Here is a 55,061-nt window from a genome sequence, read left to right as displayed (position 1 = left end):
CTGTATCAACGGGCTCGAGACCTTCCAGTCCGGCAAGATCGTGGTCGCCGGCCACGACATGACCCAGGACCCGAAGAAGCTGCGCGAATTGCGCAAGGATGTCGGCATCGTCTTCCAGAGCTACAACCTGTTCCCGCATCTGACGGTGGGGCAGAACATCATGCTCTCGCCGCGCATCACCAAGAACGTGCCGCAGGCGCAGGCTCAGGCACTGGCCAAGGAGGTGCTGGCGCAGGTCGGCCTCTCCGACAAGTTCGACAGCTATCCCGACAATCTTTCGGGCGGCCAGCAGCAGCGCGTCGCGATCGCCCGTTCGCTGGCGATGCAGCCCAAGGTGATGCTGTTCGACGAGGTCACATCGGCGCTCGACCCGGAATTGACCGGCGAGGTTCTGCTGGTGATGGAGAAGCTCGCCAAGGGCGGCATGACCATGCTGCTGGTGACGCACGAGATGAATTTCGCGCGCACCGTGGCGGACACCACCGTCTTCATGCATCAGGGCCTGATCTGGGAGAGCGGGCCGTCGAAGGAGCTCTTCGCCAATCCGCAGACGCCGGAACTCGCCAATTTCGTCAAGGCGGGCGCTCACTGAGCATACGGAGACCCGGAAACGTGGTGGTTTATCTCGAAACCACGCGGTCGTCCCGGGCTTGACCCGGGACCCATTCCGGAACCTTGCCAATCAGCGTTCAGGCATGGATCCCGGATCTCCGCTTCGCTGCGTCCGGGATGACCCGCGCTTTTGTCGAAGGCTTCTGAAAGCGCGGCCGGCTCAGTAGACGGCCGTCGCCTCGACCTCGACCACGAATTCCGGCCGGCTGAACCCGGAGACGATGACCAGCGTCGAGGCCGGCTTGACCGAGCAGTCGGCGAGGGCCTCGTCGCGCGCCTTCATATAGGCCGGCATATGCTTTCGGTCGGTGACGAAGGCGTTGAGGCGCACGACATTCGCCAGCGACAGGCCGCCCTCGCGCAGGATCGCGGCGATGCTCTCGAAGCAGATGCGGGCCTGCTCGCCGGCATCGTCGGGAACGCTGCCGTCCGGCGCCACGCCGAGCTGGCCGGAGGTGACGAGAACGCCCTGCGCGGCCGCCTTCATGCCATGGGAATACTGCCCGAAGGGCGGGGCGAGCGAAGCGGGCGTGAGCGGCTGTTTCATGAGCTGGTGATCCGGAGGCATATCGGGCGGCTTGTTACCATGCAGGCCGGGTATTGAGCGAGGCGAGCGGGAAACGTTCGATCTCGGCGAAGAGCTCGGCCAGCCGGTCGACGGCGAAGTCCAGTGTCGCCTCGCCCTTCGCGGCGGTCGCGAGGGTGGCATCGCCGCAGGCGCCGGCGGCGTTGAGATCCTGCGCCTGCCAGCCGGGCTTGGCGCCGCCGCCGAGTGCGATATGGCGGAACCGGTCTTGCCAATCCGCGTTGGCCGGGTGGAAATCCCGCGCCTTGTCCATGACGACGTTGGGTGCGTCCAGCGCCAGCATGACGGAAGTTTCCATGTCGCCGGCATGGATGCCGTGGCGCAGTTCATGGTCGGAGTAGAGCCCCTCGGGCATGCCGAGGCCGAACCAGCTCACGCTGAAGACCAGCATGTCGTGCCGAACGCGCAATTCGCGCGCGACGATGTCCATCGTGCTGATATTGCCGCCATGGCTGTTGAGCAGCACCATCTTGCGCACGCCCGATGCGGCGACGCAGGCGCCGATCTCGCACCACATCGCGATCAGCGTAGCGGCCGAATGGGTCAGCGTGCCCGGATAGCGCGCATGCTCGTTGCTCTTGCCGATCGACTGGCGCGGCAGGAACAGCACGGGGCTTTCCTCCGGCAGCTTGCGGGCGAGGCGCTCGACGACACCGCCGACAACGGCCGCATCGACCGAGAGCGGCAGATGCGGGCCGTGCTGCTCGGTGGCGCCGACGGGCAGCACGGCGATCAGCTTGCCGTGGTCGAGCCGCGAGAAGGCCTCGCTGGTATAGTCGGACCAGTAGCGTTTCACGGTTCTCTCCTCAGCGGGCATAGAGCTTGTCGAGCCGCACCACGCGCCCGACCAGCCAGAGCGTCAGGACTGTCGCGACGATCAGCAGGGCCGAGATGGCATGGGCGGTGGGTTCGAGCGTGGTCGCTTCCGAATAGATTCGGACCGGTAGCGTGGTCATGCGCGCCGTGGTCAGGAAGCTGGTGACGGTGACCTCGCCGAAGCTCATCAGGAAGCCGATGACGCCGGCCGCGAACAGGCCGGGCGCCAGCGCCGGCAGCGTGACCAGCAGGAAGCGGCGGATCGGGCCGGCGCCGAGGCTGTCCGCCGCCTCCTCCTGCGCCCGGTCGAGCGCCTGCACCGACGTGGTCAGCAGGGCGATGACGAAGGGCAGGATGACGACGACATGGATGCCGACGAGGCCGAGGAAGGCGGGGATCGCGACATAGATCTGCAGCAGCTTGAGCATGCCGACGCCGATGACGATCTGCGGCAGGGACAGCGGCAGCAGCCAGAAGGCGAGCAAGGCGCTCCGCCCCGCGAAGGGATAGCGGGCGAGCGCGAAGGCGGCGGGCGTTGCCAATGCCAGCGCTATCAGCACCGAGACCACGGCGAGCTGCAACGAGACGAGGAAGGAGGCGGTGTAGGAGCCGCCGAACAGGACCTGCTCGTACCATTTCCAGGTGAAGCCGCGGAAGCCGGCCGCGGTCGCCAGAGGCACGTCGTTGACGCTCTGGATGACGACGAGGCCGAGCGGTAGCAGCAAAAGGCCGATGCTCGCCGCCAGCAGCAGGCGCGACAGGGTGGGGCCGACGGCCTCGGCCAGCGCAACGAACCAGCCGGGCAGGGAGAGTGGCTCGCCCGGCTTGCCGGCGCGCCAGGGCATCGCCCGGTTCAGCCCCCAGGTGCAGAGCCCGGCGAAGATCAGGCCAGCCAGGGTGACGACAATCGCCAGCGCCGAGGCGAGCGGGGCGTTGAGATTGGCGACCGCCTCCTGCATCACCAGCATCCCGATGGTCATGACCTTCTTGCCGCCGAGCAATGTCGCCGAGACATAGGCCGTGGTCGACATCAGGAAGACGATGACGGTGCCGGAGCGCAGGCCGGGCAGGGAGAGCGGCAGGTCGACCGTGAGGAAGCGCACGGCCGGGCCGGCGCCCAGGCTCTCGGCGGCTTCGTGGACGCGCGGCGAGGTGCTTTGCATGGTGTCGTAAAGCGCGATCACCATGAAGGGCATGAAGACCTGCGCCAGCCCGACGACGACCGCGCCATGGGTGAAGAGCATGCGGTTGGCGGTGGGCAGGCCGACGAGCCGGAGCGCGCTGTTGATCAGACCGTCCGGCGAGAGCAACAGCATGACGCCGAGCGAGCGCACCACGACATTGGTCAGAAGCGGGATCAGGATCACCGCGAAGGCGAGCGCACGCCACTGCACGGGCATCCGCGCCAGCCAATAGGCGAGGGGATAGCCGAGCAGGGCCGAGATCGCCGTGGTGGCGAGGCCGATCAGGATGGTTTCGTTGAGGACCTGGAAATAGAAGCCGTCCCCGGCGATCTCGGCGAATTGGGCGAGCGACAGCGGCTGGATCAGCGACGCGAACGGGTCGCCGCCCGCCTGGAGCGAGAGCAGGATCACCACCGCCAGCGGGGCGGCGAAGGCGAGCAGCAACCAGAGCGTAACCGGCGCGGAGAGCGCCGGTCCTTTCCCGCCGGTCATCCGGCGATCTCGCGGTCGATCTTGCGCTGCCAGGCCGCGCGGTTGGCGTTGATATAGGCCCAGTCGAAATCGACCATCTTGGCGATGTCGTCGCCGGCCAGCACCTTGCCCTTGAGATCGTCGGGAATGGTGATGTTGCGCACGGTCGGCGAGTAGTAGATCTCGCGGGCGAAGGCGAGCATGCAGGGCTCGGACAGGTGGAGGTTGATCCACTCCTCGGCCAGGACCTGGTTGCGGGTGCCTTCGGTGATGCAGCCGACATTCATCGAGATGGCCTGACCCTCGACGGGGTCGGCGATGACGATGTTAGGGTTCTTGGTCTCCGCGTATTTGCGGGTGAAGGAGGCGAACTCCACGCCGATGTCGCAGATGCCCTGGTCGAACATGTCGTAGAGCTGGACCTGGCTCGAATGGATCGCGGCGAAGGGCTTCAGCTGCTTCACCTTCTGGATCACCATGTCGAAATCCTTCTCGGTGCCGCCGAAGGTGCGTGCCGTCATCATCAGCGCGGCGATGCCTTCGGTGCCGAGACCTTCGGGCCAGCTCACGCGGCCCTTCCACTCGTCGTTCCAGATGTCCTTCCAGGAGGTCACCGGCTTCTTCGCCTTGCGGCCGTCATAGACGATGGTGCAGGGGTTGAAGGCGACGCCGTAGCCGCCGATCTTGGCGGGCTCGTAGAGATGCTCGTATTGCGGCACCGCCTTGCTCGGCGCCTGCGTGACCTTGGCCTGCAGCGCCTCGCGGCTCTCATAGATGTTGAGATAGATGACGTCGAAGCTCGGCCGGCCGCGCTCGGCATAGGCACGGGCGCGGCGCTCCAGCGTGTTGCCGAGGACATAGCTGACCTTGCAGCCGTATTTCTCGACCAGCGGCTTCTCGACATGCTCGCGCACGATGCGCTCCTGCGCGCCGCCCCAGATGCCGACGACGAGTTCGTCGCCCTTCTTGGGCTGGGCGCGGACCGGCGTGATGAAATGCACGGGGGCAGTGAGGCCGGCGCCGAGCACCAGCTTGTTGAAGGTCCTGCGGGAAGGCGTCACGGCTGGCACTCCTGTCAGATGAAGGTGGCGCCGCCGGGCAGCGCGATGACGCTGCCGGGAGCACCCACGGGTGGGGGCGGGATATCGGAAGGCAGGATCAGGCGGATTGTGCCGGCCTCGCTCGCGAGGTCGACCTCGAAGCTCTCGCCGAGATAGGCGACCGACGCGATCGTGCCGGAGACGCGCAAGGGTCCCTGCGGCTTGTCCGAGAGGCGCAGGCGCGAGGCCCGCAGGACGAGCCGCCCGACGCCGTTCGGCGCAAGCTCGCAGGTCAGCCCCGGCGCATGGAACAGGCCGTTTTTCGTGCTTCCCGCGATCACCGTCCGGGCGCCGAGGAAGCTGGCGGAGAATTCCGAGGTCGGCGCGTCGCAGAGCTGGCGCGGCGTGCCGAGCTCGCGGATGACGCCCTTCTCCATCACCGCGACGCGGTCCGACATGGCCAGCGCCTCCTGCTGGTCATGGGTGACGAAGATGGTGGTGATGCCCAGGCGCTGTTGCAGCGAGCGGATCTCGTTGCGCATGTCGGCACGCAGATTGGCGTCGAGATTGGAAAGGGGCTCGTCGAGCAGCAGCACCTCGGGCTCGACCACGAGGGCACGGGCGAGCGCGACACGCTGCTGCTGGCCGCCCGAGAGCTGGGACGGATAGCGCTCGGCATAGCCGCCAAGCCCCACCGTCTCCATCGCGGCCCGCGCCCGTTCGCGCCAGACCTGCTTCGGCAGGCGGCGCATGCGCAGGCCGAAGCCGATATTGTCGAGCACTGTCAGGTGCGGGAACAACGCGTAGGATTGGAAGACCACGCCGATATTGCGCTGGTAGGGCTTGCGATGGGTAATGTCGCGCCCGGCGAGCAGCACGCGGCCGCCTGTCGTCGGCACGAAACCGGCGATCATGCGCAGCGTCGTCGATTTGCCGCAGCCGGAGGGCCCAAGGAGGGAGAGCAATTCGCCTTTGCCGATCTCCAGCGAGAGCCGGTCGACTGCGAGCGCGCCGCCATAGCTCGCGCTGAGGGAGTCGAGGGTGAGATAGCCGGGATCGGCCGTCATCGCCCTGCCTCGCCCCGGCCGGTTTCGATCAGCAGTTGGCTCGGCATGGTCCCGCCCTGTCCGTGGCCGCCTGGATACCCAGATCGACGGCACTATGGAGCGTAGCCGGCACAACAGGAAGCTTATGGCGGATTATGATCGGTATATCGCCACGCTTATTCTGCTGGCATCGCTTCGCGGCGCGGTGCCTCGTGAGCGAGGTCGTTCAGCGCGTGGTCGAAGCGCTTCGCCTCCTGGCGGATCAGGTTGCGCAGCCACTGGTTCGGCCGGCTGGCATGGGCGCGTTCGTGCCACTGCATGTAGAGCTGCATCTCACCGAATTCGCGCGGTGCGGGCACGACCGTCAGTTCGCCGAAGCCGGCCGTCTCGGCGATATAGTCGGCATAGGGCTTGGCGGTGCTGAAGACGAGATCGGTCCGGCGCAGCAACTGCGGGATCTGGGCGTATTCGGGCACGGTGACGCCGACGCGCCGGCGCAGGCCCAGTCGCGCCAGCGGCGCGTCGATCGGGCTATACGCCGCATTGGCGATCGGTGTCGGCGAGACGTGGTCGTGTTTCATGTATTCGTCGAGATCGATCCGGGACAGGCCGGCGAGCGGATGGTCCTTCCGCATCACGCAGGCGATGCCGCAATGGAGCAGCGTGCTGGAACGCAGATTGCCGGGCGGGGCGAGCCAGCTGCCGATCACGAGGTCGGTCCGCTCGCCGAGTTCGCCGGCGAGATCGGTGCGTTCGGTCGGAGCGTAGAAGTCGACGCAGATGCCGGGCGCTTCGCGGCGCATGCTCGCGACCACCGCCGGGATCAGGAAGGCGCCGAAGCTGTTCATGGTGGCGACGCGCAGCCGCAATTCCGCGGTCGCGGGATCGAAATCGCGGCCCGCTTCCGTGGCCTCGGTGAGCTGCCCGAGGACGGCTTCGAGCAGAGCCTGGATCTCACGTCCGCGCTCGGTCGTGACCCAGCGCTGGCCGGAGCGGACGAGGAGCGGGTCGCTGAACACGGCGCGCGCCCGCTTGAGGCTGAGGCTGACCGCCGGCTGGCTGTGGCCGAGCAGGGCCGCCACCCGCGAGACATTCTTCTCCTTCAGCAGGAGATAGGTCGCCCGCAGCAGGCGGACGTCGATATTCGGATCAAGGCCCTGGTACATCGGGGGCATTCCTTCCGGGCGGCGGATCCGGACGAAACCTAGCGCCCGCGGATGCCCAGCGGAAGTCATGCAGGCCCCGGGCGCGCTCTGCTTCGGACGGGAGAGCGGCGCGGCGTTTTAGAGCGTCTGCGTGACCTTGCGCAGATGCGGCGGGCGGTCGGGGTCGAGCCCGCGCGCGGCCGCGAGCGCGGCGATGCCGCCGTAGAAGGCGCGCGCCTGCAGCAGCGGCATCAGCGCGGCCGGGCTCTCTGCCGGTACGGGCAGGGCGATGCCCGGCACGACATCGGAGCCGGCATAGGCGATATCGGCGCCCAGCCCGGCGAAGGTGCGGGCGATCGAAAGCGTGCTCTCGCTGCCTTCGTCCGTGGGGTCGAGGACCAGTGCCGGGAAGCCCGGTCCGACCAGCGCCAGCGGGCCATGCAGCACCTCGGCGGCGCTGAAGGCTTCGGCATGGATGCGGCAGGTTTCCTTGAATTTCAGCGCCATCTCTTGGGCGATGCCGAGCCCGAGCCCACGGCCGATGACATAGAGGCTCGTCGCGTTCTCGAGGCGCCGGAAGAAGGGTGACCAGTCGCAGAGTCCGGCCTGACGGAGCAGCTCGGGGGATCTCACCAGCGTGTCCGCAAGGTCGCGCTCGCAGCTCCAGGCGGCGGCGAGATGGAGCAGCGCGATGCCGGTGGCGAGGAAGCTCTTGGTCGCGGCGACGCTGGTCTCCGAGCCGGCGGCAAGCGGCAGGGCGACATCGACCAATGCCGCGAGCGGCGATTCCATATCGTTGATCAGGCCGACCGTGAGCGCGCCGCCACGCTTGGCGGTCTCGGTGAGTTGCAGCGCGTCCGGGCTGCGGCCGGATTGCGAGGCGGCGATGAAGACGGCACCCGAGAGATCGAGCTCCTCGCCATAGACCGAGGCGAGGCTGGGGCCGAGCGAGGCGACGGGCAAGCCGAGCGTGCGCTCCAGCAGGTATTTGCCATAGGTCATGGCGTGATCGGAGGAGCCCCGCGCACAGGTTGCGATGAAGGCGGGTTTGCGCCGCCGGAGCTGTTCGCCCAGCTGCGCCATGGCGTCGGCATTGGTCGAAATCTGGCGGGCAGCGACCTCGGCCGCTTCGGCCGCCTCGCGGGTGAGAAGGGCTTCAGGCATCGATCCGGTCATCGCTGTGCAGCAGGTTCTGGCTCATGGCATCGACATCGGCACGGTCGAGCCGCATCCCGGCTCCGCCAACCGAACGCACTGACAGCGTGCCGCAGGCGATGCCCTCCGCCAAGGCCTGTTCGCGGGAGGCCTCGGCGAGCCAGGCAACGAGGAAACCGGCATTGAAGGCGTCGCCTGCTCCCGTCGTGTCGAGAACCGGTCCACCCTCGGGCGCGGGCAGGGTGATGGCGTCGTCGCGCTGGAACAGTCGCGCGCCGTTGCCGCCGTCCTTGATGACGACGATCGGGAAATACTGGGCAAGGCGGCGGCCGGCCTTGTCGAGGTCATCGCAAGCGGTGATCACGCGCGCCTCGGCCGCGTTGGGCAGGAAGATATCGGCGCCGGCGGCGCGCGCGATCAGGTCGGGCCGGCGGATCCAGTCATCGTCCCAGCTCGGATCGAGCGAGACGGTGAGGCCGGCATGCTTCGCCCGGTCGATCAGGTCGGGGATTTCGGCGAGCGTCGCGAATTCGGCGATGTGGAGATGGCGTGCGGCCGGGTCTGCGAGGGCTACGTCCAGCGTCGCCGGGCGGGCGCTGCCGGCGCGCCGGGACAGGAAGGCACGCTCGCCGTCCTGCACCATCACAACGGTCGGCTGCGGGCCTGCCTCTGGCGTGCGTTCGAGCCAGCGGAGGTCGACGCCGCTTTCCGTCAGCGCGGGCGCCAGCGTGCCGGAGAGCGGGTCCGTGCCGAGGCGGGCGAGCAGGCCCGCGCGTGTTCCGAGCGCGGCGAGATGGGCGGCCGTGATGAAGCCGCCACCGCCCGGCACGATCGCCACCGTCTCGGCGAAACGCTCCTCGCCGAGACGCGGCATTGCGTCGAGCCCCCGGAAGACGATGTCGCAGTAGAGCCGGCCGATGCTGAGGACGAGGTCGCGGCCGACGCTCATAGGGCGCGCTCGGTTGCCGCGTCGAACAGGCGCAAGGAATCGATGCCGGCGCCGAGCCGGACTTCGTGGCCAACGACCGGCGGCGCCTTGGCCGAGGCAGAGGCGAGGATAAGGCCGTCGCCATGCTCGACATGGACGAAGGTCTCGGACCCCAGCGGCTCCACCACCGCGACCTTGCCGGTGAGCACGAGATCGGCGGTTTCACCGGCCGCGAGCACGCGCAGTTCCTGCGGGCGGACGCCGACCAGCACCTCGGCGGGGAGCGGCGTGGGGCGGGACGGCAGAGCGATGGCGTTGCCGGCCAACTCCAGCTTCGGCTTGCCATCGGCGGTGGTCGTCCTGGCCGGCAGGATGTTCATCGTCGGCGAGCCGATGAAGCGGGCGGTGAAGACATCGGCCGGTTTCTCGTAGAGCTCCATCGGCGCGCCGACCTGGAGGATTCGGCCGTCGCGCATCACCACGATCCGGTCGGCCAGCGTCATCGCCTCGACCTGATCATGGGTGACGAAGACGATGGTGCGGCCGAGCCGCTGGTGCAGGCGCTTGATCTCCAGGCGCATCTGCGCACGCAACTGGGCGTCGAGATTGGAGAGCGGCTCGTCGAAGAGGAAGGCCGAGGGGTCGCGCACCATGGCGCGGCCGATGGCGACGCGCTGGCGCTGGCCGCCCGACAATGCCGAGGGCTTGCGCTCCAGCAGCGGTTCGAGGCCAAGGATGCGCGCGGTCTCCTCGATGCGGCGGCGCTTCTCGGCCTTGTCGAGCTTGGCCGTATAGAGGCCGAAGCCGATATTCTCGGCGACGCTCATATGCGGGTAGATCGCGTAGTTCTGGAACACCATGGCGATGTTCCGCTCCTTCGGCTCCAGCCGGTTCACGGGCCGCTCGCCGATGGTGATGGTGCCGCCGTCGATCTCCTCAAGACCGGCGATCATGCGCAGGGTGGTCGACTTGCCGCAGCCGGACGGGCCGACGAAGACGACGAATTCGCCGTCCTCAATGGCAAGGTCGATGCCGTGAACGACCTGCGTCTTGCCGTAGCGCTTGACCAGCCCCTGAAGCTCGATACCCGCCATCAGGCTGCTCCCATCAGATCCGCGAAGGCGGCGTCGAGTTCATGGCGCGCGGAAGCCTCGCGTGCGGCGGTTGCAGTCGCAGCGAGGCCGGCAGCCACCAGCACGCCGCGATAACCCGCAAAGGCGGCGGCCAGCGCCTGCGGCCCCGGCCCGCCGAAGCGCTCGCGCACCGCGACGAAATGTTCGGGCGAGACGGCCTCGGCGAAGGCGGCTTCGGTCAACGCCGGCTCGCGGCCGGCATGCTCGCGGAAGGCCTTGCGGAAGGGGGCATAGCCGTCGCGCGGCAGGTCGCCATCGGCTGCGACCACGGCGCGCGCGACATCGGCGGCGATCTCATGGGCGGTGCGGAAGGACAGGCCTTCCGACCGGACCAGCGTGTCGGCAAGCTCGGTGATGGTGATGCAGGAGCGGCGGATGTTCTCGGCGACGCGCCGCCCGTCGACCTGTAGCGCCGGCAGCAGCACGGCGAGGAGGCCGAGCACGCGCTCGCCGGTGGCGAAGGCCTGGTAGCCGGCCTCGTTGGTTTCGCCCTCGGCATCGTTCATGTCGGTGAAGGGCGTGTTGTGGACGATGTCCCTGACCATCCGGGCGCGCGCCACGGTCTGCGATGCCAGATGGCGCAGATGCTCGATCGGCACGGGATTGCGCTTCTGCGGCATGATCGAGGAGATCTGCACGAAAGCATTGGGCACGTAGAGCTGGCCGACCTCGAAGGCGGTCCAGACCTGCAAATCCTGGATCAGGCGGCCGAGATGCAGGAAGACGAGCTCGACCGCGCTGTAGGTCGCGGTCAGGTAGTCGATCGCGGCGATGCAGCCATAGGAGTTCTGCAGCGGGGCCGAAAAGCCGAGCAGATGCGCGACGCGGGCGCGATCGAGCGGGAAGCCCGAGGTGGTGATCGCGGCCGCGCCCATCGGCGAGAGATCGAGCAAGGCGCGCGCCTGCACCAGTCGCTCATGGTCACGCAGCATCACTTCGATCGCGGCGGAGAGGTAATGGCCGAAGGTGGTCGGCTGGGCCGGCTGGCCATGGGTATAGGCGACGATCAGCGTCGCCTTCTCGCGCTCGGCGAGATCGAGTGTCGCGGTGATCAGGGCGCGTAGCAGGCCGGCCATATGGTCGAGCCGCGGCTTGAGGGCGAGCTTGAACAGGGTGTGGTCGATATCGTTGCGCGAGCGGCCGGTATGGAGGCGCCCGGCATCGTCGGCCGGGAGACGCTTCTTCAACTCGGCCTCGATCAGGAAGAAATAATCCTCGACCGTGCCATCATAGCTCAGCGCGGCTGGGTCGATCTCGTTGTCGATGTCGGCGAGCGCGCGGGCGATGCGGCCGGCCGTGGCGCGTGGCAGGATGCCGGTCTCAGCCAGCATGACGAGATGCGCTCGGTCGATGGCGCGGAAGCTCTGGACATGATGCGTCTTCGCGCCGTCGAAGAGCGGGCGCAGCACCATTTCCTTGTAGACGGGATCGGGGAAGACGGACGTGTCGCTCGCCCGTGGATCGGTTTTCGTCATGGCAATCAGCCCTTGAGACCGGCGAGGACCACGCCGCGCACGATATAGCGCTGGAGCAGCAGGAAGACGGTCAGCGTCGGCAGGGTCGCGAGCGCGGCACCCGTCATGATCAGCTCCCACTGGACCTGCGATTCCACCGCAAAGCTCGTGAGGCCGACCGGCAAGGTGTAGAGTTCCTTTGATGTCGTCACGATCAGCGGCCAGATGAAGGCGGTCCAGTTGCTGAGGAAGGTGAAGATCGCCAGCGCCGAGAGGGCGGGCGTCACCAGCGGCATGGCGATACGCCAGAAGATCGCGAATTCGTTGAGGCCGTCGATGCGGGCGGCTTCGAGGAAGTCGTTCGGCACGGTCTCGAAGAACTGCTTCATCAGGAAGGTGCCGAAGGCCGTCATCATGCCCGGGAACATGATGCCCCAATAACTGTCGAGCCAGCCGAAGTTCTTGGCCATGACATACCAGGGGATGACCAGCATCTCGGTCGGGATCATCAGCGTCGAGAGGATGGCGATGAAGACGAGATAGCGGCCGCGGAACTGGAACTTCGCGAGGGTGTAGCCGACGAGGCTGTCGAAGAAGACGTTCGACAGCGTGACCGCGACCGCGATGCCGAAGGAATTGGCGAACCAGCGCAGGAAGCGGCCGTCCGAGAGCACGGTGACATAGTTTTGGAGCGTCGGATGGGCCGGGAAGAAGGCGAGATCGTAGATCTCGGAGGAATCCTTCAGCGAGGTCGCGAACATGAAGGCGAGCGGCGTCACCATCAGCAGGCCGCCGCCGAAAAGCAGGAGCCAGGTGAGGAGGCGGCCGGGCTCGATGCGCAGGGCCAAGGGGGAGGCGGCGGCGCTCATCAGCGGTCTTTCAGCAGCCGAAGCTGCAGCAGCGAGACCACGAGCAGCACGAGGAAGAGCACGACGGTCTGGGCCGCGGCATAGCCCATGTCGAAGGAGGAGAAGGCCGTCTGATAGATCATCAGCACGAGCGGCTTGGTGGCGTTGAGGGGCCCGCCGGGGTCGCTGCTCGTCTGGCTGGTCATGTTGTAGACCTGATCGAAGATGCGCAGGAACCCGATCGAGGAGAAGACGACGAGGAAGACGATTGTCGGCTTGAGCAGCGGCAGGGTGATGCGCCGCAGGATCGTTCCGTTCGAGACGCCGTCGATGCGGGCGGCCTCGTAATAGGTCGTCGGGATCGCGCGCAGGCCGGCCATGAAGATCACGACCTGGAAGCCGAGCCCCGCCCAGATCGCGGGTGCCAGCACGGCCGGCAGCGATTGCGTGGTCGAGCGCAGGAAGGGCTGCTGGGCGATACCGATGCCGGCGAGCAGGTTGTTGAACAGGCCGATCGGCACCGGCTGGTAGAACCAGCGCCAGACCCAGGCCATCGCCGCCGCGGTCGTCAGGAAGGGCAGGAAATACAGCGCCCGGATGAAGCCGTGCAGGAAGCGCACGCGGTCGAGATGATAGGCGATGGTGAAGGCGAGCAGCAGGCTGATCGGCGTGCCCAGCAGCAGGTAGAGCGCGGTGTTGCGGAAGACCTGCCAGAAGACGGGATCGGCCATCAGCCGCTTGAAATTGGCGAGCCCGATGAAGGAGGGCTTGGTCAGCAGGTTCCAGTTAGTGGTCGCGATCCAGAACGCTTCAAGCGTCGGATAGAAGCGCACCACCGCATAGAACAGCACCGGCACGGCCAGGAAGGACCAGGCCCAGAGGACCTGCTTCTGGCGCATGCCGAGGCCCGAAGAGGGGCGGGCGCCGGAATCGGCGGCTTTCTGAGACAAGCTCATCGTGACCATTCCGAAGCGTGCGCGGGAACCGTCGCGTCATCCCGGACAAGCGGCGAAGCCGCGCCGATCCGGGATCCATCGTCGAGCGTCGGAGCACTATGATGGATCCCGGCGCTCCGCTGCGCTGCGGCCGGGATGACGGCGTGGTTCACGCGCGGGCTCTCACTTCTTGTAGAAGCGGTCGAGGATGGCCTGCTCGGCCTTGGCGGACTCCGCCAGCGCGGCCTTGGCGTCCTGGTTCTGCAGCAGCACGCGGTTGATCATGTCGAGCGAGACCTGGCGCTGAGCCAGCTCGTCGACGAAGACCGTGGCGTGCGCGTAGTTGAGCGCCTTGAGGAACGGCCCGTAGACCGGGTGGTTCAGGTTCTTCTCGGTCTCGGCCGCTTCCTTGCGGGCTGGCAACTCGCCGACGGTCTCGAGCCAGAGCTGCATCGCCTCGGGCGTGGTGACGAAGGCGAGGAACTTCTTGGCCGCTTCCAGCTTCGGGCCGGTCGGCTTGGTGGTGATGGCGTTGACCCAGTAGCTGGCGAAATTCGCCTTCTTGCCGTCGGCCGAGGCGGGCAGTTCCGCGACGCCCCATTCGAAGGCCTTGATGCCGCCGAAGGCGCCGAGGCGGAAGGAGCCGTCGATTGTCATCGCGGCGCGGCCGGCGCGGAAGGCGGCCTGGCCCTCGTCCATGAAGCCGACCTGGCCGACCTTGTGAGTGCGCTGGAGATCGGCATACCAGTTCAGCGACTTGGCGCCGACCTCGCTGTCGTAGGTGACCTTCTTGTTGTCGTCGCTATAGGGCGCGCCGCCATTCTGGCGCAGCAGCGTCTCGCGCCACCAATGGTAATCCTGGCCGGGGAAGTCAAGCGTGATGCCGGCCGAGAGCATGTTGCCGGCGCCGTCGCGCTTGGTCGTCTTCTTGGCGAAGTCGAGCAGTTCGTCGACGGTCTTCGGCGGCGTGTTCGGGTTGAGCCCCGCCTCCTGGAAGAGCTTCTTGTTGTAGAACAGCGCGAGCGAGCGCACCGCCGTCGGCAGGGCGTAATACTCGCCGTCGCGCTTCATCGCCGAGACGATCGGATAGAATTCCTTCTCGATCGCGGCAGGCGGGAAGGCGTCGCGCGGCAGCGGCTGGATGAACTTGGCGCCGACGAAATTGTCGAGCCAGCCATAGAAGAGCTGCACGACATCCGGGCCCTGGCCAGCCGGCATCGCTGCGGCGATCTTGGTCTGGTAGTCGGCATAGGGGAAGGTCGTCTGCTTGACCTTGATATTCGGATTGGCGGCCTCGAAGCGCTTGATCAGCTCGGTCATCGCCTTGACGCGCGCGTCGAAGACATACTGCCAGTACTCGATCTCGACGGTCTGCGCCTTCGCGCCGGCGACCGCGCCGACCGAGACCATCAGACCCAACAGCATCCCGCGTAAGCCGCGCATGACCCTCTCCCCTGATTTCAGCGTCCTCCGTCCCTGCCGGCGGACGGCATTCGGGAGGCTCGCCGATATCGTCGTCTTGGCGGCCGGCGGCTGTCAATCAATTAATTCACTTGAGTTGGATTAATTGCCGGAGCAGGCTGTCGACCCGATCCAACGCGACAGCCTATGCCGAACCGTTCCGTCCCTCCCTCCCGCAGCGTCGCCGTCGGCACCAACCCCGAGCGGACGCGCAGCCATAACCGCCGGGTGGTGCTGGAAACCGTACGCCAGCACGGGCAGCTCGGCCGGTCCGATATAGCGGTCCTGACGAAGCTAACCGCGCAGGCGGTCTCGAACATCGTCGCCGAATTGGTCGAAGAGGGCTTCCTGACCGAGCTCGGCCGGCGCCGGACGGCGCGGGGCCAGCCGCCGGTGGAGTTCGCGGTCAATCCCGAGGGCGGGATGACTGCGGGGATGGAAATCGCGGCCGATCACGTCACCACCGTCCTCGTCGACCTCGCCGGGCGGGTCAGGGCGCAGCGCATCGCGCCTCTCGCGGACACGACCGTCGCGGGCGTGCAGAAGATGGCTGCGGCAGAGCTGGCAGCGGTCAGGCGCGAGGCCGGCCTGCCCGAGCGCCTGCTCGGCTGCGGGGTGGTGATGCCAGGCCCCTTCGAGATCGAGGGCATGAACTCGGTCGGGACCTCGCCGCTGCCCGGTTGGGCCGGGCAGGATGCCGCGCAGCTTCTGCAGGACGCTCTCAACACGCCGGTGGTGATCGAGAACGACGCCAATGCGGCGGCGGTTGGCGAGCATCTCCATGGGCTCGGCCGCAACCTGCGTCATTTCTGTCAGATCTATTTCGGCGCGGGCCTTGGGCTTGGCGTCATCGTCGCAGGCCAGCCCTATCGCGGGGCCTTCGGCAATGCCGGCGAGATCGGCCATATCCCGGTCGTTCGCGATGGCCGCGCCTGCGCCTGTGGCGGGCATGGCTGCCTCGAACGCTATGCCTCCTTCCATGCGCTGGCGGAGACCTTGCGCGAGGCCGGGCTCGCCGAGGTTGGGCCGGAGGAGGTCGCGCGCCTGCATGGGCAGGGCCATCCCGCCTTGTCCGGTTGGATCGCGGAGGCAGCCGGGCTGCTGGCGCCGGTCGTGACGATGCTGGAGAACCTGTTCGACCCGGAGACCGTCATCCTCGGCGGTGAGATGCCGGACACGGTGATCGATGCGCTGATCGCGGCGATGTCACCTCTGCCGATCTCGGTGGCGAACCGGCCGGGGCGGACGATCCCGCGCGTCCAGCGCGGCGCGACCGGGCGCTTGACGGCGGCGCTCGGTGCGGCGGCGCTGCCCTTGCTCGACACGATGACGCCGAAGCTCGACCGCGTCAGTCTTGCGCCGGAAGCGGTTGCCTCGCCCGCGGGCTGACGAGGCTCCTGCGTTCACGGACCGGGGATGCTGTTTGCCCTCGATCAAGGAAGCAACCGGCCAAACCAGCTAGTCAGCGGGCTCCAGGACAACAGCCCGGAGCTGACCGATGCAGGCCGCGCCATACCGAGATGAACGGCTTCCGCGCTATACGAGCTATCCGACCGCCCCGCATTTCAGCGCTGCCGTCGATGCGAAGAGCTATGCCGGCTGGCTGAAGGAGCTGACGGCGGGGACCACCGCCTCGCTCTATCTGCATGTGCCGTTCTGCCGTTCGATGTGCTGGTATTGCGGCTGCCACACCACGGTCGCGCTGCGCAACGGGCCGATCGTCGATTACCTCGCGGCCTTGCGCGGGGAGATCGCCCTGGTCGCCGAAAGGCTTTCCGCGCCGCTCGATGTGCGCCATGTCCATTTCGGCGGGGGCACGCCGACCATCCTCGACCCCCAGGATTTCGTCGCGCTGGTCGCGTTGCTGCGGCAGCATTTCCTGCTGCATCCGACCGCCGAGATCGCGGTCGAGATCGATCCGCGCCGGCTTGAACCCGGCATGATCGCCGCGCTTGCCGAGGCCGGGGTCAACCGCGCGAGCCTCGGCGTGCAGAGCTTCGACCCTGCCGTGCAGAAGGCGATCAACCGCATCCAGAGTGTCGAGCAGACGGCGGCGGTCGTCACCGGCCTGCGCGGCGCCGGCATCGCAGCGGTCAGCTTCGACCTGATCTACGGGCTGCCGCGGCAGACGCTCCAGTCCTGTCTCGACACCGTCGAGCAATGCCTGGCGATGCGGCCCGACCGGTTCTCGATCTTCGGCTACGCGCATGTGCCCGAATTCAAGAAGCACCAGCGCCGCATCGTCACCGCCGAGCTGCCGGATGGCGAAGCGCGGCACGAGCAGGCCGAGGCGATGGCGCAGCGGCTCGTGGCGGCCGGCTATGTTCGCATTGGGCTCGACCACTTCGCTCTACCGGATGATCCGATGGCGTGCGCCCTGGTGCAGGGCGGGCTCCATCGCAATTTCCAAGGCTACACCACCGACCGCTGCGAGGCGCTGATCGGCTTCGGCGCTTCGGCGATCGGGCGATTGCCGCAGGGCTACGTCCAGAACGAGGTGGTGATCGGCCGCTATGCCGAGCAGATCGCCGACAGCGCCCTGCCGACGGCGCGTGGCTATCGCCTCACCGCCGAGGATCGTCTGCGCGCCGAACTGATCGAGCGGGTGATGTGCGATCTGACTGTTGATATCGATGCGGTCTGCGCCCGGCATCAGGCCGATCCGAGCATCCTCGAAAGCTCCTTCCAACGGCTCGGTCAGCTCTCGCAGGAGGGCGTGGTGCGCCTCGACGGCCACCGCGTCTCGCTGCCGGCCGAAGCGCGCTTGCTGGTGCGCAAGGTCGCATCGGCGTTCGACGCCCATCTCGACCAGCCACCGCGGCAGTATAGCCGCGCGGTTTAGGTAGGGATTTTCTGAAGCGCTCCTGACCGGAACCACCCTTGTTATTCCGGGGCGCGCCATAGGCGCGAACCCGGAACCCACGACGGGGTGAGCTGCCCGGAGCGAGACGCGTAAGGCTGCCCCCAGTCGTGGATTCCGGGTTCTTCGCTGTGCGAAGCCCCGGAATGACAAGACGCAGCGCCGAGCAGCGATCAGCATCACCCGGCGATTGCGATCCTCAATCCCGCCAGCGTGCTCAGCACCGCCGCATAGCCGATCAGCGCGATCGTAAGCACCGGGCTCGCCCGATGCAGGCGCATGAAGCCGAGGACGACGAGTCCGGCCTTGATCAGGCTGAGAGCGGCGATGGCGAATCCGCGCGGCCCGGCCGGCAGCTGCGTTGCCGCGAGCAGGCTCGCGCCGGTGGCGAGAAGCAAGGCGAACAGGATGGCAGGGAAGGGGAGGTCGCGCGCCGGCATCGTCTCAGCCCAGATAGATGACCGGCAGGATCAGCAGCCAGACGAGATCGACGAGATGCCAGATCGTGGCGACCGTCTCGACTGGTCGCGGCGCCGGGCGCCAGGCGACCATGAGCAGCAGGATCGCGACGAACAACACATGCGCGAGATGGAAGCCGGTGATCAGCAGATAAAGCTCGAACAATCGGTTCTCGCTTGTGGCCAGTACCGGCAATTCATGGCTGAAGGCGGCGAGCTTCAGCGCGCAGAAGGCGAAGCCGCCCAGCGCCGCGAAGATGAGGTTCCGGCGCGAGGCTCGTCCTGATGCGGCCAGAGCCGCGAAGAAACCGCTAGTCAGCAAAGTCGCCGTCGCGACGCTGGCCAGCGGCAAGTCGAGTTCGCGGTGGAACGCGACGTGTGCCGGTGGGTCTAGCCAGGCGATCAGCAGGAAGGCGCCGAGCAGGGCGCCGAAGACGACGAACTCGCTCCAGACGAGGATCCAGAGCAGGAGTTCCATGCCGGTTTCGGGAACCGGCTTCGCACCGTCGAGGCTGCCGCTGGCAACCGCGACGGTCATGCCGGCAGCAGCCGGTTCAGACCGGCCGGCAGGCGGTCGCGCCAACTCCGCTCGCGGACGAGGCGGAAGCCGAGATTGTCGGGCGGGGTGCCGACCGAGCAGCCGCCGCTCTTCGGGTTGCGGATGAAGAAGGTCATCGGCGCGCGGTGCTGGCCCTCGACGACATAGATGCCGCAATTGCTAGTCTCGCCAGTCGTGCGGCCGGCAGCGTCCTGCGAAACGCGGCGCAGACAGGTCTGCGTCCACTCCCAGACATTGCCGGCGATGTCGTGGACGCCATGTTCATTGGCGCCGAAACTGCCGACAGGTCGTGGGGCGGGGTCGCTCGCGGCTTTGCGGTTGGCTTCGCGCTCGTAATCGGCAAGCCAGCGCTGGGCCGGATTGTTCGCATCGGCATCGAAGCCGCGGGCATCGTCGACGAGGCGCGAGCCGGCGGCATGGGCCCATTCCCGGTCCGTCGGCAGGCGCCAGACCGTGCCGGTTTCCCGCGTCAGCCAGGCGGCATAGTCGCTGGCATCGGCATGGCTGACGCCGGTCACGGGCAGGTCGCCGCGTGGTGCCGGGCTGTCGAGGCGCTTGCAGGCGCCGGCCGCGATGCAGCGCGCGTAATCGGCGGCGCTCACCTGATAGCGCATGATTTCGAGGGGCTGTGTGATCCTGACCGTAACACGCGGCGCATCGACCGGGCGGCCAGCGCGGCTGTATTCGCCATCGAGCCGGTGCAGCAGTGTCGCGGGCGGCACGATCGCCGTTTGCGGCAGCGGAAAGGCGGGGGCTGGCCGGCGGATCGGCGCGGCCAGCAGGAGGGCAGCAGCTCCGGCGAGGAGCATGAGGCCGAGCGAGGTCGTCAGCCCCGGCAGCGTCGGGCGCAGCGTGGTGGCCATGATTGGAATCCCTATCGGGAAGAAGGGCCTCCCCGCCGAATGGCGGGGAGGCGGGGATACGTCAGATGCCGGCCGGGGCCAGGATCTGCTTCATCAGGTCGTCGTTCCACTCGCCCTCGACCTTGAAGTGTCCGGCGGCGCCGAGCTCGAAGGCCTCGATCAGGTTGTGGTTGACATAGGCGTAGATGCCCGGCTGCAGGAAGGTATAGAGCGCCGCGCCCGCGCAGCCGCCGGGGATGAACCAAGTCTCCAGGTCGCGCTCCGGCGGGTTGCGGAACTTGCCGGTGGCCCAGACATAGTCGCCATGGCCGCCGATCAGGTGGGGGCGCGTGTCGCGGTTGGCCTGCGAGTGGACGATCAGCACGGTCTCGCCGACCTTGGCGGTGAGCGCATTCTTGCCGGTCAGCGCGCCGACCTTGCCGTTGAACACGACGTGGGTCGGAGTCAGCGTCCGCATCGCCTTGACGACATCCTCATGCGACTCGCCGACGCTGGCATAGCGCTTGAACTTGCCGTTCGCGTCGCGCGGCACATAGAAGTCCTGCTCGCCGACATAATAGACCTTGTCGTATTTCAGGGCCTTGCCCTGGCCGTCCTTCAGTCCGTCGCGCGGCAGCACCATGATGGCGCCGTTCATGCCCGCCGTGACGTGCCAGGGCACCATGCCGGGAGGGGCGCAGTGGTAGACGAACACGCCCTGCCGGGTGGCCTTCCAGCGCAGCACGACCTTCTCGCCGGGGTTGACCTCGGTCAGGCCGCCGCCGCCGAGTGCACCTGTCGACGAATGGAAGTCGATATTGTGCATTAGCTCGTTGGTTTCGGCGTTGATCAGCGTCAGCTCGACATAGTCGCCCTCGTGCACGACCATCAGCGGGCCGGGCACCGTGCCGTTGAAGGTGAAGGCGTAGGTCTCGGTGCCGGCATCGTCGAGGACGATCTTCTTCTCGTGGATCGTCATCGTGAACTCGACGACCTTCGGCCCACCGGTCGCGACCTGCTCATGCGCATGCACGAAGGGGGGATCGACCAGCTTCGGCTTGACGCGCGGCAGCTTGGCGATGTCGGTGGCACTGGCCTTGGTCATCACGGCCTGCGCCTGAGCCGGCGCGGAAGCCGCCTGGACGATCGCCCCCGTGGCTGCCGCTCCCGCCAGAATGCTGCGGCGGGTCAGTTTGAGTTCTTCGCCCATTTTGAGCCCTTGGCCCATGGCCTGTCTCCTTGCCAGAAGACCGGAGTTCGCCCGGTCATGAGCACTTTAGGAGCCTGGCGAAATCGGTCTTTGTTGCAGCACAACATTTCCGACGATCCTGGCCGGGATCGTCATTCGGCGGCGATCATCGCCGGCTCCCAGGCCGGCTCGTAGGTCAGCGTCACCGTGACCCCGGCGACGCCCTCGACCGCGCCGGCCGCCATGGCAACGGCCTCCTTCAGGAAGCCGGCCAGCGGGCAGCCGCGCGTGGTCGTCGTCATGGTGACCGCGACGCTGCCATCCGGCGCTGCCGCGATCGCGTAGATCAGGCCGAGATCGACGACGCTGCGGCCGATCTCGGGGTCGAGCACGTCGCGCAGCGCGATCTCGACGAGGCGTTCCAGCTTGACGCTCATCCGTGCGCCCTCTCGCCGCCATGGCGCACGAGCAGGCGATAGGCCGTGCCGGAGGCATCGAAATTGCCGGCCCATTCGTGCTGGCGCTTGGCCAGTTCGGGGAAGAGGAAGACCGGTTCGCGGGCGAGCAGCGCGAACAGCACGTCGCCGGGCTTCAGGTCCTCGAGCGCTTCCAGGATGCGGACCATCGGCTCGGGCGGCTCGAGATCGACGAGGTCGAGTTCTTCGATCGGATTGCCCCAGGACAGGGCGGAGGGGCTGCTGCCCGTGGCGAGTCCGGCCTCGGCCTGCATTCCGGCGACCGGTGAGAACAGGACCTCCCAGTCGCCGCCGTCGAGCGGGCGATCGCTGGCGGAAAAGCCGCGATTGGCCATGACCGAGAACAGCGGCACCGGCCGAAAGGGTGCAATGAGGCGCAAGGATTCGCCCGGCGCGAGGGCGCTGACCGCCTCCATGATCGCCTGGAACGGCTCCGCGCCGGCCCGCAGCATCGGGCGGACGTCAAGCTCGCGGATGGGCGATGCTTCCGGCTTCGACATGGTTGGGTCTCCTTTCCTCGGCCCGCGCGGCCAGCAGCCGGGGGCATTCATGCGCCGGCGGCCTGTCGGCGGCCTTGATCTGCGACAAGCGGCGGATGCGGACGAGTTCGGCGACGAGGCCGGCAGTCCCGGCCAGGCAGAGCGTCATGGCCAGGCGGAAGCTGGTCGGCGCGGCGATGGCCAGCGCGGCAGCCCCCAGCACGACCCCGCCATAATAGAGCAGGAACCACCAGCCGGTTCGCGGCATGGCGACGAGATCGCCGACGCGCGGCGCCGGGCCGCGCCCGAGGCGGGGCGCATAGGTTTCGAGCCAGGTCACGAAGGAGACGATCTTCACGAGCTGCGCCAGCGTCAAGCCGCCCAGCCATCCGAAAGCGATCAGAAAGACGAGTGCCGCGATCGAGCCGTCGCCCGCATGAGCGACGATGGCGACCGGCAGCCCTGCCAACCCGAGGCCGAGCGCGACGAAGGCCGGGATGCTGGCGCGCATGTTGATCTCCAGCGCCTTGCGCCGGCGGGCGTGATAGAGCGCGTGGATGTCGCGGCCGTAGCACAGGCCGGCCATGATCAGCACAACGAGTGTTGCAGCGATCCACCCGGCGCCCGTTTCGATGCCGGCGAAGGGCGCCATGAGACCGGCGAAGGCGAGGGCGAGCCCCAGGCTCGCGAACAGCAGCACCGGGCGTACCCGGCGGGCCGGCGGCTCCGGCGCCATCATGAACATGATGAAGAGGCGATAGCTGACGCCGATGGCGATCAGCCCGAGCCAGCCGCCGAGGCCGAGCAGGGCGTGGAAGGGCAGGCCATCGGGCAATAGAGTGACGGTGCCGAGCCAGTCGCCGCGTCCCGACAGGAGCGTCGTGAAGGCGGTGCCGCTCAGCGCCGTGGCGGCCAGGCAAATGAGGCCGGTGAGGACGAAGCGGGCGAACAGGACGATCGGGCGCGCGCTCAGGAGCGTTGCGCCCAGCATCAGGCCGAGCAGCGAGAAGCCTGAGAGCAGGAAGGCGGCACCGAGCGGCAGCAGGTCGAGCGAGGCCTCGATCCAGCCGGCCAGCGTGGCGAAGCCAGCGCAGAGCAGGATGAGGCCGATGATAAGCGCGAGCAGCGCCGGCAGGGCGATACGGGGGAAGGCGAGGGGGCGGGAGACCAGAACCGGCACGAATTGCAGCAACGCACCGGCCATGGCGAGGCTGAGCCAGCCGATCGCCACGAGATGGACGAGGACGAGCGTCGCGGGTTCGGCGAGGCCGGCAGCGGGATAGCCGATGCCGGCGACGGCGAGAGCCTCGGCCGCGAGCAGAAAAGCCAGCGCGGTCGCGAAATAGCTCATCGTCCAGCGGGACAGCGATGCCATCGGCATGGCTGCGATCTCCCGAGAGGCGGCTCAGTGGCCGCAGGTGCAGGAATGGCCTTCGTCGTGGCCGCCGCAATCGGCGGCGTGGCCATCCTCGCCGGCTTCGTTACGGCCGATCTCGACCTGCCAGATCTCCGGGCCCTGCACGATGTAATCCCAGGAATAGGAGCCGGGATAACGTGCCTCGATCTGCCGGCGCAGCGGCGCGGGGTCATGATCGTTGACGATCCTGAAGGCGTCGCCGGGCGAGAGCCGCTCCATGATGCCGAAGATCGTGGCATGGCGCACGACCGGCGGAATGGTGCGCACGTCGAGCGGCTCGAGGGGCTGGGTGGTCATGGTTCGGCTCCGGTTGCGGCCCCGATGCGGGCGGCTATTCAGCCTAGCGAAGGTGCCCCGGCGGCAATTTGCCGAAACGCAAACAGCGTCGCTTTGCCCGGGTCACTGTTCGAGGAAGAGCAGGACGGCGATGGCGAGCGACATCATGATGGCGGCTGCCACGCCGCCCTTCTGCAGCACGCCCATCCGGTAGAGCAGCAGGGCCATCACGATGATCGCGGGTGTGGCGACGACAAGACCCATCTGGGCGTCGGTCATGGCGTTCTCCTCGGAGCGGGATTGTCCATCGAACCACGGCGTCATCCCGGGCTTGACCCGGGATCCATGCCAGAGCGCTTCCGATCCAGGTTCAGGCATGGATCCCGGCTCTGCGCTTCGCTCCGGCCGGGATGACCCACGTGGTTCCGTTTAAAATGAGTACCTTCAAGCCGCCAGCGCGCGGTAGATCGCCGGCAGGGCTGCCGGCAGGCGTTCGAGCCGTGAGACCACGGCATGGCCGTTGCGGCCGAAGAGATGCGGGATATAGGCGCGCGACTCCCGGTCGACGGTGACGGCGAAGACGCAGATGCCGGCGCGGCGCGCCTCGATCACCGCCATGCGGGTATCCTCCATGGCGAAGCGGCCCTCGTAGTGGTCGATGTCGTTGGGCTTGCCGTCGGTCAGGACGAGCAGCAGCTTGCGCCGGTCGGGCCGCGCCTTGAGCCCCGCTGCTGCATGGCGGATCGCGGTGCCGATACGGGTGTAGTAGCCGGGCTTCAGCGCGGCGATGCGCGCCTCCACGGCCGGCCCCATCGCCTCGCCGAAGCGCTTCACCGTCTCGATCCTGACCCAGTCGCGCCGGCGCGAGGTGAAGGTCAGGATCTCGTGGTGGTCGCCGCAGGCGGCGAGCCCATGGGCGAAGACGGTCAGCGCCTGTTTCTCGACGTCGAGCACACGCAGGTCGTCGAACCAGGAATCGGTCGAGAGCGAGACATCCATCAGCGTGGTCACGGCGAGGTCATGCGCCTGCGGCCGGCTCGCCAGATGGATGCGGTCGCTGCCGGAGCCGCCGGCTGCGAGATCGGCCTGGCGGCGCACCACCGCGTCGAGATCGAGATCGGGACCGTCGATCTGGCCGCGCTGCGGCTCGCGCAGCGGGCGCAGAGCTTCGAACCGGCGGCGGACCTGGCGCACCAGCGCGCGCGTCGCGGCGTCCTGCATCGGGGGGGCCTGCTCCTGCTGCGCCATTCCGGCGAGCACGCGGCAATGGTCGTCGCGGTAGCTTGCGCTGCGGAAATCCCATTCCGGATAGGTCAGGGCGCCGGCCAGCGCGGTTTCGTCCATCGCCTCAGGCGGCAGGTCGAGATCGAAGCGGAAGCGCGAGGCCGGGCGGCCCTTGCGCTCGCTCAGCACCATGTCGTCGAGCTCGTCGGCGGCCTCGGGCTCGTGCTCCTCGCTGTCGTCGGAGGGGCGGTCGACCGCGACCATCTCGGACATCGCCAGGATCGTCTCGAAGCGGTTGAGCGCGAAGGGGCTGCGCTCGCGCCAATCCTCGGCCGTCTCGTCGCGGCTGGCGGTATAGGCCTTCATCTGCTCCTCGGCCTTCGCCGAGGCCGGCGGCGGCTGGTCCTCGTCGCGGCGACGGGTGCGGGCGGGGGCGGCGGCGCTCGCCAGGGGCCAGAGCGGCACGCCGAGCGCCGGCAGATAGCCGGCCGGGGCCTTGGCGAGCCAGTCCTCAGTGGCGATCTCGATGGCCTCGCCACTGAGCAAGGCACGGATCAAGGCCTCGACCTTGGCCTCGGTCGCGGGCAGGCCCTCGCGGCGCCGACTCGCAAGCAGGGCGTCGGCCAATCGGCGATAGGTCGGGCCGAGACCGGGAAAGGCAGCGAGGACCCTTGCGACGAGGCGCTGTGCAGTGGCGATCAAGGCGAGGTCGCGCTGGAGCGGATCGGTTTCGGTGGACGGCCGCGGCGGCATCGCGGCCATGCAGACGGCGAGCCAGACATAGAGATCGCGGTTGAGCCTTGGCTGCGAGAAGAGCGCGATCTCAGCCGGCAATTGCAGGCTGTCCGGCGTGCGCAGCGCCTGCGCCAGCCTTTCCTCGCCAAGGCCGACGCGCTGGCGCAGGTTGAGCCGGTGGCCGGCGGCGCGTTCGCGGGCCGGGACGATCCTGACGCCGGGCTCGCCGCCGAAGCCGCGGAAGCAGACGGCGAGCGTCGGCGCCATGCTTGCCAGCGTCACCGCAGCCTGCGGGTGATGCGGCAGGCTCGCGGTGTCGCCGACCAGGCGGTGCCAGAAGCGCCCGACCGTCTCTTCCAGCTCGAGGAAGTCCAGCATCGGAGGGCTCCCTAGACGAGAACCGCGCGGGTGATCTCGACCAGCCCGGCGCGGATTTCGGGCTCATCGGTCAGGGGTTCGATGATGGCGGCCATCACGGCCTCCTGCCGTGGCAGGCCGGCGGCGATCAGGCTCGCGGCATAGACGACGAGGCGGGTCGAGACGCCCTCCTCGATATCCTGCCCCTTGAGTATGCGCAGGCGCCGGGCGAGATCGACCAGCGGCGCGACAGCGGCCTCGTCGAGCCCGCTTTCCTGCGCGACCACGGCGATCTCCTGATCGCGCGGCAGGAAGTCGAAGCTGATCGAGACGAAGCGCTGGCGGGTCGAGGGCTTCAGGTTCTTCAGCAGGTTCTGGTAGCCGGGATTGTAGGAGACCGCGATCATGAAAGAGGCCGGGGCTGCGAGCAGCTCGCCGGTGCGCTCCAGCGGCAGGATACGCCGGTCGTCGGTGAGCGGGTGCAGCACCACCGCGACGTCCTTGCGGGCCTCGACGATCTCGTCGAGATAGCAGAGCCCGCCCTCTCGCACCGCTCGCGTCAGCGGCCCGTCGACCCAGACGGTCTCGCCGCCCTTGAGAAGGTGGCGGCCGGTGAGATCGGCGGCGGAGAGGTCGTCATGGCAGGCGATCGTGTAGAGCGGCAGTCCGAGCGTCGCGGCCATATGCGTGACGAAGCGGGTCTTGCCAGAGCCGGTCGGGCCTTTCAGCAGCAGCGGCAGGCGCCTCTCCCAAGCCTTCTCGAACAGGAAGCGCTCATTGCCGGAGGCAGTGTAGGCGGGGATGTCGACGCAGGCGGGAGCCAGGATCGGCGGGCGCGGAATCATGTTCATCGCGAAAATCCGTAGGGCGAGGAAACGGAAGCCCGCCGGCCGGGTGGCCGGCGGGCTGAAGCGTCATTCCGCCGGCTGGGCGAGGGCGACCGGATCGGTGCTGCGCTCGCGGCCGGGCACCAGCACGGCCCAGACGAACATCAGCGCCGAGATCACCACCACCACGCCGGAGCCGAGCCGAACCCAGTAGAAGAGGGCGATCTGGTCCTGCACGTCCATGAAGCTTTGACCGAGGACGCGCTGGAGATGGACCTGGACGACGCCGGCGAAGGTCAGCGCGAAGGTCATCACCGACATTGCCGTGCACATCATCCAGAAGCTCGCGATCGAGAGCCACTGGTTGTAGGGCGCGCGGCCCTTCAGCTCGGGGATGGCATAGGCCATCATCGCGAGGTTCAGCATCACATAGGCGCCGAAGAAGGCGAGGTGGCCGTGGGCGGCGGTGACCTGCGTGCCGTGGGTGTAGTAGTTCACCGAGGAGAGCGTGTGCAGGAAGCCCCAGACGCCGGCGCCGAAGAAGGCCATCACCGAGCAGCCGATCGACCAGAGCAGGGCGGCCTTGTTGGGATGGTTGCGGCCGGCCTTCCAGGTCATCTGCACGGTGAAGATCACCATGGTGAAGAAGGGCGCGACCTCCAGCGTCGAGAACAGCGAGCCGATCCACTGCCAGTATCCGGGCGCGCCGATCCAGTAATAATGGTGGCCGGTGCCGAGGATGCCGGAGAACAGGGCGAGCCCGACGATGACATAGAGCCATTTCTCGACGACCTCGCGGTCGACGCCGTTGAGCTTGATCATCAGGAAGGCCAGCACGGAAGCCATGATCAGCTCCCAGACGCCCTCAACCCAGAGATGGATGACGTACCACCAGTACATCTTGTCGAGCGCGAGATTGGCCGGGTTGTAGAAGGCGAAGAGGAAGAAGAGCGCCAGACCCCAGAGGCCGAAGAGCAGGATGTTGGTGACCGTGGTCTTGCGGCCCTTCAGCGAGGTCATGGTGATGTTGAACAGGAACATCAGCACGACGACGACGATGCCGACCTTGATCGCGAAGGGTTGCTCGAGGAACTCCCGCCCCTCATGGATGCGGAAGAGATAGCCGACCACGGCGATCGCCGCCGCGACGAAGAACAGCCAGAACTGCACCACCGCGATCTTGCGGCTGTAGAGCTCGGTCTGCGCCTCTTCCGGCAGCAGGTAATAGGTCGCGCCCATGAAGCCGAGCAGCAGCCAGACCACCAGGGCGTTGGTGTGGATCATCCGCACGATGTTGAAGGGCAGCAGCTCGGATAGCGTATTGGGCAGGACATAGATCAGCCCCGCGACGACCCCGAAGGCGACCTGCGCGACGAAGAGCACAAGCGCGCCGTAGAAATAGAGCATCGCGACGCTCTGGGTCTGGTATCTCATCGTATTGTAGCCTGGCATGGCTCTCTCCTGTCGCGATGTCTCAGCCGGCATCGTTGGGCGGCCAGTTCTGGGTCTTGATCCGGCTCGTCCATTCCAGGAAGTCGGCGAGATCGTTGAGTTCCTGCTCGGTCAGGTTGAACTGCGGCATCTGGCGCCGACCCTCGATCCCGGTCGGCTGGGCCGCCATCCAGGCCTTCAGGCTCTCGCGGGCACCGGCTGCGTCCTTGTCGCCGCCATAGCGCTTCCAGACATTGCCGAGCTCAGGGGCGAAATAGGCGCCCTCGCCGAGCAGCGTGTGGCAGTTGATGCAGGAGTTGCGCTCCCAGACATGCTTGCCCCGGGCGACGGCCGGGGTCAGCGTCGATTCGTCGGTCGACTGCGTCCGCATGAACCAGTGGCTATGGGCGGTTAGCCCGACGAAGATGGCGAAGAAGAAGATCGATCCGCCATAGAAGACATTTCGGGCTCCCGCCTTTGTCAGACGTTCGGCCATGCGTTCACCCTTCCGTTGCGCGTGCGCGCCGGCGACGCCGGCTCAAGAGCCCCCGCAGATCGGCGGCAGGGGACAAGGCGGTGATAGCGAGGGGCCGGAGGTCCTTCTTTGCGCTTTGGCAAACAGGACGCAGGCGTAAGGCGCGCACAGTCAGGCTTCCGCCGTCGCGAGGCGCATCAGGGCCGGAATATCGCGCACCAGCAGCGTGCGCCGGCCGCCGATGATCAGGCCGTGGCGCTCCCAGCGCGTCAGGATGCGCGAGACATTGTGCAGGGTGGTGCCAGTCATGGCCGCGAGATCCTGCCGGGAGAGCGGGACATCGATGCGCATGCCGTCCTCCTCCTGCCGCCCGGCCCGGTCGATCAGGCGCAGCACCGCATGGGCGAGGCGCCGGGGCACGTCGAGCGAGGCGATCTCAAGGAAGCGCCCCTGCGTCTCCGCCAGTTCGAGGCCGAGCGCCCGCACCAGCCCGAAGGGCAGGGCCGGCAGCTCATGCAGCAGTCTTTGCCAGGACGCGAGCGGCCAGACGGCCAGCGTGCTGTCGCGCAGGGCACTTGCCGTCGCATCGTGCCGGAGCCGATGCGGGCCATGCCCGAGATCGAAGACTTCGCCGGGATGGACGAGGCGCAGGATCACCGGCTCCCGGTCCCAGCCGGCCCGCGCCAGCTTCAGGCCTCCCGCAAGCAGGAGGAACAGTTCGCCGGCCGGTTCGCCCTGCGTGAAGGCGTTGTCGCCGGCGGCGAGATGGCGCAGGGAAGCGGCCGCGGCGATGGTCTTCCGCGCGCTCGTTGCGAGGGATGCGAAAAGGGGCGCCCCGCGCAGCAGGTCGGCATCAATGCTCATGGTCGTCCGGGTCGGCCTGCTCGCAAGTCCAGCGGGTGGGCGTTCGAGGTGCGGGCGCCGGCCTGCGGTCATGCAGGGACGATGCCATGAGCGGACATTAGGCAGGATCGGTCGAGCCTTCTTTGCACTATGGCAAAGAAGACTCGAAAGGGTTGTGGCGAGTGCCTGCGCTGTCAGTAGGAGCGCGGCATGCCCAGCACGTGCTCGGCGAGATAGGACAGGATCAGGTTCGTCGAGATCGGCGCGACCTGATAGAGCCGCGTCTCCCTGAACTTGCGCTCGATATCGTATTCCTCGGCGAAGCCGAAGCCGCCATGGGTCTGCACGCAGGCATTGGCCGCCTCGAAGGAGGCATCGGCCGCCAGCATCTTCGCCATGTTCGCTTCGGCGCCCGGATTGGCGCCGGCCTCGTAGAGCCGGATCGCCTCGCGCACCATCAGTTCGGCGGCGCGCATATTGGCGTAGGCCTTGGCAATCGGGAACTGGATGCCCTGGTTCTGGCCGATCGGCCGGCCGAAGACATGGCGCTCCTTGGCGTAGGTCGAGGCCTTGTCGATGAACCATTTGGCATCACCGACGCATTCGGCGGCGATCAGGATGCGCTCGGCATTCATGCCGGAGAGGATGTAGCGGAAGCCCTTGCCCTCCTCGCCGACGAGGTTCTCGGCCGGGACCTTCACATTGTCGAAGAAGACCTCGGTGGTGGCGTGGTTCATCATCGTGCGGATCGGCCGGATGGTCAGGCCGTCCTTCAGCGCCTCGCGCATGTCGAGGATGAAGACCGAGAGCCCGTCGGTGCGCTTGGCGGCCTGGTCGCGCGGCGTGGTGCGGGCGAGCAGCAGCATCAGGTCGGATTGCGCGGCGCGGCTGGTCCAGATCTTCTGGCCGTTGACGACATAGTGGTCGCCATCGCGGCGGGCGGTCGTCCGGAGCGCGGTCGTGTCGGTGCCGCTGGTCGGTTCGGTGACGCCGAAAGCCTGCAGCCTGAGGTCGCCCGAGGCGATCTTCGGGAGGTAGCGCTGCTTCTGGTCCTCGCTGCCATGGCGCAGCACCGTGCCCATTACATACATCTGGGCGTGGCAGGCGGCGCCGTTGCAGCCCTGACGCTGAATCTCCTCCATGATCACGGCGGCAGCCGAGAGCGTGAGGCCGGCGCCGCCATACTCCTCGGGGATCAGCGCCGAGAGGAAGCCGCTTTCCGTGAGAGCGGTCACGAACTCCGTCGGATAGGCCATCTCGCGGTCGAGCTTGCGCCAGTATTCGCCGGGAAATCCGGCGCAGAGCCGGGCGATCGCGTCGCGGATCTCGGCATGGTCGGAAGGGTGCTGCATGCGGACCTCGAGGCAGTCGTCAGGTGGCGACCCTATGCCAGCACCGGAAGGTTGGGCACCCCCGTTTCCGCTTTCCAAGGATGGGCTACAGGCGCGACGCTGCGCCTATAGCGTTGTACTATGCCGACGCCCTCAGCGCGCGGCGGTGACCACGATCTCGATGATCGCGCCGCCGCCGAGATCGGCGACGCCGACGGTCGCGCGGGTCGGCATGTCCTCACCGAAGAAGCCGGTCCAGGCGGCATCCATCTCCTTCTTCTGGGAGAGGTCGGTGACGAAGATCTGGGCGGCGACGATCGCCTTGCGGTCGAGCCCGACCTCGCCGAGATAGCCCTCGATCTTGCCGAGGATGTTCTGCGTCTGCGGACCCATCGACTGCGTGGTGTCGTCGGCGATGACGCCGCCGACGAAGACGAGATTGCCGGTCTCGACGATGCGGTTCTGGATGGGCGTGCGGATGGAACGCTTGATGGCCATGGGTCTTCTCCTGCGTTGAAACTCAGTGGGTGGTGGTGAAACGGGCGATGCCGAGGCCGTCGATCGGCACGTTCGAGCGGCCGGTCGCGATGATCTCCGCCATCACGGCCCCAGCTCCGGGACCGAGCTGGAAGCCATGGGCCGAGAAGCCGAACTGGTGGTAGACGCCGTCATGCTTGGCGCTCCTGCCGAAGACCGGCAGGTCGTCCGGCATGCGAGCCTCGATGCCCGCCCAGGCGCGCACGACCGGCGCGCCCCGCATGATCGGGAAAAGGTCCCAGACCGTGCCGGCGCTGATCGCGAGCTTCTTCCAGTCGAGCAGGGTGACGTTCTCGTCGCGCAAGGGTGTCCCGAGATGGCCGCCGCCGATCAGCACCGTGCCGTTGTCGAACTGCTTGAAGGAGAGTTTTCGCCCACGCAGGATCACGACCGGCTTGATGAAGGCCGGCAGCGGCGCGGTGATCATCAGCATCGGCGCAATCACATCAAACAGCACGGGCTCGCCGAGATCGCTGGCGATCCGGTCGGCCCAGGCACCGGCGGCGTTGACGATGCGGGGGGTGAGGAAGTCACCGGCGTCGGTGACGACGCGCCAGTTCGGCCCGTCCTGCTCGACCTTGGTGACGCGGACGCCTTCGCGGATGATGGCGCCGAGGCTTTCGGCCTTGCGCTTGAAGGCCTGCGTTGCGCGCAAGGGAATGGCGGCGCCGTCGCGGCGCGAGATCACGCCGCCGGGGCAGGTCTCGGATACAGCCGGGACGATCGAGCGCAGCTCCTTCGCGTCGATCATCTCCTCATGGTGGAAGCCGCGCAGCGTCAGGTCGGCGACGCGGGCGCGACAGCCCTCCAGATCGGCCTCGTCCTCGGCGACCAGTACCTGCCCGTCGCTGGTGAAGCCGCAATCGTCGTCGACGAGATCGGCGATGTTGTGCCAGAGCGCCATCGAGGTGTTGGAGAGCGGGATTTCCGCGACATGGCGGGCGAGCTGGCGCACGCCGCCGGCATTGACGCCGGAAGCGTGGCGCCCGGCATGGTCCTTCTCGATCAGGATGACCGAGAGCCCGCGCATGGCGCAATGCAGGGCGGTCGAGCAGCCATGGATGCCGCCGCCGATGACGATCACATCCGCGCTGCGCCTGCCCTCACTCACCGGACGACCGCCTTCACCGAGGCCTCGGTCTGCGGCAGGGCCGCCAACTCGGCCAGCGTTACCGGCTTGATTGGTGGGCGCAGGCGGTAATAGCCGGTTTCGGCCGGGGTCGTGCCGCGTGTCTCGGCGATCAGCTCGACCACCGTCGGGCCGCAGAGGCGGCCCTGGCAGGGCCCCATGCCACAGCGCAGGAAGGCCTTCATCTGGTTGGGGCCGGTGACGCCGAGGCGCTTGGCGGCATCGCGGACCTGACCGGCGGTGACCTCCTCGCAGCGGCAGATGATGGTCTCGTCCCTGGGCGGGGCCAGGAATTGCGGCGCCGGCTTGTAAAGCAGGTCGAGGAAACGCCGGCCGCGCAACTTCTTGTCCAGTTCGGCGCGGATCGGGGCAGCTTGCCGGTCGCGTTCGGCCTCGGTGAGCTTGCCCAGCCGCAATGCTGCGCCGAAGGCCGCGATCTCGCCGCGCAGGGCCGCGCTTTCAGCCCCGCCGATGCCGGCGCCGTCACCGGCGATGGCGATGCCGGGAACGGTTGCCGCGCACCAGGCATCGACGCGCGGCACCCAGGCGTGCTGCTCGGTGTCGAAATCATGGGCGCAGCCGGCGGCATTGGAGAAGTTGACGCCGGGTATCACGCCCTGATGCAGTAGCAACGTGTCGCAGGCGATGGTGCCGGTGCGGCCGCTTTGCTCGAACTGCACCGTCGCCAGTTTTCCATCGCCGGTTGCCGTGAGACTGGTCACGCCGGAGACGAAGCGGAGCTTGCGCCTGGTCGACAGCATCAGCTTCAGGCCCTTGGCGAGATAGGGTGAGCGCAGGAAGTCGGGGATGGCGGCGAGGGCTTTTGACCAGTTGCCGTTCGGCGTCGTGTCGAGCACGGCGGCGATCTGGCAACCGGCTGCGGCGAGCTGGCCGGCCAGCAGGTAGAGCAGCGGGCCGCAGCCGGCGATGACGGTGCGGCCGGAGGGAATCGCGCCTGCGGATTTGAGCGCGATCTGGGCGGCGCCGGCGGTCATCACACCGGGCAAGGTCCAGCCCGGGATCGGGAAGGGACGCTCCTGCGCGCCGGTGGCGAGGATGACTTGCCGCGCGCCGATGATGCGGGCCTTGCCGTCGAGCGAGAGGCCGAGTTCGAAAGTGCCGGGCGCGGTCTCGTCCGGGCCGATCGACCAGACGGTGCAACGCGGGACATAGGCCGCCTGCGAGCGCTCGAAACGGGCGACGATGTCAGCGCCGCGCCAGTAATCATCGCCGAGAATGGCGCGGTTCTTCACCGGCGTCGTGGTCACCGCGCGGTAGATCTGGCCGCCCGGCGCTGGGTTCTCGTCGGCGAGCAGGACGGAGAGGCCGAGCTCGGCGGCGCGGGCGGCAGCGGCGAGGCCGGCCGGGCCTGCGCCGACGACGAGGAGGTCATAGCTCTCGGCGAGCTGTTCGATGCTGGCGATCGGAGTCATTCCGAGGCCTCCGTGAGATGGCGGCGGCCATGCTGGGTCTCGATGCGCATGCCCTCCGCGAGCGGGACGAGGCAGCCCTGCCGGTTGCCGATGCCGTCGATAACGACGAGGCAGTCGAAGCAGACGCCCATCAGGCAATAGGGCGCGCGCGGCGTGTCGGAGACCGGGGTCTCGCGACAAGCAACGATGCCGTTAGTGAGCAGGGCGGCGGCGACCGTATCGCCCGCACGCGCCGTCATCGGCCGGCCGTCGAAGGTGAAGCTCAGCTCCCCGCTCGCGGCAAGGTCAGCTATGGGCCGGAACATGGAACCTCCGTGCGGTGAAGCTCGCGACGCTCTCCGGCAAGGTGCCGGCGAGGATCGCCGGAGCGAGAGTCAGGACATGGTTGGCGGCGAGCGTCACGCCAGAATGGCAGGTGACGACGAAGGCGCCGGGATGGGTTTCGGACTGGTCGTAGATCGGGAAGCCGTCGGGGCTCATCACGCGCAAGGCCGACCAGGTGCGGACCACGTTGAGGCCGGCAAGGCGCGGAAACATCTTCACGGCCCGTTCCGCCATGGTCGAAAGGATCGGCTGGCCGACCACGGTGTCGAAGCCGCGATCCTCCTGGCTGTCGCCGATCATGACGCCGCCCTCGTCGGTCTGGCGGACCGTGACCATCGGATTGTGCAGGAAGGGTTCGGTCTTCTCGGTGACGATGATCTGGCCCTTGCTCGGCTTCACGGGTGCATCGAGCCCGACCATCGAGGCGAGGCGCGCATTGCCGAGCCCGGCGCAGAGCACGACCTTGCCGGCCCGCATCTCGCCCCAGGGGCCGGTGATGGCGAAGCCGCCATCCTTCGGGACGATGCTTTCGACCGGGCTGTTCGGGCGGTAGTCGACGCCGCGCCGGACCGTCGCCTCACGCAGCGCCCGAAACAGCTTCAGCGAATTCACATGGCCGTCGAGCGGGGAATAGAGCGAGCCGACCACGTCCTTGCCGATCGCGGGCAGGCGCCGCTTGGTCTCGGCGTGATCGAGCACTTCATAGGGGAAATCGGTCAGCGGCCGGCTGTTGTGGAGGCGGCGCATCGCGTCGACGCGCTTGTCGAGCTCGTCCTGCGAGAGGCAGAGCATGAAGCCGCCGGGCTGGCTATGGGCGACGTCGATCCCGGTCTCGCCGGCAAGCGAGGCCGCAAGCTCGTGCCAGCTATCGGCGGAGCGGCGTGACCAGAGCGCGTAATCGGGCATGCCAAAACCCTTGGACTGCACCCAGACCAGCGCGAAATTGCCGCGCGAGGCACGGAAGGCGGTATCGCCTTCGTCGAGGATCGCGACCTTGGCGCTGTTGCGGGCAAGGCCGAGCGCGATGGCGCCGCCGACCACGCCGCCGCCGATCACGGCGACATCGGGTTCTCTGATGGTGGTGGACACGGGTTCAGCCTTTTCCGGTTCCGACGAACAGCCGGTCGAGCCCGAAGAGCCTGTCCAGCGCCATCAGCAGGATGGCGGTCAGGGCGATCAGGCAGGCGGAGACGGCTGCGATGAGCGGGTCGATATTGTCCTGGATGTAGAGGAACATCCGGACGGGGAGCGTGGTGGTGGCGGGCGAGGCGATGAAGACCGTCATCGTTACCTCGTCGAAAGAGTTGATCGCGGCCAGCAGCCAGCCCGAGACGACGCCCGGCAGGATCAGTGGCAGCGTCACCCGGCGGAAGACCACACTCGGGCTCGCGCCGAGCGAGATTGCGGCATGCTCGATGCGCCGGTCGATCCCGTAGGAGGCGGCGAGCACGAGGCGCAGCGCGAAGGGAATGATCACGATGATATGGCTCAGCACCAGCCCGAGGAAGGTCCCGGAAAGGCCGATCTGCGTGAAGAAGCGCAGGAAGGCGATGCCCAGCACGACATGGGGGACCATCAATGGCGACATGAACAGCGCCGTCATCGCCTCGCGACCAGGGAAGCGATAGCGGGCGATGGCGAGCGCGGCGGGCACTGCCAATCCGATCGCGACAGTGGAGGACAGCGCCGCCAGCCAGAGCGAATCCCGGAAGGCGCGCAGGAACTCGGGATAATCCAGGATCGCCTTGAACCAGCGCAGGCTCCAGACCCGGCCCGGCAGCGAGAGATAGCCCTCCGGCGTGAAGGCGACGAGGCAAACCACCACCAGCGGCGCCAGCATGAAGACGACGAAAAGCGTGTGGAACAGGATGGCGAAGGGACCGTTGCGGCTCATGCCCAATCCCCTTTCGCTCTGCCTGTCTCAGCCCTCGTCCTGAGGAGCGCCGCAGGCGCGTCTCGAAGGGCGCTCCAGGAGGCTGGAGATAGCTGGACCATCCTTCGAGACGCCGCTTCGCGGCTCCTCAGGATGAGGGCTGCGGGAGGGGTGAGCGGAGTGAAGAGGCCGCTCATTCGAACACCTGTGAATAGCGCCGCTCGACCAGCCGGTTGGCGCCGACGGTGAGGATGACCAGCGCGGCGAGCAGCAACACGGCGACGGCGGCGCCGAGCGGCCAGTTCAGCGTGTTCAGGAACTCGTCATAGGCGAGCGTCGCCGCGACCTTGAGCCGCCGGCCACCGATGATCGCGGGCGAGGCGAAGGCGCTCGCCGCTAAGGCGAAGACGATGATCGAGCCCGAGAGGATACCCGGCACGATCTGCGGCAGGATCACGCGACGCCAGATCGTCAGGCGGGAGGCGCCGAGCGAGAGGGCGGCATTCTCGATCTGCGGATCGAGCCGCTGCAGCGAGGCCCAGACCGCGAGGATCATGAAGGGGATCAGCACATGGACGAGCGCGATCACCACGCCGGTCTCGGTGAACATGAATTCGAGCGGCTGGCCGATCAGGCCGAGCGCCATCAGCCCGCGATTGACCAGCCCGTTCGAGCCCAGCAGCAACGCCCAGCCGAGCGTGCGGGCGACAACCGAGACCAGCAGCGGCCCGAGGATCGCGAGCAGGCAGAGGCCGCGCCAGGCCGGCGACATGCGGTTGAGGATATAGGCTTCGGGCACGCCGATCAGGATGGCGAAGAGCGTCACCAGCACGGCGATGCGCAGCGTGCGCAGGAAGACTTCGAGGAAATAGCTGTCGCCGAAGATTTCGCGGAAATTCTTCAGCGTGAGCTCGGCGACGATGCCCTTGTACTGACCCCAATCGTAGAAGGCGAGCAGCACGGTCATGCCAAGCGGAATGATGACGAGGCCGAGGAAGACGGCGAGCGCAGGACCCGTCAGCCAATAGGGCGTTGCGCGGGCGGAAGCATCCGGGCTCATGAGCCTGCGCCCTCCGCCAGGAGCGCCGCGTCGCCCGCGCCGAAGCATAGCTTCACGCTCTCGCCTTCGGCGGGAACGGGGGCGCCGTCATTGTGCCGGATCAGCGTGACCGGGCCGGCGGCGCTTTCCGCCGTCAGCAGCCAATGCGCACCCTGGAAGACGCGCGAGGTGATGCGGGCGCTGAAGCCGGTTGCGCCCTCTGCCGCGAAGCCGAGGCGCTCGGGACGCACTGCGACGCGTAGCGCGCCCGATGGGGCGCCGGCGAACGGCACCGAGAGGTTTTCGATCGCGACCCGACCATGGCCATCGCCTGTCGCATTGAGGACATTGGTCTTGCCGAGGAAGTTTGCGACGAAGGCGGTAGCGGGCGCGCCATAGACCGTGTCCGGCGCGCCGATCTGCTCGACGCGGCCCTTGTTCATCACGACGATCCGGTCGGAGAGCGCCATCGCCTCGTGCTGGTCATGGGTGACGAGGATCGTGGTCGTGCCGATCGAGCGCTGGATCTGGCGCAGTTCGCCTTGCATCTCCTCGCGCAACTTGGCGTCGAGATTGGAGAGAGGTTCGTCGAGCAAGAGCAGAGACGGCCGGATGACCAGCGCACGAGCCAGTGCGACGCGCTGCTGCTGCCCGCCCGACATCCGGCGGGGATAGCGGTCCTCGAAGCCCTTCAGCCCGACCAGCGCCATCGCCTCCAGCGTGCGCTTCTCGCGCTCCGCCTTCTCGACGCCGCGCATTTCCAGTCCGAAGGCGATGTTCTGCGCCACCGTCATATGGGGAAAGAGCGCATAGCTCTGGAAGACGATGCCGAGGCCGCGCTTGTTGGGGGCGACGCCGCCGAGATCGCCGCCGTCGAGCAGGATGCGGCCGCGATCGACCGGCACGAAGCCGGCGATCATCTGCAGCGTCGTGGTCTTGCCGCAGCCGGAGGGGCCAAGCAGCGAGATGAACTCGCCGCGCGCGACCGAAAGGTCGAGCCCCTCGACGGCGACCGCCGTGCCGTAGGACTTGCCGAGGCCTTCGAGAACGAGATGGGACATGGGCTACTGCTGGCCTCGTGACTGAGGGCGCGGAAACTCCCCCGTCATCCCGGGCTTGACCCGGGATCCATCGAAGAGCGTAGCGCCCTATGATGGATCCCGGATCTTCGCTTCGCTACGTCCGGGATGACCGTGAGGTTCGAGGGCGGACTCTGTTACCGCTCGACCTCGCGGTTCCAGCGCCTCGTCCATTCCTCGCGCTTGGCGTTGACGATGTCCCAGTCGACGGCCTTGAGCTTCTTCACGTCCTCGCCATAGGGCAGGCCCTTCTGCTCATCGGGCGTCAGCGTCACCGTCATGTTGGCGGGGCCGAAGCCGGCGCCGGTCGCCATCACCTTCTGGATCGCGGGCGAGAGCATGAACTGGATGAAGGCGTTGGCCTCGGCCGCGTTCTTCGAGCCATCGACCGGGCAGGCGGCGACGCCGAGCGCGAAGCCGCCTTCCTTCGGATAGACGAACTCGACCGGGAAGCCGGTATCGGCGAAGGCCTTGACGCGGCCCGATCCCCAGACGCCGAGCACGGCCTGGCCGTTCTGGAAGAGTTCGGTCATCTTCGCCGGGGAGGGCTCATAGGCGACGATGTTCGGGTTGATGTCCTTCTTGAAGGCATCGAAGCCCGGCTCGATGTTGTTTTCGCCGCCACCGCCAATCTGGGCGAAGGCGATCAGCGCATGCAGGCCATAGGTGTTGTTGATCGGCGGGCTGACGATCTTCTTGCCGTAGGTCTTCGACTTCAGGTCGTTCCACGAGGTCGGGGCCGGCCATTTGTTCTCGTCGAAGACCTTCTTGTTGTAGAACAGGCCGGTGCCGACGAGGCCGAGCCCCACGCCCTTGTTCGACTTGAACTTCATCACCGGCGCGACGTCCTTGTAGACCGCGCCGTCGGTCAGCGGGCCGCAGAAGCCGAGCGCCACCGCCTGATAGGCCGGGCCGTCATCGACGATCGCGACGTCGATCTGCTGGTTGCCCTTCTGCGCCTGCAGTTTGGCGAGCGTGTCGGTCGAGTTGCCGGCGACATACTCGATCTTGACGTTGGCCTGCTTCTCGAAGGTCGGGATGACCTCCTTGCGCATGGTCTGTTCGTAGGAGCCGCCATAGCCGGCGACATAAAGCGTCTTCTGCTGGGCGAAAGCGGCGGAGCCGGCGAGCGCGGTTCCGGCAACCAGAGCGAATGTGATGGCGAGTTTCACGGGATCCCCTCCTCGTTTTCGAGTGATGCCGTTAGGTTCGGTGCTGATCTGGAACTGGTCAAATCGAATGTTTCGCGCAATCCATGCTGAAATGTTATGTTTGCCTCGGGAGGGGTGAGCATGCTGAATCCGCGCCAGATCGAGGCTTTTCGGACCGTGATCGTGACCGGCGGTATCACCGCTGCGGCGCAGGCGCTCAACGTCACGCAGCCGGCGGTGACGCGATTGATCCAGGACCTGCAATATGCGCTCGGCCTGCCGCTGTTCGTGAAGCGTGGCGCGCGGCTCGTGCCCACCAATGAGGCGCTGTCGCTCTATCGCGAGGTCGAGCGCCAGTTCGTCGGGCTGGAGCGCATCGAGAACGCCGCCCGCAACCTGCGCGAGGGGCGCGCTGGCTCGCTGCGCGTCGCGGCGCTGCCGGCCTTCAATGTCGGGTTTCTGCCGCGAGTCGTCGGCAGCTATCTCAAGCAGAAGCCGGATCTGGAGATCGCGATCTACGGCAGCATCTCCTCTCAGGTCGTGGACTGGGTGACGTCGGGTTTCTGCGAACTCGGTTTCGCCCAGATGCCGCTCGATTTCCCAGGGATCGATATCGAGATGCTGCCGCCGATCGCGCAGGTCGCGGTGCTTCCAACGGGGCACAGGCTGGCCGCCAAGGCCGAGCTGGTGCCGGAGGATTTCGCCGGGGAGCCGTTCATCTCGCTCGAACAGTCGACGCAGCTGCGCTACCGCATCGACGCGCTGTTCTCGGCCCATGGCGTGACGCGTCTGACGCGCGTCGAGACGCCCTTGTCGATGATCGCCTGCGGGCTGGTCGCCGCGGGTGCCGGAGTCGCGGTCGTCGATCCATTCACGGCGGCGGAGTATCGCGGCAGGGGTATCGAGATACGCCCGCTCAAGCCGCAGGCGGTGTTCGACATCGCGATCATCTGGGGCGCCGGCCGTTTCCGCTCTGCCGTCGCATTGGATTTCGTTGAGCGGGTCCGGGCTGCGGTCGGAGACTTCTCGGGCGAGGGGCCCGGTTGAAAGGCGTCATCCGCCTCCGCCGCGAGGTCCAGGGTGATTGTTGTTGGACGGTTGGCCTGGTCCTGCCCCGTTTTGTGGTCCAGGCGCTATGCAAGCGTTCGGGCATTGAAAGCCTGGTTTGCAGGGGTGTTCGGGGTCAGGCGGCCGAGCGCGGTGCATGGCCTGCCGTCGTTGCACTCCTTTCTCCAGAGTTCGATCCTGTGACGGGCATCGGCCATTGACAGGGACCGGGAGGCATTCCGTACGCAAGCGGGAAGGGAAGCGCCCTATTCGTAGCGTGCTTCCAGCCGTCGATCGATCCACAGCGCCGCCAGCGTGCAGAGCGCACCGGACAGCAGGTAAAGGCCGACCCAGGCGAGGCCGAAGCTGCTTGATAGCGTCAGCGCCACCAGTGGGGCGAAGCCGGCGCCGATCAGCCAGGCGAAGTCGGATGTCAGGGCGGCGCCGGTGTAGCGGTATTGCGGCTTGAAGCTGGACGCGACTGCGCCGGCAGCCTGGCCATAGGCGAGGCCGAGCAGGCCGAAGCCGATGATGACGTAGATCGTCTGCCCGGCCAGGCTGTCGCCGAAGAGCAGCGGCGCGACGATGCTGGAGAGGCTGAACAGCGCGATCATCCCACCCGAGAGCAGCAGGGTGTTGCGGCGGCCGATCTGGTCGGCGATCAGGCCGGAGGTGACGATCGCGCCGGCGCCGACCACGGCGCCGGCCCCCTGCACCAGCAGGAACTCGGAGACCGAGCGATCGGTGAAGAGGTTGATCCAGCTCACCGGGAAGATGGTGACGAGGTGGAAGAGCGCGAAGCTCGCCAGCGGCACGAAGGCGCCGAGGATGAGGGTCCGGCCATGGACGCGGATGAGCTCGACGACCGGGACCGGCACCAGCTCGCGCGTTTCCATCAATTCGGCGAATTCATGGGTCGCGACCATGCGCAGCCGTGCGAAGAGCGCGACGACATTGATCGTCAGTGCGACGAAGAACGGATAGCGCCAGCCCCAGCTCAGGAAATCCTGCTTCGAGAGCGCGCCCTCGAAATAGGCGAAGAGACCGGCGGCGAGGACGAAGCCGAAGGGCGCGCCGAGCTGTGGCAGCATCGCATACCAGCCGCGGCGGTTCGGCGGGGCATTGAGCGCCAGCAGCGATGACAAGCCATCCCAGGCGCCGCCGAGCGCGATGCCTTGCAGCAGGCGGAATCCCGCGAGGATGACGATCGACCAGATGCCGAGCGTCGCATAGCCCGGCAGGAAGGCGACGCCCGCCGTCGAGCCGCCGAGCAGGAAGAGGGCGGCGGTGAGCTTGGTCGCGCGGCCATATTGGCGGTCGATCGCAAAGAACAGCACCGAGCCGATCGGGCGGGTGACGAAGGCCAGCGCGAAGATGCCGAAGGCGTAGATCGTGCCCGTCAGGCGGTCGACGAAGGGGAAGACCAGCTCGGGGAAGACCAGCACGCAGCCGAGGCCGAAGACGAAGAAATCGAAATATTCCGAGGTCCGGCCGATGATGACGCCGAGCGCGATATCGGCCGGCGACACGTGGTCGCGGCCATGCTCGTCCGTCGGATGTCTCGATGAATGGCTCGCCGCGTCAGTGCTCATGACCGCGAATTCCTCGTTAGGAGGCGGAGCCGGCAGGACCGGGCTTGCCCGCACCTCATACAAATGGATACGGTGGATAGAAGCTACCCGTCAAACCATCGCAATGGGACAGATTGTCTTATGTGCGGTGCAAAAGAATAGGAATAGAGAACGGCTGTTCCCGGATCAGGGAGGTCTCGAGTCTCTTGAGAATCTTTCGAATTCTATCGATTCTGCCGTTGTTGGCGCTGCTCGGCGGCTGCCAGATGGTCCTCCTGGGCCCGTCCGGCGATGTTGCGTTGCAACAACGAAACCTCCTGCTCGCCTCGACCGCGTTGATGCTGCTGGTCATCGTGCCGGTGATGGCGCTGACGATCTTCTTCGCCTGGCGCTATCGCGCCTCGGCCAAGGCCAGCTACGACCCGGACTGGAACCATTCGCTGCCGCTGGAGGTGGTGATCTGGTCGGTGCCGCTGCTGATCATCATCGTGATCGGCGCCATGACCTGGATGGGGACGCATCTGCTCGACCCCTATCGCCCGCTCGACCGCATCAGTGCCGGCAAGCCGACGGTCGAGGCGAAGGCGGGCGGCAACGGCGTCCGCAAGGAGCCTCTCGTCATCCAGGTCGTCGCGCTCGACTGGAAATGGCTGTTCCTCTACCCGGCGCAGGGCATCGCCTCGCTCAACGAGGTCGTCGCGCCGGTCGACCAGCCGATCGAGTTCCGCATCACCTCCTCCTCGGTGATGAACTCGCTCTTCATCCCTGCGCTGGCCGGCCAGATCTACGCGATGCCGGGCATGCAGACCAAGCTCAACGCCGTGATCAACCATGCCGGCGAATTCGAGGGCTTCTCGGCCAACTATAGCGGCGCCGGCTTCTCCGACATGCGCTTCCGCTTCCGCGGCGTCGACGACAAGGGTTTTGGCGACTGGGTGCAGGGCGCGATCCGCAAGGGCAGCACGCTCGGGCGCGAGGAATATCTCGTGCTGGAGCGGCCGAGCGAGCGCGAGGCGGTCCGCTATTTCCGCGACATCCCGTCCGATCTCTTCGGCGCCATCCTCAACATGTGCGTCGACCGGGCCAAGATGTGCACGCGCGACATGATGGCGCTGGACGCCAAGGGCGGCGGCGGCAAGGAGGGCATCCACATCGTCGCGCAGCTCGAATACGACAAGAGCGTGCGCCGCGGCGGGCAGCCGATGCCGCCACGCCCCTTCGTGACGGCGATCTGCACGCCGACCGACGTCTACGGCACCGCGGGCGTCACCGCTCGCGCCGCCAACTGAGGCGAGTGAGCGATGACCTATCCCGACTGGTGGAAGCCGATCTTCGGGCGCTTCACCCTCGAGGCGATCCCCTATCACGAGCCGATCCTGATCGGGACCTTCGCCGCGGTCGTGCTCGGCGGGCTTGCACTCGTCGCACTGGTCACCCGCTACAGGCTCTGGGGCTATCTCTGGCATGAGTGGTTCACCAGCGTGGACCACAAGAAGATCGGGATCATGTACATGATCCTCGGCGTGATCATGCTGCTGCGCGGCTTCGCCGACGCGCTGATGATGCGCGGGCAGCAGGCGATCGCGTTTGCCGGCAACGAAGGCTACCTGCCGCCGCACCATTACGACCAGATCTTCACGGCCCATGGCGTCATCATGATCTTCTTCGTGGCGATGCCCTTCGTCACCGGGCTGATGAACTATGTCGTGCCGCTGCAGATCGGCGCGCGCGACGTCGCCTTCCCCTTCCTGAACAATTTCTCGTTCTGGATGACGGTCGGCGGCGCCGTGCTGGTGATGGCCTCGCTGTTCGTCGGCGAATTCGCCAAGGTTGGCTGGCTCGCCTATCCGCCGCTCTCGGGGGCTGCCTACTCGCCCGGGGTGGGTATGGACTACTATCTATGGGCCCTGCAGATCGCAGGCGTGGGCACGACCCTGTCCGGCGTCAACCTGATCGCGACCATCGTGAAGATGCGCGCGCCCGGCATGGACATGATGAAGATGCCGGTCTTCACTTGGACCTCGCTCTGCACCAACGTGCTGATCGTCGCGACCTTCCCGATCCTGGCGGCGACGCTCGCGCTGCTCACGCTCGACCGCTATGTCGGCACGAATTTCTTCACGAACGATCTCGGCGGCAATCCGATGATGTACGTGAACCTGATCTGGATTTGGGGCCACCCGGAGGTCTACATCCTGATCCTGCCGATCTTCGGGGTGTATTCCGAGGTCGCCTCGACCTTCTGCGGCAAGCGCCTCTTCGGCTATGCCTCGATGGTCTATGCCACGGTGGTCATCACCATCCTGTCCTACCTCGTCTGGCTGCACCATTTCTTCACGATGGGTTCAGGCGCCAGCGTGAACTCCTTCTTCGGCATCACGACGATGATCATCTCGATCCCGACGGGCGCGAAGATCTTCAATTGGCTGTTTACGATGTATCGCGGCCGCATCCGCTTCGAATTGCCGATGCTGTGGCTGCTCGCCTTCATGATCACCTTCGTGATCGGCGGCATGACCGGTGTGATGCTGGCGGTGCCTCCGGCTGATTTCATCCTGCATAACAGCCTGTTCCTGATCGCCCATTTCCATAACGTCATCATCGGAGGCGTGGTCTTCGGCGTCTTCGCCGGCATCGCCTACTGGTTCCCCAAGGCCTTCGGCTTCAAGCTCGACAAGTTCTGGGGGCTGCTGTCCTTCTGGTTCTGGGTGATCGGCTTCTACGTCGCCTTCATGCCGCTCTACATTCTCGGGCTGATGGGCGTGACGCGGCGCCTCAGCCGCTTCGAGGACCCGTCGCTGCAGATCTGGTTCGTGATCGCCGCGGTGGGCGCCGTGCTGATCGCGCTCGGCATCCTCTGCTTCATCATCCAGATCGCCGTCAGCATCATCAGGCGCGAGCCATTGCGTGATACGACCGGTGACCCGTGGGACGGGCGCACGCTGGAATGGTCGACTTCGTCGCCGCCGCCGGCCTACAATTTCGCGTTCACGCCGATCGTGCATGACCTCGATGCCTGGGCCGACATGAAAAAGCGCGGCTACAGGCGCCCGCTCGGCGGCTTCAAGCCGATCCACATGCCCCGGAACACGGGCGCAGGCGTGATCATCGCCGGGCTCGCGACGATCTGCGGCTTCGCGCTGATCTGGTACATCTGGTGGCTGGCGGCGTTGAGCTTCGTCGCCGTGATCGCGACCGTGATCATCCACAGCTTCAACTACGACCGCGACTTCCACATCTCCGCCGACGATGTCGTGCGGGCAGAGGAAGCGCGCAGCCGACAGCTCGGACGGGCCTGAGGGGCGATAATGGCCAAGGCGAAAGCACAGGCACGGGCCGCGAGCGTTCCGGCATTCTACGTCACCGGGGACGAGCACGCCCATTCCGGCGGCTCGACCATGCTCGGCTTCTGGCTCTATCTGATGAGCGACTGCCTGATCTTCGCAGTCCTCTTCGCGACCTATGGCGTGCTCGGGCGCAACTACGCGGCCGGGCCGTCGGGCGCCGACCTGTTCGATCTCAGGCTGGTCGCGGTCAACACGGCGATGCTGCTGTTCTCCTCGATCACCTACGGCTTTGCCATGCTGGCCATGGATAAGGGCAAGCAGGCGGTGATGCAGCGCTGGCTTCTCATCACCGGGCTCTTCGGCCTCGCCTTCCTGGCGATCGAGCTCTACGAGTTCGCGCATCTCATCCGCGAGGGCGCGACGCCGATGCGCAGCGCCTTCCTGTCCTCGTTCTTCACGCTGGTGGGTACGCACGGCCTGCACGTCACCTTCGGCCTGATCTGGCTGACCGTGCTGATGACGCAGGTCTCGAAGCGCGGGCTGATCGAGGCCAACCGCCGACGCCTGCTGTGCCTCTCGATGTTCTGGCACTTCCTCGACGTCATCTGGATCGGCGTCTTCACCTTCGTCTATCTGATGGGCGTGCTGAAATGAGCGGTTCCCCAGGCCACGTCGACCCACACGCCGAACCGCATGGTGCCCATGGCGACGACCATGCCCCGCATGGCAGCCTGCGCGGCTATGTCACCGGCTTCCTGCTCTCGGTCGTCCTGACGGCGATCCCGTTCTGGCTCGTGATGAACGACGTGCTGGGGAATGCGACGCTGACGGCGATCGTGATCATGGCCTTCGCGGCCGTGCAGATCGTCGTCCACATGGTCTATTTCCTGCACATGAACGGCCACTCGGAGGGCGGCTGGAACATGATGGGGCTGATCTTCACCATCGTCATCGTGGCGATCGTGCTCGCCGGTTCGCTCTGGGTGATGTTCCACCTCAACAGCAACATGATGCCCGACATGCACAGGATGTGAGGCCGGGGCGATGCCGGTCGACGCAGGAGGGCGCAAACGCGGTGGCTTTGCCCGGTTTGCCTTTGCCGCCGCGCTCGGCCTGTTCACGCTGATCTTCGCTGGACTCGGGATCTGGCAGCTCGAACGTCGCAGCTGGAAACTCGATCTGATCGCCCGGGTCGAGGCTCGGATTCATGCTGCTCCGGTCGCGGCACCCGGGCCGGATGCATGGACCAGCATCGGTGCGGCGACCGACGAATATCGCCGCGTTGTGCTGCAGGGCCGCTATCTCGATGCCCCGGAAACGCTGACCATGGCGGTGACCGAGCGCGGGCCGGGCTTTTGGGTGGTGGCCCCGTTCCGCAGCGATGCCGGCTTCACCGTGCTGGTCAATCGCGGCTTCGTGCCGGAGGACCGGCGCAACGCGAGCGAGCGGCGAGCGGCGGGGACCGGGGACATGAGGGTGGTCGGCCTGTTGCGTCTGAGCGAGCCCGGCGGTGGCTTCCTGCGCAGCAACGATCCCGCTGCGGGGCGCTGGTATTCCCGCGATGTCGCCGCGATCGCCTCTGCGCGCGGGCTGGGCAAGGTAGCGTCCTATTTCGTCGATGTAGATGCGGCCGCCGAACCCGGCCCGCTGCCGCAAGGCGGGATGACCCAGGTCAGCTTCCGCAACACGCATCTGATCTATGCGTTGACATGGTTCTGCCTCGCGCTGATGAGCGCGGGGGCTGCGATCTTCCTGATCCGCCGGGGCGGTGAGGAGGCGCCATGAAGCGGCTTCGACCGGGCCGTTTCCTCAAACGAAATCAGGCGCCCGGAGGCGCCTGAGGAGTGTTCGGATATCGCCTCGCTTCGGACCTGCCGAAGCGGCGGTCCGCTTACTTCGTCGAGGTGCCGTAGGACTGCCAGCGCTTGAGGAACTCGTCGCGCTTTGCGGCGGCCTCCTCCTCGTCGATGGCGAAGACCTTGACGCTGTCGATGGCCGGCAATTCGACATGCTTGGAGACATCGATATCGCTGCGGCTCGGCCGGCGGAAGGCGTTCTCGAGTAGGGCGATCTGGGCTTCCTTCGACAGCATCAGGTCATAGGCCGCCTTGGCGGTGGCGCCGGCCGGCGCGCCCTTGACCAGAACCTGGAATTCCGGCGTCGAGAAGGTGCCCTCGGCCGGATAAAGCAGCGAGATCTCGCGCTGGCCGCCGGCGACATAGGCATAGGCGTTCGACTCGAAGGTCAGGCCCATGGCGAACTCGCCCTGGCCGACGGCGCGCAGCACGGTCGAGGCGGCGCTGGAGACGGTGAGGTTCGCGGCGAGGGCCTTCAGGCCCTCCGGCCCCATCAGCTTGTCGACGCCCCAGAGGATGGTGAAGGCGGTCGAGCTGTTGGCGGGATCGGCGATGATGATCTTGCCCTTGAAGGCGGGGTCGATCAGGTCCTTCCAGGTCTTCGGCGCCGGCTTTCCGCCAAGCTGGTTCTTGTTGATCATCGCCACGACGAGGTGGACGTTCGAGGCGGTCCAGAGGTTTTCGGGGTGGCGCAGGGCTGCCGGAATGGCCGATGCGGCCGGGGAGGCATAGGGCTCGAAGAGCTGCTTGAAGGCGCCGAGCGTGTTGGCGCTGGAGCTCCAGAAGAGGTCGGCCTGGGGCTTGGCAGCCTCGGCCTCGATGCGGCGCAGCAGCTGGCCCGAGCCGCCAGTGATCGTGCTGATCTTGAGGTTGGGCTGCTTCTCCTTGGCGACGCCGAGAACGGCGTCGACGGACTGCGCATTGTTGGAGGTGTAGAGCACCACGGTGCCCGAGGCGGTCTGGGCCAGCGCGGGCGCGGCGGCCATGCCGGCAAGGCCGGCGAGCACGGTGCGGCGGTCGATCAGGTGGGTCATGGTCGTTCCTTTCATTCCGCCTTCCCCTCTGAGCGCGGGCGGCAGGCGGCGCCGGCCCGGCCTTGTCGTCTGGTTCGGGTGGTTCAGCTCTTCGACGAGAATAGGTCGATCTTGAAGACGCGGGTCGCGACGATGATCGGGATCAGGATCACCGCGACCAGCACGAGGCCATAGGCCGAGGCCTGTGCCATCAGGTTGGAGTCGATCAGCTTGTAGATCTGGATCGGCATGGTCTCGCGCCCGCCGGAATAGACGATGATCGAGGCCGAGAGCTCGGCGACGGTGGTCGTCCAGGTCAGCACGGCGGCGGCGGCGACGGCCGGCAGCATCAATGGCAGCACGACCTTGAAGAAGGTCGAGACCGGCGGCACGCCGAGGCTGATCGAGGCCTCCTCGATCGAGTTCGGGATGTTGTAGAGCGTCGAGGAGGAGTTGCGGATGCCGAAGGGCAGGCGGCGCACGACATAGGCGAGCACGATGATGCTGGCCGTGCCGGTCAGCGGCAGGAAGCCGGTGTTGAAGGACATGATCAGGCCGATGCCGATGATCGTGCCCGACAGAGCCAGCGGCAACGCCGTCAGGTAGTCGAGCGCAGGCGTCAGGATGTTGCGCTTCTTGACGATGAGATAGCTGACGATGGCGCTGAAGGTGATGCCGATCACGGTCGCAGCCGCCGAATAGAGAAGGGTGTTGATTACCGGATCCGGCGCGATCTTCACGAGGCGCTCGACATGGGCGGTGGTCCACTCGCCCCAGCGCATGACCGGGCCGCGCGACACGGTGAAGGCACCGATCACGATCGAGCCCAGCGGCAAGAGCGAGACGATGACCAGGAGCCCGGCGGCAAGCCCGATGAAGAGGCCGGGCAGGCCGCGCAGCTTCTCGGCACGGGCGCCGCGGCCTTGCGTGACCTCGTGGCGGCCGCGCGAGACGATCCAGCGCTGGACGAAGAGCACGATCATGACCAGCGCGATCGAGACGGTGGCGAGCGTCGACTGCATCACCGGGTCGGAGCCCCCCTCGGCGACGGCGGCCTGATAGGTCAGGACCGAAAGCAGCGGCACGCGGCTGCCGAGAATGGTGGCGGTGGCGAAATTGCCCACGACCAGCGTGAAGACCAGGAGCGCGCTCGCCAGCACGGAGGGCAGCACCACCGGCAGCATGACGTTGAGGCGCGAGCGGGCCGGCGAGGTGCCGAGGCTTTGCGCGGCCTCCTCGAGCTGGACGTCGAAGCCGCGGATCGCGGCGAGCGTGCCGATATAGATGTAGGTGTAGTAGGTGAAGGTCATCACCGTGATCAGGCCGGGCCAGCCGTAGAAGCTCGGCATGTCGATGCCGTGGCCGCCGAGCCAGCGGGTGATGAAGCCGTTATTGCCGAGCATCATCAGCCAGGTCTGGGCGGCGATGACCTCGGGAATGACCAGCGTGATCAGCGGCAGAACCGCGACGATGCCCTTGCCGGGAAAGTCGAAGCGCGCCGTGAAATAGGCGAGCGGCACGCCGATCAGCGTCGTGGTCAGCGTCACCGCGACGCCGAGCACGATGGTGTTGACGATGGCGGCGAAATATTTGGGATCGCCGGCCAAGGTCACCCAGCCGTTGCGGCCGCCGCTGCCGATGGAGCCGGTCAGCACGTTGAGCAGGGGATAGAGCAGGAAGACGGCCAGGATCGCCAGCGCCAGCACGGAGAACCAGAACCAGATCGAGCTGAACTGGCGAGTCATGACGCCAGCACCAGCGTGCGGGCGGGATCGAAGCCGAGGCCGACGCTGGCGCCGGGCTCGAAACGGTCATGCGCGCCGTTCTGCAGGTCGACCGCGAGCACGCGGCCGCTGTCGAGCGCGACCTTGTAGCTGGTCTTGCCGCCGAGATACTGGCGATGCGCGATCCTGCCGGGCAGGGTGCCGGCCGTGCCAGGCTCGGCCAGCAGGATGTCCTCGGGCCGCGCCACCAGCGTCGCCTTGCCGGCTGTGAGGGCGGCCGGCGCGCGCGCCGTGATGGTGACGCCGTCGAGCGCGATGGTCGCGGTCTCGCCGGCTTGCCGGGCAGCAGTCTCTACCGCGATGATGTTGGCGCCGCCGACGAAGTCCGCGACATAGCCGGTGCGCGGCTCGCGGTAGATCTGGGCGGGCGTGCCGACCTGCTCGAGCCGGCCCTGGTTCATCACGCCGATCCGGTCGGACATGGCGAGCGCTTCCTCCCGATCATGGGTGACGAAGACCGTGGTGATCTTCGCCTCGCGCTGGAGCTCGACGATGGTTTCGCGCACCTGGAGGCGCAGCTTGGCGTCGAGATTGGAGAGCGGCTCATCCATCAGCAGCACCTTCGGCTGGATGACGAGGGCGCGTGCCAACGCCACGCGCTGGCGCTGGCCGCCGGAGAGCGCGGCCGGATGGCGGGCGCCCAGATGGCCGAGGCCGACACGCTCCAGCGCCGCCTGAACCTTGAGCTTGATCGCGCTTTCCGCCTGTTTGCGGGCGCGCAGGCCATAGGCGACGTTGTCGAAGACGGTCTTGTCCGGGAAAAGCGCGTAGTCCTGGAAGCACATGCCGATATCGCGCTTGTGTGGTGGCAGATGCGTCACCTCCGTGCCGCCGAAGCGCATATGGCCGCGCTCGGCCGGCACGAAGCCGGCGATGGTGCGCAGAAGCGTGGTCTTGCCGCAGCCGGACGGGCCGAGCAACGTGAAGAACGTGCCCGGCTCGATCGTCAGCGCCAGCCCGTCGATGACGCGCTGCCCGCCATAGGCGACGGCCAGATCCTCGATCGCAATGCCCATCTCGTCGTCCCCTCAAAACTGGAAGCTCCGGCGGATCGACGCCGTCTCGGAGCGAATATTCCGTAGTCGGCTTAGCGCTTCATCGCGGCTTCGACCAGCCGGAGCATCTCGCGGTGGCGGGCGGGATCGCCGGCCGCCATGATGCGCTTGCCGGTGTCGCGATTGATCGGGCGACCTTCCCAGTCGGTGATGGCGCCGCCGGCGCCCTCGATGATCGGGCGGAAGGGGGCGAAGTCCCAGAGCTTCAGGCGCGTGTCGAAGGCGGCGTCGGTGCGCCCGCTCGCGAGCAGGCCGAAGCTCATGCAGGCGCCGCCCCAGATGCGCCAGGCGGTGGCGGCACGCATGGCGTCGAGGGCTGGGGTCTCTTCCGCGTCGAAGAAGTCGGGATTGCTGGCGGAAAGGATGGCCTCACCAAGCGCGCCGCAGGTACGGGTGCGGCAGGGGCGGCCGTTATGTGTGGTGGGGCGGCCCTTGATGCCGATCCAGCGATCGCCGGTGATCGGATGATCGATGACCCCCAGGATCGGCTCGCCCTCCTGCATCAACGCGATCAGCGAGCCGTAGACCGGCAGGCCGGCAATGAAGGCGGCAGTGCCGTCGATCGGATCGAGCACCCAGACCAGATCGGCATCGCCATCGGAGGGAGCTTCTTCCTCGCCGATGATGCCGTGGCTCGGGAAGCGGTCAGCCAGCATCTCGCGCATGCGCCGCTCGATCCGGGCGTCGAGCGCGGTGACGAAGCTCTTGTCCGGTTTGACCTCGACATCGGGGCGCACGGTCGCTGCCTCGCGCAGGATCCTGCCACTCTCCGTCGCTAGTTGGAGGGCGAAAGCCAGCCACTCGTCCTGATTGTTCCCGGCGTGCATTCGCCATCCTCGTCTACTCTGGAGGTGGCTTAGCATTTGTGGATATGTGTGGCAATGTGTATTTCTGTGCAATTCGCGCGAGCTTCGGTTGTGTGCCGCCCTGAGCGGTGCCATGAACGCTTCGGAGGAGGCGATTGCTCATGTGGCAAGGCGATCGAAAGCAGCGCATCGGCACGCTTCTCGAGACGTTTGGTAGCGTTTCGGTCGAGCGGCTCGCCCAGGAGTTCGATGTCTCCAACGAGTCGATCCGCCGCGATCTCGTCGCTATGGAGCGGGACGGCCGGTTGCGGCGCGTCCATGGTGGTGCGGTCAGCCTTCCCGCGGAGCAGGACGCATCCTACGGGGCCCGTTCCGCGGTCCGGCTGCAGGAAAAGCGCGCCATCGCGCTGGCTGCGCTGGCCCTGATCAAAAGCGGCCAAACGCTGTTCCTCGACGGGGGAACCACGACGGCGGCACTGGCGGAGGAGCTGAAGAGCGTTCCCGAACTCAACATCCTCACGAACTCGCTGCAGGTCGCGACGAGCATGGCCTCGACCCAGCAGAGGATGGGCAGCCGCGTCTTTCTGCTCGGCGGTGCCATCGTGCATGAGCCGCCGGAGACCGGCGGTGCATCGACGATCAACGATATCTATCGCTTCAAGGCCGACATGGCCTTGCTTTCACCCTTCGGCGTCGACGTGGACGGCGCGGCGACCAATTTCTTCGAGCACACCGCCGAGATCGCCCGGGCCATGGTCGCCAATTCGGCCAGCGTCGCCCTGATCGCCGACCACTCCAAGATCGGCGTCACGAGCCGCGTCCGCTTCTGCGAGCTTGATCGGGTGTCCGCCATCGTGACTGACAAGAAAGCGCGGCGGTTGCCTGCGTTGGCCGCGCTTTCGAGCGTCGTCGGGCGCGTCATCGTTGCCGACAGCTAGGGCATCGGACAGACAAGCGCTCTGCTGAGGTGATGCGGGCCGCCGAGGCCCCTCACACCACGACGAAGCCGTGGGCGAAGGGGTCGCGGTCGTCGATGAAGATGGTGTTGTAGCCGGTCATCCGAGCCCAGCCGGCGATGGAGGGGATGATCGCCGGACGGTTGGCCACAGTCGTCGCGGCCTCGACGCGGCCCTTGAACAGCGAGCCGATGATCGATTCATGCACGAATTCGTCGCCCACAGCGAGCTTCCCCTTGGCGGCGAGCTGGGCCATGCGGGCGGAGGTGCCGGTGCCGCAGGGCGAGCGGTCGATTGCCTTGTCGCCGTAGAACACGGCGTTGCGGGCATGGGCCTCGGGCTTCGTCGCCTTGCCGGTCCATTGGATATGGCTGAGCCCCTTGATCTCGGGGTGCTCGGGATGGACGAACTCGTATTTGGCGTTGAGCGCGGCGCGCAGCTTCGGCGACCAGCCGATCAGCTCGCCGGCGGTATGGTCGGCCATGTCCCGGAAGTTCTTCTGCGGCTCGACGATGGCGTAGAAATTGCCGCCATACGCGACATCGACGACGATCTCGCCGAGGCCCTCGACCTCGGCCGTCAGGCCCTCCGCATAGAGGAAGCCCGGCACGTTGGTCAGGCGGACCTCCTCGACGAAGCGCCCCTCCTGGCGATAGCTGATATCAACCTTGCCTGCAGGCGCCTCGATCGAGAGCTTGCCCGGCTCGCGCGGGGTGATCAGCCCGTTCTCAATGGCCATGGTGATGGTGCCGATGGTGCCGTGGCCGCACATCGGCAGGCAGCCGGAAGTCTCGATGAAGAGCACGGCGACGTCACAATCGGGACGCGTTGGCGGATAGAGGATCGAGCCCGACATCATGTCATGGCCACGCGGCTCGAACATCAAGCCGGTGCGGATCCAGTCGAATTCGCGCAGGAAATGCGCGCGCTTCTCCAGCATGTTGGCGCCTTCGAGCCGCGGGCCGCCGCCGGAGACGAGGCGCACCGGATTGCCGCAGGTATGGCCATCGATGCAGGAGAAGGTGTGGCTGGCCATGGTCCGACTCTCAGAAGCGCTGCGGTGAGAAGGAAGCGATGTCGATGACTGGGGGCCGATCGGTCAAGAGATCGGCGACGAGCCGGGCGGTGCCGGCCGATTGCGTCAGGCCGAGATGGCCATGCCCGAAGGCATAGACCACGCGCGGCGTCGCACGCGCCCGGCCGATCGCCGGCAGGCTGTCGGGCAGCGAGGGTCGAAAACCCATCCATTGCACGCCGTCATCGGGCTTGAGGCCGGGCAGGAAGGCGCGGGCCCTGGCCAGCATCGCTTCCGAGCGGCGGAAATTCGGGGGCAGGTCGAGCCCGCCGAGCTCGACGGCGCCGCCGACGCGGATGCCGGTCGAGAGCCGGCTGACGACGAAGCCGTGACCGCCGAAGGTGACCTGCGTGCGCAGGTCGAAGGCATCGGGCGGCAGGGTGGTGTTGTAGCCGCGCTCGGTTTCGAGCGGGATGCGCTCGCCCAGGCTTTGGGCGATGCGATGCGAGAAGGCGCCGGCGGCAAGGACGACCTGCGCGGCCTGGCGCGAGTGGCCGTCGCGGACATGGACCGCGACGCTGCCGTCAAGCGGCTGCAGGCTTTGGACCTCGAGCCGCTCGATGATGCCGCCGCGGGCGCGGAAATGCTCGGCCAGCGCCAGCGTATAGCTCTGGGGGTCTGCGATCGAGTACCAGCCGGGCGTGAAGGTGCCATGGGTGAAGCGCGGCGCGAGGCCGGGCTGGATCTCGGCCATGCCGGCGGCGTCGAGATGGTGGAAGGCGATGCCGTGTTCCGCGCGGGCCTGCCAGCCGGGCTGTGAGGCGTCCAGCTCGGCTTTACCTTCATAGACTTGGAGATTGCCGTCTTTGCGCAGCATTCCGAAGGTGCCGGTCTCCTGCAGGAAGGGTTCCAGCTCCGCCTTGGACAGGTCCATCAGGGCGGTTTGCGCTGCAGTCGAATGCGCGACGCGGGCGGGCGAGCAGGCGCGCCAGAAGCGGAACATCCAGGGCGCGATCCTGAGCGCATAGGCCGGCGGCACCGAGAGCGGCCCGAGCGGATCGAGCAGCCATTTCGGCGCCTTGCGCAGGATGCCGGGCGAGGCCAGCGGCAGGATGTCGGTGAAGGCGAAGGCGCCGGCATTGCCAGCGGAAGCACCTGCCGCCGGCCCGGTTTTGTCCAGCACCACGATCGACAGGCCGCGCCCCTGCGCCGCGATCGCGGCGGAGAGGCCGACCACGCCGGCGCCTATGACGATGACATCGGGACTGGCCATCAGCGGGTATGTTTCGCGAATGCGTGCTGCGATTTTGGTCCGGGCCGATAATCGGCCGGGAAAACCAGCATGGAGCTTGCTCCCGCGCGACGGAAGGGCTTCCGCCGCGCGGGGCGCATGATCAGGCCGCCTGCTTGCGGGCGACGTTCGCCTTCGACCAGTCGGCGTACCAGGCGTCGAACAGCTTGAGCTGGGCCTCGGCATAGCCGCGCTGGCTGTCGCTGAGCGCATCGGTCTCGT

Annotated in this window: 55 protein-coding genes (2 of these 55 only partly in view); 10 read left to right on the top strand and 45 right to left on the bottom strand. The window is 67.1% G+C overall.

Going from position 1 to position 55,061, the window contains the following annotated elements:
• Positions 1 to 592, top strand: partial view of an amino acid ABC transporter ATP-binding protein gene (locus tag ACODTJ_RS07640; RefSeq protein ID WP_454654798.1) — the 3' portion only. It extends 140 nt beyond the left edge of the window; 592 of the gene's 732 nt are visible here — the last part of the coding sequence; its start codon lies beyond the left edge, outside the window; it ends in the stop codon at positions 590 to 592.
• Between the two features lie 180 nt (positions 593 to 772).
• On the opposite strand, the gene ACODTJ_RS07635 is transcribed toward ACODTJ_RS07640, so the two are convergent.
• The 13 genes from ACODTJ_RS07635 to ACODTJ_RS07575 all read right to left on the bottom strand — a co-directional run bounded on the left by ACODTJ_RS07635 (position 773) and on the right by ACODTJ_RS07575 (position 14,796).
• Positions 773 to 1,159 carry a RidA family protein gene (locus ACODTJ_RS07635; protein WP_454654799.1) on the bottom strand — a complete coding sequence of 129 codons (387 nt, stop codon included), beginning with the start codon at positions 1,157 to 1,159 and terminating at the stop codon, positions 773 to 775.
• 34 nt (positions 1,160 to 1,193) lie between these two features.
• Positions 1,194 to 1,994, bottom strand: a complete 801-nt coding sequence (locus ACODTJ_RS07630; protein WP_454654801.1) for a creatininase family protein — start codon at positions 1,992 to 1,994, stop codon at positions 1,194 to 1,196.
• Between the two features lie 10 nt (positions 1,995 to 2,004).
• Positions 2,005 to 3,690 carry an ABC transporter permease subunit gene (locus ACODTJ_RS07625; protein WP_488848047.1) on the bottom strand — a complete coding sequence of 562 codons (1,686 nt, stop codon included), beginning with the start codon at positions 3,688 to 3,690 and terminating at the stop codon, positions 2,005 to 2,007.
• Positions 3,687 to 4,730, bottom strand: coding sequence for an ABC transporter substrate-binding protein (locus tag ACODTJ_RS07620; protein ID WP_454654806.1), 1,044 nt, complete (start codon positions 4,728 to 4,730; stop codon positions 3,687 to 3,689). The genes ACODTJ_RS07625 and ACODTJ_RS07620 overlap by 4 nt, the downstream gene beginning before the upstream one ends.
• 14 nt (positions 4,731 to 4,744) lie before the next feature.
• Positions 4,745 to 5,776: an ABC transporter ATP-binding protein gene (locus tag ACODTJ_RS07615; RefSeq protein WP_454654808.1), complete on the bottom strand. Its 1,032-nt coding sequence runs from the start codon at positions 5,774 to 5,776 to the stop codon at positions 4,745 to 4,747.
• 155 nt (positions 5,777 to 5,931) lie between these two features.
• Complete coding sequence (locus ACODTJ_RS07610) at positions 5,932 to 6,921, bottom strand: LysR family transcriptional regulator (protein ID WP_454654810.1); 990 nt, start codon at positions 6,919 to 6,921, stop codon at positions 5,932 to 5,934.
• A gap of 117 nt (positions 6,922 to 7,038) precedes the next feature.
• On the bottom strand, positions 7,039 to 8,064 hold the full coding sequence (locus tag ACODTJ_RS07605) for an SIS domain-containing protein (protein WP_454654811.1): 1,026 nt from the start codon (positions 8,062 to 8,064) through the stop codon (positions 7,039 to 7,041).
• A complete protein-coding gene (locus ACODTJ_RS07600; RefSeq protein WP_454654812.1) occupies positions 8,057 to 9,004 on the bottom strand; it encodes a carbohydrate kinase family protein in 948 nt (315 codons plus the stop codon). The genes ACODTJ_RS07605 and ACODTJ_RS07600 overlap by 8 nt, the downstream gene beginning before the upstream one ends.
• Positions 9,001 to 10,077, bottom strand: coding sequence for an ABC transporter ATP-binding protein (locus ACODTJ_RS07595; protein ID WP_454654814.1), 1,077 nt, complete (start codon positions 10,075 to 10,077; stop codon positions 9,001 to 9,003). The genes ACODTJ_RS07600 and ACODTJ_RS07595 overlap by 4 nt, the downstream gene beginning before the upstream one ends.
• A complete protein-coding gene (locus ACODTJ_RS07590) occupies positions 10,077 to 11,591 on the bottom strand; it encodes an argininosuccinate lyase (protein ID WP_454654815.1) in 1,515 nt (504 codons plus the stop codon). Before ACODTJ_RS07590 ends, ACODTJ_RS07595 begins: the two co-directional genes overlap by 1 nt.
• 5 nt (positions 11,592 to 11,596) lie before the next feature.
• A complete protein-coding gene (locus ACODTJ_RS07585; RefSeq protein WP_454654816.1) occupies positions 11,597 to 12,439 on the bottom strand; it encodes a carbohydrate ABC transporter permease in 843 nt (280 codons plus the stop codon).
• Positions 12,439 to 13,383 carry a carbohydrate ABC transporter permease gene (locus tag ACODTJ_RS07580; RefSeq protein ID WP_454654818.1) on the bottom strand — a complete coding sequence of 315 codons (945 nt, stop codon included), beginning with the start codon at positions 13,381 to 13,383 and terminating at the stop codon, positions 12,439 to 12,441. Before ACODTJ_RS07580 ends, ACODTJ_RS07585 begins: the two co-directional genes overlap by 1 nt.
• 153 nt (positions 13,384 to 13,536) lie before the next feature.
• Positions 13,537 to 14,796 carry a sugar ABC transporter substrate-binding protein gene (locus ACODTJ_RS07575; RefSeq protein WP_454654820.1) on the bottom strand — a complete coding sequence of 420 codons (1,260 nt, stop codon included), beginning with the start codon at positions 14,794 to 14,796 and terminating at the stop codon, positions 13,537 to 13,539.
• Between the two features lie 165 nt (positions 14,797 to 14,961).
• On the opposite strand from ACODTJ_RS07575, the gene ACODTJ_RS07570 reads away from it, so the two are divergent.
• Both ACODTJ_RS07570 and hemN read left to right on the top strand, forming a co-directional pair.
• A complete protein-coding gene (locus tag ACODTJ_RS07570) occupies positions 14,962 to 16,203 on the top strand; it encodes an ROK family protein (protein WP_454654821.1) in 1,242 nt (413 codons plus the stop codon).
• Positions 16,204 to 16,312: 109 nt separating this feature from the next.
• Entirely contained in the window at positions 16,313 to 17,656 is a 1,344-nt protein-coding gene (hemN, locus tag ACODTJ_RS07565; RefSeq protein WP_454654822.1) for an oxygen-independent coproporphyrinogen III oxidase, read from the top strand.
• Positions 17,657 to 17,853: 197 nt separating this feature from the next.
• On the opposite strand, the gene ACODTJ_RS07560 is transcribed toward hemN, so the two are convergent.
• The 24 genes from ACODTJ_RS07560 to ACODTJ_RS07445 form a co-directional block, all read right to left on the bottom strand.
• The gene (locus tag ACODTJ_RS07560) at positions 17,854 to 18,114 is read right to left on the bottom strand and encodes a hypothetical protein (protein ID WP_454654823.1); all 261 of its coding nucleotides are present in this window, start codon (positions 18,112 to 18,114) and stop codon (positions 17,854 to 17,856) included.
• 4 nt (positions 18,115 to 18,118) lie between these two features.
• Positions 18,119 to 18,670, bottom strand: coding sequence for a cytochrome c oxidase subunit 3 family protein (locus ACODTJ_RS07555; RefSeq protein ID WP_454654825.1), 552 nt, complete (start codon positions 18,668 to 18,670; stop codon positions 18,119 to 18,121).
• Positions 18,667 to 19,554, bottom strand: coding sequence for an SUMF1/EgtB/PvdO family nonheme iron enzyme (locus tag ACODTJ_RS07550; RefSeq protein ID WP_454654827.1), 888 nt, complete (start codon positions 19,552 to 19,554; stop codon positions 18,667 to 18,669). Before ACODTJ_RS07550 ends, ACODTJ_RS07555 begins: the two co-directional genes overlap by 4 nt.
• Before the next feature lie 61 nt (positions 19,555 to 19,615).
• Positions 19,616 to 20,743, bottom strand: a complete 1,128-nt coding sequence (gene nirK, locus ACODTJ_RS07545) for a copper-containing nitrite reductase (RefSeq protein ID WP_454658930.1) — start codon at positions 20,741 to 20,743, stop codon at positions 19,616 to 19,618.
• 131 nt (positions 20,744 to 20,874) lie between these two features.
• The gene (locus ACODTJ_RS07540) at positions 20,875 to 21,159 is read right to left on the bottom strand and encodes a metal-sulfur cluster assembly factor (RefSeq protein ID WP_454654829.1); all 285 of its coding nucleotides are present in this window, start codon (positions 21,157 to 21,159) and stop codon (positions 20,875 to 20,877) included.
• Positions 21,156 to 21,698 carry a DUF2249 domain-containing protein gene (locus ACODTJ_RS07535; RefSeq protein ID WP_454654830.1) on the bottom strand — a complete coding sequence of 181 codons (543 nt, stop codon included), beginning with the start codon at positions 21,696 to 21,698 and terminating at the stop codon, positions 21,156 to 21,158. The genes ACODTJ_RS07540 and ACODTJ_RS07535 overlap by 4 nt, the downstream gene beginning before the upstream one ends.
• A complete protein-coding gene (locus tag ACODTJ_RS07530; RefSeq protein WP_454654832.1) occupies positions 21,661 to 23,058 on the bottom strand; it encodes a hypothetical protein in 1,398 nt (465 codons plus the stop codon). The genes ACODTJ_RS07535 and ACODTJ_RS07530 overlap by 38 nt, the downstream gene beginning before the upstream one ends.
• Positions 23,059 to 23,082: 24 nt before the next feature.
• Positions 23,083 to 23,391, bottom strand: coding sequence for a DUF2249 domain-containing protein (locus ACODTJ_RS07525; RefSeq protein WP_454654833.1), 309 nt, complete (start codon positions 23,389 to 23,391; stop codon positions 23,083 to 23,085).
• Positions 23,392 to 23,493: 102 nt separating this feature from the next.
• Complete coding sequence (locus tag ACODTJ_RS07520) at positions 23,494 to 23,649, bottom strand: hypothetical protein (RefSeq protein ID WP_291653205.1); 156 nt, start codon at positions 23,647 to 23,649, stop codon at positions 23,494 to 23,496.
• Between the two features lie 165 nt (positions 23,650 to 23,814).
• A complete protein-coding gene (locus ACODTJ_RS07515) occupies positions 23,815 to 25,707 on the bottom strand; it encodes a nitric oxide reductase activation protein NorD (RefSeq protein ID WP_488848042.1) in 1,893 nt (630 codons plus the stop codon).
• Between the two features lie 11 nt (positions 25,708 to 25,718).
• A complete protein-coding gene (locus ACODTJ_RS07510; RefSeq protein WP_454658931.1) occupies positions 25,719 to 26,531 on the bottom strand; it encodes a CbbQ/NirQ/NorQ/GpvN family protein in 813 nt (270 codons plus the stop codon).
• A gap of 69 nt (positions 26,532 to 26,600) precedes the next feature.
• On the bottom strand, positions 26,601 to 27,947 hold the full coding sequence (locus tag ACODTJ_RS07505) for a cbb3-type cytochrome c oxidase subunit I (protein WP_454658932.1): 1,347 nt from the start codon (positions 27,945 to 27,947) through the stop codon (positions 26,601 to 26,603).
• Between the two features lie 40 nt (positions 27,948 to 27,987).
• Positions 27,988 to 28,440 carry a c-type cytochrome gene (locus ACODTJ_RS07500; RefSeq protein ID WP_113587314.1) on the bottom strand — a complete coding sequence of 151 codons (453 nt, stop codon included), beginning with the start codon at positions 28,438 to 28,440 and terminating at the stop codon, positions 27,988 to 27,990.
• A 150-nt stretch (positions 28,441 to 28,590) separates the two neighbouring features.
• Positions 28,591 to 29,283 (bottom strand): Crp/Fnr family transcriptional regulator, encoded by a 693-nt coding sequence (locus ACODTJ_RS07495; RefSeq protein ID WP_454654837.1) that lies wholly within the window; start codon positions 29,281 to 29,283, stop codon positions 28,591 to 28,593.
• Positions 29,284 to 29,456: 173 nt separating this feature from the next.
• Positions 29,457 to 30,614, bottom strand: a complete 1,158-nt coding sequence (locus tag ACODTJ_RS07490) for an acyl-CoA dehydrogenase family protein (RefSeq protein WP_454654839.1) — start codon at positions 30,612 to 30,614, stop codon at positions 29,457 to 29,459.
• A gap of 132 nt (positions 30,615 to 30,746) precedes the next feature.
• A complete protein-coding gene (locus ACODTJ_RS07485; protein ID WP_047574586.1) occupies positions 30,747 to 31,091 on the bottom strand; it encodes a RidA family protein in 345 nt (114 codons plus the stop codon).
• A 22-nt stretch (positions 31,092 to 31,113) separates the two neighbouring features.
• On the bottom strand, positions 31,114 to 32,241 hold the full coding sequence (locus ACODTJ_RS07480; protein WP_454654841.1) for an NAD(P)/FAD-dependent oxidoreductase: 1,128 nt from the start codon (positions 32,239 to 32,241) through the stop codon (positions 31,114 to 31,116).
• Positions 32,238 to 33,692 (bottom strand): FAD/NAD(P)-dependent oxidoreductase, encoded by a 1,455-nt coding sequence (locus ACODTJ_RS07475; RefSeq protein WP_454654843.1) that lies wholly within the window; start codon positions 33,690 to 33,692, stop codon positions 32,238 to 32,240. The genes ACODTJ_RS07480 and ACODTJ_RS07475 overlap by 4 nt, the downstream gene beginning before the upstream one ends.
• Entirely contained in the window at positions 33,689 to 33,997 is a 309-nt protein-coding gene (locus tag ACODTJ_RS07470; RefSeq protein WP_454654845.1) for a (2Fe-2S)-binding protein, read from the bottom strand. Before ACODTJ_RS07470 ends, ACODTJ_RS07475 begins: the two co-directional genes overlap by 4 nt.
• Positions 33,978 to 35,105, bottom strand: coding sequence for an NAD(P)/FAD-dependent oxidoreductase (locus tag ACODTJ_RS07465; RefSeq protein WP_454654846.1), 1,128 nt, complete (start codon positions 35,103 to 35,105; stop codon positions 33,978 to 33,980). The genes ACODTJ_RS07470 and ACODTJ_RS07465 overlap by 20 nt, the downstream gene beginning before the upstream one ends.
• A gap of 4 nt (positions 35,106 to 35,109) precedes the next feature.
• Entirely contained in the window at positions 35,110 to 35,910 is an 801-nt protein-coding gene (locus tag ACODTJ_RS07460; protein ID WP_454654847.1) for an ABC transporter permease, read from the bottom strand.
• A 172-nt stretch (positions 35,911 to 36,082) separates the two neighbouring features.
• Complete coding sequence (locus ACODTJ_RS07455) at positions 36,083 to 36,949, bottom strand: ABC transporter permease (RefSeq protein WP_454654849.1); 867 nt, start codon at positions 36,947 to 36,949, stop codon at positions 36,083 to 36,085.
• Complete coding sequence (locus ACODTJ_RS07450; RefSeq protein WP_454654851.1) at positions 36,946 to 37,989, bottom strand: ABC transporter ATP-binding protein; 1,044 nt, start codon at positions 37,987 to 37,989, stop codon at positions 36,946 to 36,948. Before ACODTJ_RS07450 ends, ACODTJ_RS07455 begins: the two co-directional genes overlap by 4 nt.
• Positions 37,990 to 38,144: 155 nt before the next feature.
• The gene (locus ACODTJ_RS07445; protein ID WP_454654852.1) at positions 38,145 to 39,179 is read right to left on the bottom strand and encodes an ABC transporter substrate-binding protein; all 1,035 of its coding nucleotides are present in this window, start codon (positions 39,177 to 39,179) and stop codon (positions 38,145 to 38,147) included.
• A 120-nt stretch (positions 39,180 to 39,299) separates the two neighbouring features.
• On the opposite strand from ACODTJ_RS07445, the gene ACODTJ_RS07440 reads away from it, so the two are divergent.
• Positions 39,300 to 40,205 carry a LysR substrate-binding domain-containing protein gene (locus ACODTJ_RS07440; protein ID WP_454654853.1) on the top strand — a complete coding sequence of 302 codons (906 nt, stop codon included), beginning with the start codon at positions 39,300 to 39,302 and terminating at the stop codon, positions 40,203 to 40,205.
• 266 nt (positions 40,206 to 40,471) lie between these two features.
• On the opposite strand, the gene ACODTJ_RS07435 is transcribed toward ACODTJ_RS07440, so the two are convergent.
• Positions 40,472 to 41,797 (bottom strand): MFS transporter, encoded by a 1,326-nt coding sequence (locus ACODTJ_RS07435; protein WP_454654854.1) that lies wholly within the window; start codon positions 41,795 to 41,797, stop codon positions 40,472 to 40,474.
• Positions 41,798 to 41,982: 185 nt separating this feature from the next.
• Between ACODTJ_RS07435 and cyoA the strand changes: the two genes are divergently transcribed.
• The 5 genes from cyoA to ACODTJ_RS07410 are packed head-to-tail and all read left to right on the top strand — an operon-like array spanning position 41,983 to position 46,848.
• Positions 41,983 to 43,065 carry a ubiquinol oxidase subunit II gene (cyoA, locus tag ACODTJ_RS07430; protein WP_454654856.1) on the top strand — a complete coding sequence of 361 codons (1,083 nt, stop codon included), beginning with the start codon at positions 41,983 to 41,985 and terminating at the stop codon, positions 43,063 to 43,065.
• Between the two features lie 12 nt (positions 43,066 to 43,077).
• A complete protein-coding gene (cyoB, locus tag ACODTJ_RS07425; RefSeq protein ID WP_454654857.1) occupies positions 43,078 to 45,075 on the top strand; it encodes a cytochrome o ubiquinol oxidase subunit I in 1,998 nt (665 codons plus the stop codon).
• 9 nt (positions 45,076 to 45,084) lie between these two features.
• Positions 45,085 to 45,717: a cytochrome o ubiquinol oxidase subunit III gene (gene cyoC, locus ACODTJ_RS07420; RefSeq protein ID WP_454654858.1), complete on the top strand. Its 633-nt coding sequence runs from the start codon at positions 45,085 to 45,087 to the stop codon at positions 45,715 to 45,717.
• Positions 45,714 to 46,097, top strand: coding sequence for a cytochrome o ubiquinol oxidase subunit IV (gene cyoD, locus ACODTJ_RS07415; protein WP_454654860.1), 384 nt, complete (start codon positions 45,714 to 45,716; stop codon positions 46,095 to 46,097). The genes cyoC and cyoD overlap by 4 nt, the downstream gene beginning before the upstream one ends.
• Positions 46,098 to 46,107: 10 nt before the next feature.
• On the top strand, positions 46,108 to 46,848 hold the full coding sequence (locus ACODTJ_RS07410; protein WP_454654861.1) for an SURF1 family protein: 741 nt from the start codon (positions 46,108 to 46,110) through the stop codon (positions 46,846 to 46,848).
• Positions 46,849 to 46,954: 106 nt separating this feature from the next.
• On the opposite strand, the gene ACODTJ_RS07405 is transcribed toward ACODTJ_RS07410, so the two are convergent.
• The 4 genes from ACODTJ_RS07405 to ACODTJ_RS07390 all read right to left on the bottom strand — a co-directional run bounded on the left by ACODTJ_RS07405 (position 46,955) and on the right by ACODTJ_RS07390 (position 51,598).
• A complete protein-coding gene (locus tag ACODTJ_RS07405; protein WP_454654863.1) occupies positions 46,955 to 47,953 on the bottom strand; it encodes an extracellular solute-binding protein in 999 nt (332 codons plus the stop codon).
• A gap of 83 nt (positions 47,954 to 48,036) precedes the next feature.
• Positions 48,037 to 49,677 carry an ABC transporter permease gene (locus ACODTJ_RS07400; protein ID WP_454654864.1) on the bottom strand — a complete coding sequence of 547 codons (1,641 nt, stop codon included), beginning with the start codon at positions 49,675 to 49,677 and terminating at the stop codon, positions 48,037 to 48,039.
• The gene (locus ACODTJ_RS07395) at positions 49,674 to 50,732 is read right to left on the bottom strand and encodes an ABC transporter ATP-binding protein (RefSeq protein ID WP_454654865.1); all 1,059 of its coding nucleotides are present in this window, start codon (positions 50,730 to 50,732) and stop codon (positions 49,674 to 49,676) included. The genes ACODTJ_RS07400 and ACODTJ_RS07395 overlap by 4 nt, the downstream gene beginning before the upstream one ends.
• A gap of 71 nt (positions 50,733 to 50,803) precedes the next feature.
• Entirely contained in the window at positions 50,804 to 51,598 is a 795-nt protein-coding gene (locus tag ACODTJ_RS07390; protein WP_454654866.1) for an inositol monophosphatase family protein, read from the bottom strand.
• 140 nt (positions 51,599 to 51,738) lie between these two features.
• Between ACODTJ_RS07390 and ACODTJ_RS07385 the strand changes: the two genes are divergently transcribed.
• A complete protein-coding gene (locus tag ACODTJ_RS07385; protein WP_454654868.1) occupies positions 51,739 to 52,515 on the top strand; it encodes a DeoR/GlpR family DNA-binding transcription regulator in 777 nt (258 codons plus the stop codon).
• A 52-nt stretch (positions 52,516 to 52,567) separates the two neighbouring features.
• Here the strand turns inward: ACODTJ_RS07385 and ACODTJ_RS07380 are convergent, their stop codons facing one another.
• The 3 genes from ACODTJ_RS07380 to ACODTJ_RS07370 all read right to left on the bottom strand — a co-directional run.
• Positions 52,568 to 53,569: a 4-hydroxyproline epimerase gene (locus ACODTJ_RS07380; protein WP_454654869.1), complete on the bottom strand. Its 1,002-nt coding sequence runs from the start codon at positions 53,567 to 53,569 to the stop codon at positions 52,568 to 52,570.
• A gap of 10 nt (positions 53,570 to 53,579) precedes the next feature.
• Positions 53,580 to 54,821 carry an NAD(P)/FAD-dependent oxidoreductase gene (locus ACODTJ_RS07375; protein ID WP_454654870.1) on the bottom strand — a complete coding sequence of 414 codons (1,242 nt, stop codon included), beginning with the start codon at positions 54,819 to 54,821 and terminating at the stop codon, positions 53,580 to 53,582.
• 121 nt (positions 54,822 to 54,942) lie between these two features.
• Positions 54,943 to 55,061, bottom strand: the final stretch of a protein-coding gene (locus ACODTJ_RS07370; protein WP_454654871.1) for a dihydrodipicolinate synthase family protein. The gene runs 841 nt beyond the window's last position; the window shows 119 of its 960 coding nt (coding positions 842-960); the start codon falls outside the window, past its right edge — the gene reads right to left on this strand; its stop codon occupies positions 54,943 to 54,945.

The organism is Allobosea sp. FG18 (assembly GCF_057809495.1).
Note: the sequence above shows the minus strand (reverse complement) of the source record. Positions and strands in the feature narration are given on the sequence as shown.

Coding starts and splice junctions, on each gene's coding strand:
- ACODTJ_RS07635 (WP_454654799.1), bottom strand. CDS start 1,159: ATGAAACAGCCGCTCACGCCCGCTTCGCTCGCCCCGCCCTTCGGGCAG.
- ACODTJ_RS07625 (WP_488848047.1), bottom strand. CDS start 3,690: ATGACCGGCGGGAAAGGACCGGCGCTCTCCGCGCCGGTTACGCTCTGG.
- ACODTJ_RS07615 (WP_454654808.1), bottom strand. CDS start 5,776: ATGACGGCCGATCCCGGCTATCTCACCCTCGACTCCCTCAGCGCGAGC.
- ACODTJ_RS07610 (WP_454654810.1), bottom strand. CDS start 6,921: ATGTACCAGGGCCTTGATCCGAATATCGACGTCCGCCTGCTGCGGGCG.
- ACODTJ_RS07605 (WP_454654811.1), bottom strand. CDS start 8,064: ATGCCTGAAGCCCTTCTCACCCGCGAGGCGGCCGAAGCGGCCGAGGTC.
- ACODTJ_RS07600 (WP_454654812.1), bottom strand. CDS start 9,004: ATGAGCGTCGGCCGCGACCTCGTCCTCAGCATCGGCCGGCTCTACTGC.
- ACODTJ_RS07595 (WP_454654814.1), bottom strand. CDS start 10,077: ATGGCGGGTATCGAGCTTCAGGGGCTGGTCAAGCGCTACGGCAAGACG.
- ACODTJ_RS07590 (WP_454654815.1), bottom strand. CDS start 11,591: ATGACGAAAACCGATCCACGGGCGAGCGACACGTCCGTCTTCCCCGAT.
- ACODTJ_RS07585 (WP_454654816.1), bottom strand. CDS start 12,439: ATGAGCGCCGCCGCCTCCCCCTTGGCCCTGCGCATCGAGCCCGGCCGC.
- ACODTJ_RS07580 (WP_454654818.1), bottom strand. CDS start 13,383: ATGGTCACGATGAGCTTGTCTCAGAAAGCCGCCGATTCCGGCGCCCGC.
- ACODTJ_RS07575 (WP_454654820.1), bottom strand. CDS start 14,796: ATGCGCGGCTTACGCGGGATGCTGTTGGGTCTGATGGTCTCGGTCGGC.
- ACODTJ_RS07570 (WP_454654821.1), top strand. CDS start 14,962: ATGCCGAACCGTTCCGTCCCTCCCTCCCGCAGCGTCGCCGTCGGCACC.
- hemN (WP_454654822.1), top strand. CDS start 16,313: ATGCAGGCCGCGCCATACCGAGATGAACGGCTTCCGCGCTATACGAGC.
- ACODTJ_RS07560 (WP_454654823.1), bottom strand. CDS start 18,114: ATGCCGGCGCGCGACCTCCCCTTCCCTGCCATCCTGTTCGCCTTGCTT.
- ACODTJ_RS07555 (WP_454654825.1), bottom strand. CDS start 18,670: ATGACCGTCGCGGTTGCCAGCGGCAGCCTCGACGGTGCGAAGCCGGTT.
- ACODTJ_RS07550 (WP_454654827.1), bottom strand. CDS start 19,554: ATGGCCACCACGCTGCGCCCGACGCTGCCGGGGCTGACGACCTCGCTC.
- nirK (WP_454658930.1), bottom strand. CDS start 20,743: ATGGGCGAAGAACTCAAACTGACCCGCCGCAGCATTCTGGCGGGAGCG.
- ACODTJ_RS07540 (WP_454654829.1), bottom strand. CDS start 21,159: ATGAGCGTCAAGCTGGAACGCCTCGTCGAGATCGCGCTGCGCGACGTG.
- ACODTJ_RS07535 (WP_454654830.1), bottom strand. CDS start 21,698: ATGTCGAAGCCGGAAGCATCGCCCATCCGCGAGCTTGACGTCCGCCCG.
- ACODTJ_RS07530 (WP_454654832.1), bottom strand. CDS start 23,058: ATGCCGATGGCATCGCTGTCCCGCTGGACGATGAGCTATTTCGCGACC.
- ACODTJ_RS07525 (WP_454654833.1), bottom strand. CDS start 23,391: ATGACCACCCAGCCCCTCGAGCCGCTCGACGTGCGCACCATTCCGCCG.
- ACODTJ_RS07520 (WP_291653205.1), bottom strand. CDS start 23,649: ATGACCGACGCCCAGATGGGTCTTGTCGTCGCCACACCCGCGATCATC.
- ACODTJ_RS07515 (WP_488848042.1), bottom strand. CDS start 25,707: ATGCTGGACTTCCTCGAGCTGGAAGAGACGGTCGGGCGCTTCTGGCAC.
- ACODTJ_RS07510 (WP_454658931.1), bottom strand. CDS start 26,531: ATGATTCCGCGCCCGCCGATCCTGGCTCCCGCCTGCGTCGACATCCCC.
- ACODTJ_RS07505 (WP_454658932.1), bottom strand. CDS start 27,947: ATGAGATACCAGACCCAGAGCGTCGCGATGCTCTATTTCTACGGCGCG.
- ACODTJ_RS07500 (WP_113587314.1), bottom strand. CDS start 28,440: ATGGCCGAACGTCTGACAAAGGCGGGAGCCCGAAATGTCTTCTATGGC.
- ACODTJ_RS07495 (WP_454654837.1), bottom strand. CDS start 29,283: ATGAGCATTGATGCCGACCTGCTGCGCGGGGCGCCCCTTTTCGCATCC.
- ACODTJ_RS07490 (WP_454654839.1), bottom strand. CDS start 30,614: ATGCAGCACCCTTCCGACCATGCCGAGATCCGCGACGCGATCGCCCGG.
- ACODTJ_RS07485 (WP_047574586.1), bottom strand. CDS start 31,091: ATGGCCATCAAGCGTTCCATCCGCACGCCCATCCAGAACCGCATCGTC.
- ACODTJ_RS07475 (WP_454654843.1), bottom strand. CDS start 33,692: ATGACTCCGATCGCCAGCATCGAACAGCTCGCCGAGAGCTATGACCTC.
- ACODTJ_RS07470 (WP_454654845.1), bottom strand. CDS start 33,997: ATGTTCCGGCCCATAGCTGACCTTGCCGCGAGCGGGGAGCTGAGCTTC.
- ACODTJ_RS07460 (WP_454654847.1), bottom strand. CDS start 35,910: ATGAGCCGCAACGGTCCCTTCGCCATCCTGTTCCACACGCTTTTCGTC.
- ACODTJ_RS07455 (WP_454654849.1), bottom strand. CDS start 36,949: ATGAGCCCGGATGCTTCCGCCCGCGCAACGCCCTATTGGCTGACGGGT.
- ACODTJ_RS07450 (WP_454654851.1), bottom strand. CDS start 37,989: ATGTCCCATCTCGTTCTCGAAGGCCTCGGCAAGTCCTACGGCACGGCG.
- ACODTJ_RS07440 (WP_454654853.1), top strand. CDS start 39,300: ATGCTGAATCCGCGCCAGATCGAGGCTTTTCGGACCGTGATCGTGACC.
- ACODTJ_RS07435 (WP_454654854.1), bottom strand. CDS start 41,797: ATGAGCACTGACGCGGCGAGCCATTCATCGAGACATCCGACGGACGAG.
- cyoB (WP_454654857.1), top strand. CDS start 43,078: ATGACCTATCCCGACTGGTGGAAGCCGATCTTCGGGCGCTTCACCCTC.
- cyoC (WP_454654858.1), top strand. CDS start 45,085: ATGGCCAAGGCGAAAGCACAGGCACGGGCCGCGAGCGTTCCGGCATTC.
- cyoD (WP_454654860.1), top strand. CDS start 45,714: ATGAGCGGTTCCCCAGGCCACGTCGACCCACACGCCGAACCGCATGGT.
- ACODTJ_RS07410 (WP_454654861.1), top strand. CDS start 46,108: ATGCCGGTCGACGCAGGAGGGCGCAAACGCGGTGGCTTTGCCCGGTTT.
- ACODTJ_RS07405 (WP_454654863.1), bottom strand. CDS start 47,953: ATGACCCACCTGATCGACCGCCGCACCGTGCTCGCCGGCCTTGCCGGC.
- ACODTJ_RS07400 (WP_454654864.1), bottom strand. CDS start 49,677: ATGACTCGCCAGTTCAGCTCGATCTGGTTCTGGTTCTCCGTGCTGGCG.
- ACODTJ_RS07395 (WP_454654865.1), bottom strand. CDS start 50,732: ATGGGCATTGCGATCGAGGATCTGGCCGTCGCCTATGGCGGGCAGCGC.
- ACODTJ_RS07390 (WP_454654866.1), bottom strand. CDS start 51,598: ATGCACGCCGGGAACAATCAGGACGAGTGGCTGGCTTTCGCCCTCCAA.
- ACODTJ_RS07385 (WP_454654868.1), top strand. CDS start 51,739: ATGTGGCAAGGCGATCGAAAGCAGCGCATCGGCACGCTTCTCGAGACG.
- ACODTJ_RS07380 (WP_454654869.1), bottom strand. CDS start 53,569: ATGGCCAGCCACACCTTCTCCTGCATCGATGGCCATACCTGCGGCAAT.
- ACODTJ_RS07375 (WP_454654870.1), bottom strand. CDS start 54,821: ATGGCCAGTCCCGATGTCATCGTCATAGGCGCCGGCGTGGTCGGCCTC.